Origin of the sequence: Halorubrum kocurii JCM 14978 (assembly GCF_000337355.1) — an archaeon.
In the GTDB taxonomy this organism is placed as follows: Archaea; Halobacteriota; Halobacteria; order Halobacteriales; family Haloferacaceae; genus Halorubrum; species Halorubrum kocurii.
Window position 1 is genome coordinate 1 of the sequence record NZ_AOJH01000101.1, and the last position, 56,252, is coordinate 56,252.

A 56,252-nucleotide genomic window follows, 5' to 3' on the forward strand; every position below is an offset into this window, starting at 1 on the left:
GGGATTTGAACCACGGTCGCTCGCTACGCTCGCTCTCTGATTCAAATCCCTCTCGGCGATTTCTCTCACTTCGTTCGAGAAATGCGCCGGCCGGGATTTGAACCCGGGCCATGAGCTTGGAAGGCTCAGGTCCTACCACTAGACCACCGGCGCGCGTTGGGCGTTCGTTACTGAACGCGTCTACACGTAGGCCGAACAGTTCTGATAAACGTTCCGTGTTCTCGTCGCCGAGAACTGTCGTCGGATAACCAAAAGCGGTCGACGAAGGGCGGTCGACCGGTGTGAGACGCGAGACCGGAACTGTCGGAAAAAGCGGTCAGACGATGGTGAACTGGTTGGTGACCGTGGTCGCGATATCGGTGGCCTCGCCGCCCTTGATGTGGACTTCGTACTCGTAGTCGCCGGGGTCGGTGTCCTCGTCGGTGACGATCTTCGATCCCCACGTCGAGCGGTCCCACGCCTCGTGTGCGCCCTCCCAGTTGAGTTCGATCGGGCCGTAGTCCGCGTCGGGGAACTCGACGACGACCGAGTCGATCGCCTCGGCGCCCAGTGGGTCGCCGGTCTCGGGGTCGAAGATACCGACGTGGAGGCCCACCTCCATCCCGGCCGAGAACCGCCCGAGACTGGCGCAGTCGTCGCCCGAATCGCCTCCGGACTCGTTCGTCGACCCGCCTTCGGACTCGTTCGTCGACCCGTTCGTCGTGTTGCCAGTCGTTGTCGTCTCGTTGGTGACTGTCGGCCCCTCATCGGAGTCAACCCCGGGGTCAGTGATATACGTACAACCCGCGAGGCTGACCGAGGCCCACGTGGCCGCGCTCGCCGCGACCAGACGGCGGCGCGTCACCGGCGAATCGGTCGCGTCCGACGACTCGGTGGAGGTGCTGTCGGTTCGTTCTGAAGGCTGGTCTCGATTCATATTAGCTGGTATCCTCCGGACAGCATATAAATCTAAAGACGGGTTATTAACTTCCAGTGAAGCGGGGTTCCATTTATATATTCCGGATGAGTGAGTCGAATCATGGGGTCCGATGGACGGCAAGCTAGTAGAACAGATTCACAGCAAACAAGCGCCAGCGATTCGGGAACGGCGAGCACGACGCGTCGACGGCTGTTAGCCACCGGCGCGGCGACGTGGGCGACCGTCGGACTGGCCGGCTGTATGGGCGACGACGGCGACGACGGCGGCGACGGGTCCGACGGCGGATCCTCTGAAGCGCGGAACTACGTTGTCACCGCCGAGACCGGCGCCGGCTCCGAGGGCGTCCCCGAGAGCGCGGGATTCATCTCGTCGTGTTCCGCGAGTCGGTACTTCGTACCGGGGATGCAGGCGGTCTTCTACGTGGGCATCTTCGACCCCGAGACCGGTGACCAGCTCACCGACGAGGACCTCGAAAGCGTCGTCGTCAACGTCGATGGGCTCCAGAATGTCGAACTCGGTTGGGCCGGCGACGACGAGGAGAACCCGGCCGACGAGTGGGGCGGCTCGTTCGTCATTCCGGAGGACACAGAGGTCGGCTCGTATTCGTACACGGTCGAGGTATCCAACGGCGACGACAACTACCAGACCGTCGGTATCCTCGAAGACTCCTTCGAGGTCATCGAGCATTCGAACCCGACCAACTACGTCGTCACCACCGAGACGTGGTGGAACAACCAGGCTCCGGAGGAGTCGGTCGGCTTCGTCGAGTCCTGTGGCCCGGAACGGCAGTTCACCCAGGAGATGGACGTCACGTTCGTCATTGGCGTCTACGACGGCTCGAGCGGCGAGATCGTCGGGAGCGACACCCTCGACTCCGTGACGATCGAGTCGACGGACGGCGCGTTCGACCCGATCGATATGTCGTGGAACGAAGGCGGCGAGGACTCCGAACCGCAGTGGTCCGGGACCCTCGACACCGCGGATCTGGCCCCCGAGACCTACGGCTACGAGGTCGTCGTCACCAACGGCGATGCGGACTACTACAACGTCGGCATCGCTTCGAACCAGTTCACGATCATCGAACTGTAGGGCCGCCGCGGTTCCGGGACCGATTTTTACACCGCACACACTGCCAATGAACCACAACGACACACAGTCATCCGGCGGGAACACCGCCGCACCAACGGACGCGGAGCCGATCGACACGGACGAACACGGCGAGGCCAGTGCGGAGACCGACACGGCGGGTGAGACCGACACCGAGGCCGCCGACGGGACGCTGACGTTTTCGGATTCGGTGGCCATCGAGACGACGCCCGAGGACCTCTGGTCGACGATCTCGGATCCGGTGACGCTGACCGAGTGCGTGCCGGGCGCGGAGTCGATCGAGCGCGTCTCCGAACGGAAGTACACTGTCGAGATCACGCGCGGGGTGAGCCACCTCACCGTCTCGCTATCGGGCGAGGCCGAGTTCGTCGAGATGAATCCCCCCGACACCGTGGTGACGAGCGCCACCGCGTTCGATTCGAAGACGGGCAGCGACTTCGACATCCTGGCGGGGATGGAGATCCAACCGGCCGACGATGGGGGCGCCGAACTGGCTTACTCCGCCGAGGTGTCGATCAGCGGCGGCGTCGGGACGATGAGCCCGCGGCTCCTCCGACCGATCGTCAACCGCGACATCAAGCGCTACTTCGAGAACGTCAAAACCGTCGTCGAAGGCGAGTAAGGGCTGCCCGGTGCGGTTCCGGTCCCGCTCGCCAGCGGTCAGCCGTCTCGCACGACTCTACCCGCCGCCTGCCGCGTCAGAGCGTTTTTGCAGGTCATATATAGGTGCGCAATCGAAAAGACACCCAATGACAGCCGATCCCACCGACGTGTTCGACGAGATCTCCGAGTACGACTCGACCGCCCTATTTAAACCGAAGGTGGTGTCGTTGGTCGTCTCCAACAGCGAGGAGCGGGGCCCGAACCTCATGACCGCCTCGTGGTGGATGCTCGCGGGGTACAACCCGTTCCGCTATCTGCTCGCAGTGAGCCACAAGACGCTGACTTACGAGCTCATCGAGGAGAGCGGGGAGTTCGTGCTGGCCGCGCCGTCGACGGGGATGATCGACGCACTGACGCTGTCGGGGATGGTCAGCGGGCGGGACATCGACAAGATCGAGCATCTCGACCTGGAAACGGTTCCCGGCCGGGACGTCGACGTGCCGCTGTTGGCCGACGCCACCGGTAACATCGAGTGTTCGGTGATGGAGTCGTTCGAGTTCATGGACTGCACCTACTACTTCGGGGAGGTCGAGAACGCCTACGTCACCGCCGGCGGGATGGACGGTCGACTCCTGTCGCCGGACGCCGACGTGCTGGCCTACATGGGCAGCGACTGGGGCGAGGAGGAGACCAAGACCAAATACCGCTACTACGCCGACATCACCGCCGAGTCGATCAAGCGGTTCCCCGGCGACGGGGTCGTCGACTCGCTGCCGCCGGAGCTCCGCGAGCAGTACAGCGAGTAACTACTCGGCTTCCCAGAAAGTCAGGCGGTCGCCAAGTGCGTCCACGCCGTAGATGAAAACGATTCCCAACAGGGTTATCATAACCAGCGCGGCGTACATCCGCTGAATGGTGAACAGACGCCAGGATCGCCAGATGAGATAGCCCAGTCCCGATTTCGCCGCGAGCATCTCTATGACAACGATAAGGTTGAAACCGACGCCGAGGCCGAGACTCAGGCCGGCGAAGATCTCCGAGAGCGACCCGGGAATCAGTACGTCGCGGTACAGTGCCAGCGTCCCGGCACCGTTGTCGAGTGCTGCATCGATATAGGCGTCATCTATCTGTTGGACGCCGCCCATCGTGTTGACTGCTACCAGCAGGAATATGGCGATGCTCATTGCCAACACCCGAACCGTCTCGGTCACGCCCAGCAGCGTGAACATGATGGGGACCAGCGCGATCTTCGGGATAGGGTAGAACAGACTCACGTACGGGTTCACGATGAGCCGAATCGGCCGCGACCACCCCATCCAGAGGCCGATCGCGATGCCACTCGTGGCACCTATCAAAAAGGCGAGCAGGATACGGCGCAGACTAACCCAAGTGTGATACAATAGGGATCCCTCAATGAGCAACTGACCGGTTACGCCCACGACGACCGACGGCGGTGGAAAGAAGGTTGGATTGAGGACCGCTAGTCGGGCGAACACTTCCCAGCACACCAACACCGCGAGGAGAGGGGCGATATGGAACCCGAGCCGCCGGGGCGAACTGTGTCGACGGCGGTGGGACTGGCTCATCGATTGACGGACTGCTGGACTTCTTCGCTCAACAGTTCCCAGACTCGCTCCCGCAGCGTCGTGAACTCGTCGGTCGGTATCGATCCACGGGTTCGTGGTCGCGGCAGGTCGACGTCCAGCACCTCCTTGACGCTGCCGGGTCTGGCCGTCATAACCGCCAGTCGGTCACCCAGCGTTATTGCCTCCTCGATGTCGTGTGTGACGTAGACGACCGTCTTTTTGGTTTCACTCCATAGCGAGAGGAGTTCCGTCTGGAGGTTGCGTTTCGTCTGTGCGTCCAGCACGCCGAACGGTTCGTCCATCAGAAGAACTTCGGGGTCGTTCGCAAACGCGCGAGCGATGGCGACGCGCTGTTTCATCCCGCCAGATAGCTGATGTGGATAGGCGTCGGCAAAGTCCGCAAGATCAACTTTTTCCAGGTAGGTGCGGGCCTTCTCGTGGCGTCGCTGTTTCCCGACACCGTCCATCTTTAGCCCGAACGCGACGTTATTGAGGACGGTCTTCCAGGGGAAGATGCCGTGTTCCTGAAAGACCATATTCGTGACGGAGCCACCGTCCGTGCGCGACGGTGAGATCTCGACCGTACCGGTGTACTCGGAAACGAGTCCCGAAAGGATTCGGAGGAACGTCGACTTCCCGCAGCCCGAGGGACCAAGCAGGCAAAAAAACTCTTGATCGCCGACCGTCAGATCCACGTCTTTCAGAGCCTCGACCTCGTCTGACCGGGTAGTGTAGGTCTTCCCGACGCCGCGTGCGCGGATGCACGGCGATACGGTCGAAGACACCTCCTGGACGGTCTCATCCATCCCTGCGGTCTTCGACTCCTGCCCATTGAACGCTTTCGGTGGGTCTCGATCCATAGTCAGTGGCGTCAACTATTGGCAGCTAGTGTCGCTCGGGAAGTCGGGCAGCTGTGATATCTCGCCGATGGGCGTGTACTGCTGCGGCGCGTTCTCGCCCCACTGTTGGACCTGATCCGGTGAGGGAGTCGCTTCCGCCTCGGAGACGCGCCCGACCGAGTCGAGTGCGTCAGACAGCAGGGAGGTATCGAACAGTGTACTCCGGTCGACGGTTTCGTCAATGTACCCCCGGCAGGCGTGGTACTCCTGTTGGCGCATCACATCGTCTTGGTTGACACGTCCGTTCTTGTTCGGGATTGCCGGGACCGAGGACTTGATCGCTTGCTTATTGATGTCGAACGCGTCGTTGATAATGGTCGCGACCTCGTCGTTCGGGTACGATCCCATCTCGTAGTACTTCCGGACGCCCTTAAGATAGCCTTCGAGCCACCGGACGGCGACGTCTGTTCGCTGCTCGATGAACGGCCCACCGAAGAAGTACGCGGCAATCTGCATCCGGGGGGCGACCGCCGACCCATACAGGACGTGCCCGGCGTTGGCGTTGTTCGCTAGTGCCAGTCCCAGCGGATCCGGCACGATGCACACGTCCGTGTCGCCGGACATCATCGCCGACACCATGTTCGAGAACTGTATCTCGCTGACCTCCACGTCCGACCAACTCATGTCGTTTGCAGCAAGCACCCGACCGAGGATGTAGTCGAGTGAGCCGCCTTCGGCGTTGTGTGCAACCGACAGCGGCCCGTCGACTGCGTCGGCGATCTCCGGAAAGGTGGCGTCCTCCGTGTAGATATCCTCTCGTGCCCAAACTCGTGCTGCTCCCGGAACGTTCGGGTAGTGCTGTGCCATGTCGGCCGCGATTCTGATGGGCACGTCCTGTGCGATGGAGTTAGCGATGCTGGCTCCGAACGACCCGGCTGCGACGTCAATGTCGCCCGACGACAACTCCGGCGTCGCCAGCGGGACGCCGTTGATTCGCTCGCGTTCGACCTCGATGTTCCGATCCTCGAAGTATCCCTCTTCTTGGGCGATAAGCACCGGCACGACCGTTGCGATGGGAAGCGTCCCGAACGTCACAGTGTCGACACCGCCCGACCCTAGCGTTGACCCAAGACAGCCACCGAGCGCGGCGGCCGTCGTCGCTCCGGCGGCACCGAGGAACTTTCGGCGGGAGGGTACCGTGTCACGTTCGGTGCTCTGGTAGTTTGTCTCGTTCTGTTTCGACATCGATGACCGTCGGCCCGTTGCGTCGTCAGACGGCCGATCCGTGCGTTGCATGTGACACGTTCCTCTCTTTGACTTCTTAAAAGGAGGCCCTCTTTCTCGGTCATCGGATTCTGAGATAGTGGCAACCTCCAAAACAACTAATGAGGAATGTAATATGAGTTGATATTATGGGGCGAAATACATCTTCTGAGGCGGAAGACAACGAGTTACACCGCCGACAGACTGACCATCGAGGAACACTCGTTTTGAGCGACGAGAGTGGGTACGTCGGTGAGAAGCTCACCTTCCACGGTCGGAACTTCCCGACTGGTGAACAGTTCGACATCGAGTGGCGAACTGTCGAAGGGTCCTGGGGTGTTCTCGAGGCACACGAAATTGTCGGGCCACAGTTTCGCCCGCGGACAGAAACGATTGCGACGGTTACCACCGACGCGGACGGGCGCTTCGACTACGAGTGGACGATACCGGAAGACTACGGCAGTTTCCACACCGTCTCGGTCTGTACGCAGGGCGGAACGACCGTCGATCAGGCCGAGTTCGAGATCTCGCCGTGGTTCGAACTCGACCGGACGAGTGCAGAACTCGGCGACTCATTTGTGGTCACGGGCTACGGACTGGGTCCCGGCGTGATGGTAAACAACTACCAGGTCGCGTGGGACAACACCACTGTCGGATTCCTGACGGGGGTCCAGAATCGTGGCACGGCGACGGCCGAAATCCGCGCCGTCGGGCCGCCGGGCGAGCACATCCTGCAGATTTGGCGGGGATACCGCGGTATGCCGTTCCTTCAGAACAACACCCAATCTCCCTACGGGAAAGTCGCGGACGGGCGCAAGACGGCCTGGACTGTGGACGTGACCGAACCCGAGACGGAACCGCACACTGCCTGGGTCGATCCCATGCCCGAGGAGCGCCCGCTCAGCACGCACTACCCCGAGTTAGACGAGGCGACAGAAGCCAATCTGTCTATCTCGCCGGAGTACGGCCAATCCGGAACGGAGGCGATTATCACCGGGACGGAGTTCGAGCCCCACACCGAGGTCGACCTCATCTGGTACCACCACAGCGGCCACGAACCGCAAGGCCCAGACAAACCGCCACTGCCGACGATTACTGCAGAGCCGTGGCCGGACGTGTTGCCGACCGTCGAGACCGACGCGGACGGCCGCTTCCAGGTTGACGTGACGATTCCGAAAGACATCGGATCGACGCGACCGATAACCGCCCGGGTCGGGGGACGTGATGTGGCAGTGACCGGCTTTATGATGCAGCCCTCGATCGAGACGTTCTCGCCGACCAGCGGTCCGATCGGAACCGAAATCGAAATCGAACTCACTGGCGTGGGCTGGACCCAGTACGAGATGTCACCGCTTTTCGTCTACGACAACGGCCCCCTGGGTTATGCCTGCGGGCTCAGCGACAAGGAGGAAGGGACGACGATTCGGACCATCTTGCAGGCCTCGGGACAGCCGGGGTGGCACTTCATCGACGCCTACCCGACGATTTTCCGGATGCAAGAAGAGGAGCCGGAGTTCGAACTGAACGCACACCTCTCGTACCTAGACAACCATCCGATGCGGCCGGTGCCGGCGTTCCACTTCGCGTTCGAAGTCACGGAGTAGGACCTCGCTGTGTTCTGCCTTTTTTGTTAATTCACCGAGGAGTACTTTCTGCGGGCCGACCATCCTCATCGGGCGTCCAAGTAATGAGTCGTTCGCCGAGCCACCGGAGTCCATACGTGATAACGACGCCGATGACGGCGATAACGACCAGCGTCCCGTAGACGTCACCCAGTGAGTACGTCTGATAGGACACCCAGAGGTAATATCCCAGGCCTCGCCCGCCGGCCAGCAATTCCGCCGAGATGACGATGAGCAGTGCCGTGTTCATCGCCAATCGGAGGCCGACGAAGATGGCCGGTAGAGATCCGGGGAGAAGTATCTCCCGAAAGATCGTGATTGAACTCGTGGCACCGTTGTCAGCCGCCACGTCGAAGTAGATATTCCGTATCTGCCGGGCACCGTTCATCGCGTTCCACAACACGACAAAAAAGCCGCCGAGTGCGGCCGTGAACACGAGCGCACTCCTGTCGGTGCTGAACACGAGCACCACTAGCGGGAGCAACGCGATAACCGGAATCGGATAGACCGCAGAGAACAGCGGTCCGAGTAGTGCCTTCGCGGTGTCGTTCCATCCCATGATGACCCCGACGCTGACTCCGAATACGGTCGCCAGTACTGAGGCGAGGAGTGTCCGTTCAATGGTCGCCGAAACGTGGTTGAGAAACGACCGCTCGCCGAGTAATTCGAGCGTGCGCTGAAAAATGGTGGCTGGTGGCGGCAAGACTCCGGGATCTACCACTCCAAAGACGCCGACAGCGAGTTGCCAGGCGACTACTGCGGTGACGATCGAGAGCGTCTGATAGAGACGGTCGGTGTTCATCGAATATCCAGCGGGAGCGTGACTACTCCTCGGTGATCTTAAACGCCATGTGGTAGGCCGGAAGCGGCCGGATCGGGTGGTTGTCGAGATACGACAGGTGCGGTCGGAGCTCGAACTCCGGCTCCTCTTCTTGCATCTCGAAGATCATCGGGACGGCGTCGATGAAGTGCCAGCCGGGCTCGCCGGTGGCCGGCAGTTCGAGCCGGACGGTCCCGCCGCCGTCGTCGTCGGTCAGGCCGCAGACGTAGCCCAGCGGCTTGTTGTCGTAGAGGAAGTACGGGGCGTTCTCGTACACCGGCCAGCCGACGCCGGAGAGCTCGATCTCGATCGTCGTCCCGACGGGGCCGCTAGTCGGCGTGAACGTCTCGATCGAGGGCTGCATCATGAAGCCGGTGACCGCGATCTCGCGGCCGCCGACCGCGGCCGTGATCGGCCGGGTGGAGCCCTCGGCCCTCGGGATCGTGAACTCCGTCTGGAACGCACCGTCGTCGTCGGTCGTGACCGTCGGGAGCACGTCCGGCTTCGGCTCCGGCGTGATCGGGACCCCCTTGACGCGGTGGCCCTCGTGGCGGTACCAGATCAGGTTGACCTCCTCGTTCGCCGGGAAGTTCTCGCCGGTGATGAACGCCGAGGTACCGGGCTGCCCCGAGGACGGCGAGATCGACAGCTCCGCGTCGGTCTCCTCGTCGATCTCCGGGTAGTGAATGCTGATCGGGCTCTCGTCGAGCTGCTCGTCGAGCCACGCCGTCCGCGGCTCGCCCTCGGGCTCGGTGACCTCGACGGTCCACTGCGACTGCCGCCCGTCGGCGACCGGGCCGTACGGCGACTGGGTGTTGTTCTGGAGGTACGGGACGCCGCGGTAGTTGCGCCACACCTGCACGACGTGTTTGCCCGGCGGGCCGGCCGCGCGGACGCGGGCGGTCGCGGTGCCGCGGTTCATCACGCCAGTCATGAAGCCCGCGTTGCCGTTGTCCCAGGCGACCTGGTAGTTGTTGGTGACCACGTTCGGCCCGATCCCGTAGCCGGTAATCGTGAAGAAGTCGCCGAGGGGGGCCTCGGTGTTCTCGAGTTCGAAGTGCGGGAGGATCGTGAACGTCGCCGTGGCGACCGTCGACTCACCGTCCACGACCTCGATCCGGTGTTCGCCGCCGTAGTCTTGGGCGACGGTCCACTCCTCGTCGAACGCGCCCGACCCGTCCGTCGTGACGGTGGCGACGGTCTCCGTCCGTGGGTGGTACTGCGGGCCAACAACCTCGTTCGCCTTGAGGACGCCCCAGCGGCCGTCGCTCGTCTTCCACTTGATCTCGTAGCGCTCGTTGGCCGGAAGGTTCCTGCCTTTAAACGTGATCGAGTCGCCGACGTACCCCTCTTGATCGCTGACGACCAGCGTTCCCGAGGAGTCACTCCCCCGTCGGTGTCCCTGGAGGGTCTCTTCGAGGTCCGACGATATCGCTGAGTCCTTACTCATGTGTAATCCCACGACGGCGTTATTTAATAAACCTAGCCAGTCATTCCCAGCCGGTGGAACGCCGCAGTTTTCGGAGGATTCCTGAGGTCTGAAAAGAGAGGATCAACCTTATTGAGTAGGGTGCAGACGACACTCGTATGTCGCCGAAAAATGCATCAGCCAAGCTGTTCGGCCGCGAAGTCGAGTTTACGTACTCGGAGACGTGGATAGCGTACGCTCTGTTCACGCTGCGGCTGATGATGGGATGGGTGTTCTTCTACGCGGGAATCGTGAAGGTCATCGACCCGAACTGGAGTGCTAGACCGTTCCTGCTCAACGTCGACCAGGCGAACCCGCTGGTCGACGTGTGGGTGGCGATGGCCGACTGGGTCTGGTTGCTGACCCCGCTCAATCAGGTCGGGCTGACGCTCGTCGGGATCGCGCTCCTCGTCGGGGCGTTCGTACGGCTGAGCGCGTTCTTCGGAGCGATGATGATGCTGTTCTACTGGGCGTCGGCCTACCCCTTCCCGGACGCGATCTTCATTGATTTCCACCTGATCTACGCGTTCCTGCTGTTCGCGCTGGGCGCGGCGGGAGCCGGTCGCATCCTCGGGCTGGACCAGTGGATCGAAGAGCTCGACATCGTCAAGAACAACCCGCGGCTCACCATACTGCTCGGCTAGGTCGCGTCGGAAACCTGTTTCGAGCTGATTGGCCGCCGATCCCTCGGAATCGGCACGAGACGGATCCGGCCGTCGCGGAAGGCGGCGCGGCTACTCTTCAGCGTTCCTGTCGGACGCCCCGTCGTGTCTTCCCGTTTGGTCTGTCTGGTTCGTCTCGTCTGTCAGGTCCGTTTCGCCTGTTTCGTCCGCCTCGTCAGTCTCGCGAGCGACGCCGCCGTCGGCGCTCACCGACGAGTCCGAGCCGCTTGCTTCCTCCGTACCGAAGGTGAACGCGGAGCCCTCCGACTCCGGTTCGTGCTCGACTTCCGAGGGGCTCTCGCCATCAGCTTCGGCCTCGGAACCGGTCACGGTCTCGCGTCCGGCGGCGACACTCATGTCGCCACCCTGTGTCGTCTCCGTGTCGTCGACGTCGAACGCGTCGGTCATGCGGCGCAGGTCGCGTGCGCGTTCAGTCAGGTCGTGCGCCTGCTCGGAGACCTCACGGAGCGTCGCGGCCTGCTCCTCGGCCGTCGAGGCGACGGTCGTCGCCTCCGCGGTCGTCTGCTGGCTCACGCCGGCCAGGTCGTCGACGGCGCCGGTGACCTCGCTGACGGACGACGCCTGCGCATCCATCGCGCCGGAGATCTCCTGGACCCCGTCGTCGGCCTCGGTCACGCGCTCGGCGACCGCCTCCAGCGCGTCCTCGGCCTGCTCGACGGTGTCGACCCCGTCGCCGACGCCCTCGCGGATCGCGGCCATCTCGGCGACGCTCTCGTCGGTGCGCTCGCGGAGGCCTGAGATTAGCGCCTCGACCTCGGCCGCCGACTCCTGCGTCTCCTCCGCGAGCGACTTCACCTCCTCGGCGACGACCGCGAACCCGGAGCCGGCCTCGCCCGCCCGGGCGGCCTCGATCGAGGCGTTCAGCGCGAGCAGGTTCGTCTGGTCGGCGATCTCCGAGATCGCCTCGACGATCTCGTCGACCTCCTCCATCTCGGCCTCCAGCCGCTCGACGGTCTCCGCGGCCGACTCCGACCGCTCCTCGATCGCGTGCAGCTCGTCGACCGCGTCCCCGGTCGCCTCGCGCCCGCGCTCGGTGAGGTCGCTCGCCTCCTGTGAGGTCGTCGCCACCTGCTCAGCGGAGGCGGCCACCTCTTCGACGGTCGCGGACATGTCCTCCATCTCACCGGCGACGTCGCCGAGCTGACGGCTCTGGCGCTCCGCCCCCGCCGAGATCTCGTCGACCGCGTCGCTCGTCTCGCGGCCCGCCTCGGCGACCTCGTCGGTGCCGTCGGTGACCGCCTCGCTCTTCTCGGCGACCTCGGCCGCGAACGCGTCCACCTCGGCGATCGTCGCTTCAAGCTCGTCCATCGCGTCGTTGAACCCGTCGGCGATCTCGCGGAGCGCCTCGGGGTCGTCGGGTTCGGCGTCGAGCCGAGCGGTGAGGTCGCCGTCGGCGCACTCCTCCATCGTCGCGCCGAAGGCCGCCGCGCGTTCCTCGAGCGTCCGCGCGAACGCCTCGCTTTCGGCCTTCGCCGCCTCCGCACGCTCCCGTTGGGTCTCGGCCGTTTCGATCTCCTCGCGCAGCGAGTCGCGCATGGTCGAGAACGATCCGTAGAGGTCGCCGAACTCGTCCCGCCGGCTCGACGCGAGGTCCACGTCGAGGTTGCCGGCCTCCAGCTCCCGCGCGCGCTTTCCGAGCCGGTTGAGCTCGACGACGGTCCCGCGGCCGAGCGTCGCGCCGAGCAGCCCGAGCCCGACGACAGCGACCCCGACGATGAGCAGGAGGTTCCGACCGATCATCCCGGAGAGCGCGTACGCCTCCGAGAGGGGAACGTGGACCGCGACCGACCAGTCCTCGGACGGGACCGGCGCGTACGCGACGAAGTACTCGGTCCCCTCGGTGAACTCGAACGCCGCCGACCCGACGTGACCAACGGGGCGCTCGCCGTCGAACAGGGCGGTCCGCATCCCCTCGTCGTACTGCTCACCGGTGACTCCCTCTCGGTCGCCGGCGACGACCGTCCCGTCGGTCTGCACGACCGTCGTGAACGCGCCGTCGGTCGGTTGGCGGAAGTCCGACACGACCGGGGCCAGGGTGACCTCCATGACGAGTTGACATCCTCCCCGCGCTGAAGCGCGAGGATTCCTTCGTGGGACAGCACGCCGGTCGTGTGTCCCCGAAGGCACCCTGACCGAGACCACCGGGGTCTCGGCTGTGGTTTGTGAGTAGTGCGTCAGGCCTCCGAAGGGAGGCGTGGTGTGCTTGGGTATCTGCTTACACCTCACAGGCCGTGCCATCGACCTGACTCACCCGCGAAGAGCGAGTAGAACATCCGACGCAGGGTTGCTTTTTATTGACGGAGACCCCAATCCAACTCCAATTTTCGTCTGATGTGCTTACGGTACGATACACTGTCAATCGTTATAAAACTCGTGTTTAGTGTCTCTGTTGTCGGATTCATCCCCGCGCTAAAGCGCGAGGCTTTCTCCTCGATTTTCCGTAATTCCGCATCGGCGTCAGGCCGACGTACGCGACCCGCTGTTGGCCGTCGACCGCGTACGTCGGCGTGGTGTAGACCTGATCGCCGTACAGGAGATTGTCGTCGAACCACTCCTGACCGGTGACGGCGGCACCGGCCTCGGAGCCGTCTTGACTCGACGCGAGCACGGTACCCGCCTCGCGGTCGACGTGATGGAGGGCGATCACCCCCTCGGTCGTCCGCGACTGGTGCGAACTGAGGTACCGGCTCGTCACGTCGGGGTCCTTCGAGAACGCCTCGTTGTCCGCGATGTCGCTCACCATCGAGCGACGGGCGCTGGTCCACCCGTCGAGCGTGATCCCGTCTAACTCCGCGACGGCGGTGTAGTCTTCTTGTGCAGTGGCCTCGAGCTGATCGGTCGTCTCCGCGTAGGTGATCGCCCCCACTGAGCCGATAGCCGCGATCACCACCAACACGACGACCGCGAACTTCGCGAGGTAGCTTCGAGTGACCACGTCGGGAGCTAGCCGACGCAAAAGCCGATCCAGGCGAGCGGAACTCATTACATCGACGCGGTCGTCAGGATCTCTTTAATCCACCTCCGTCGAAATCACCCGTGATAATCAGGCTGGCGGGCGGTGACGGTCGCGTAGCAGTTCCCGCTCGATACGTCGACATCGACGGGATCGAGGGAGCTATCAGCGATGTCGGCCTCGAACTCCTCGGGCGAGTAGATGTGATAGTACCGCGGCACCGTCTCGCCGCCCGGGAGCGTCCAGTCGACCGTCGTGTCGAACCCCTCCGCTCGGTCGAACCGGTCGTGGGCCGTGCTCCACGCGCTCACCAGCGCGGTCCCGCCCGGCGCGAGGACGCGGGCCAGCTCGTCGAGGCTCCGAGTTCGGGCCTCGCGCGACGGGAGGTGATGGATGGTCGCGACGTACACCGCGAGCCCGACCGCGTCCGTCGCGATCGGCAGGCTCGCGGCGTCGCCGTGGACGAACGACGTGGTGCCGTGATACCCCCGTTCACGGGCCCGGGCGACCGCCTCGCGGAGGAGCTCGCGGCTGAGGTCGACGCCGACGACCGCGTCCGCCCGCTCGGCGAGCGCCTCCGCGTGCCGCCCGTTGCCGCAGCCGACGTCGAGCGCGCGCGTCGCGGTGCGGCCGTCGAGGAACGCCTCCACCTCCGGCCACGCGTACTCCCTCGTCTTCGAGAAGTGCGCGGCGATCCGGTCGTACGTCGACCGCGGATCGCCGGCGGACTGAGGGTCCATACCGAGCGGTCGGCCCGGACCGATTTAGCTCCGGTGGCCCGCGTCGGGCGAGGGCGATCGCGGCTTCGGTACCGCCCGGACGCGACTCACACCAGGCCGATGACGAGGAACGCAGCGAGCGTCAACGCGAGCAGGACGACGACGTGTTTCACGCCGTCTCGGACCGAGCCCTCGCCGAGCTGCCCGGCGACGAGCCCGGAGCAGACCGCCTGTATCGCGGCCGCGTGGAAGAACAGCTGCTCGTAGGCGGTCGCGTCGATGTCCCCGAGCCCGTCCGTGATCCCCGAGGGACCGCCCGGCGCGCCCGGGAGGTCGCCGGCCCCTGCCCCCGCCCCCGAGATCGCCGCCTCCTCGATCGCGGGGATGAACGACACCGACAGCGAGGCGATGATCCCGAGGAACACGAGGAAGGAGATGTAGATCACGATGAGGTACGTCACCATCACCTGTCGGCGCTCCCGGCGGAGCGACCACGTCGCGCGCGCCTCGTCGGCCGCGATTCGGAGGACCGGCCCGACGTCGCCGCTGGCGCGCATCGCGTTCGTGATCAGCGCGACCGCCCGAGAGGTCATCGGCGACCGGACCCGCCGCTCCAGCCGGCGGAGCGCGGTGCCCACGTCGGCGCCCCAGTCGATGTCGCGGCGGGTGCGTCGCAGATCCTCGGTCAGCGCCTCCAGGTTCGAGTCCGCGACGCGGCGGACGCTCCCGACCACGGAGGTGCCCGCCTCGTTGACGCTGGCGAGCCGGTCGAGGAAGTCGGGGACCGCCGACTCGATCCGCCGGACCCGGCGCTTGCGCGCCTCGTAGACGACGGCGTAGCTCGCGAGCACGAGCGCGGTCGCGGCGGCGATCGGCCGCTCGACCTGCGCGACCATCTCGGTCGGGGACCCGAGGGTGACGGGGAAGGCGAACACGAGGAGGCCGACGACCCCGATCGGAACGGAGAGCAGGAACACCGCGCCGGGCGCGTCGAGCACGCTCTCGACCGGCGACGCGGCCCACCGCCGCAGCGTTCGGATCCGGTCGTACGCGCGGAGGCGCTCGCGGCTCGCCGCCCAGCGGTCCCCCACCGGTGAGCCGCTCGCCACGCCGCCGTCGGGCTGCGGGCTCCCCTCGACCCCGGCGTTTGCGCTCCTCGCTTCGACCCCGCCCTGGATCGCCTCCGAGAGGTCGACGGCTTCGGTGCCGCCGACCCCCTGCGTGACGCTGTCGACGTACACTACGAACCCGAACGTCGCCAGCGGCACTCCGAGGTAGACCACGACGCGCAACAGGGGAAGGGTGTCCTCCAGCACGAGCCCGATCACGACGAGGATGGTGATGAAAAACAGCGGGCCGGCCACTAGGGCGGTGACGTACGCCTCCGCGAACGTCGAGAGCAGCTCGAGGTACCGCTGTTGTTTCGCCTCGGCCTCCTCCTGGTACAGCTCGTACTGGTCGCTGAGGAACGCCGAGACCGGTTGCCCGGTGCCGAGTACTGACGCGAGGTTCTCGGCGAAGTCGGCGAGGTCGTCGCTCGGTGTGCGCCGGGAGGTGCGTTGGAGCGCGGTCAGCGCGTCGGTGCCGAAGGCGTTCATGTCGCGAACGGCGACCGACAGCTCCGTCGCCGCCTCGCCGTACACCGCCTCGTTCTCCGCGAGGGTGTCCATCACGCGCGGGAACGGCATCCCCGACCGCGAGAGCGCGTACATGAACGCGACGGTGCGCGGGAGGGTGGCGTCGATCTCCGCGCCCCGGGCGTGGGCGCGCTGGTCGAGCAGCTCCCACCGCCCGTAGTACATCCCGACCGCGAGCGCCGACCCGAGCGTCGCCGACGCCAGCGTCAACAGCAGGAACAGCTCGGCGAGCCCGAGCTCCGTGAGTCGGGTCACGCCGGCGACGAACCCCAGCGACGCGGGGAGCGCCTCCCGCAGGGCCGCCTCGCTCACTTCGAGCGCCGACAGCAGTCCGGCTGCGGCGTACACGCCGATCACGCTGCCGGCAACGCCGAGCACCCCCGCGTACAGGAGCGTCTTGGCGGCGTACGTCCGGTGGGTCCCGGCGATGTGGGCCGCGCGCATCAGGTCGCGCTGGCGCCGGCGCCGCGGGCCGTCCACGCCGACGTAATCCCCGAAGAGCGACAGCGCGACCCGGGTGACGACCAGGTCGGCCCCGTCGTCGACCGCGGGCAGCAGCAGCGCCAGGCAACACCCGACCGCGGCGAGGAGGGGGAGGGACGCGATCATCCGTCGCCGGCGTCTCCGACCGGTCCCGAGGGTTTGGTCGTGCCGTTGTTCTGCTCGCCGCCCGTGCCGTTGTTTTGCTCGCCGCCCGTGCCGTTGTTCTGCCCGCCGCCCGTGCCGTTGTTCTGCCCGCCGCCCGTGCCGTTGTTCTGCCCGCCGCCCGTGCCGTTGTTCTGCTCGTCGGCCGCGCCGTCGCTGCGCTCTTCGAGCCGGTCCATCACGCGCTCGGGGTCGGCGTAGTACTCGTTGACGAGGGCGGTGAACGCCCGGTAGTCGGTGACGCCGAGCCCGCGGAGCAGTTCGAGGAAGCGCTCGCGGCGCCGGATCTCGCGGAGCAGCTCGGACCGGGACCAGCCGCGCTCGTCGGCGATCTCCTCCATGAGCGACGAATCGCTCCGGCTGAACTCGTCGGTCTCGGCGTCCCAGTTGAACGCCGACGAGTAGTCGAGCTCCCCGGTGCGCTGGTCGATGCCGCCGATCTCGCCGATCGTCTTCGCGCGTCGGACGCGCTGGTCGCCCGAGCGGGTCAGCGTCTGGATCGACAGCATGTCGAGCGACTGGACCATCGCGCGCGGCACGTTGATCGGCTCGTTCTCAAGCCGGTTTATCACCGTCTCGATCGAGTCCGCGTGCATCGTCGAGAAGGTGGTGTGACCCGTGTTCATCGCTTGGAACAGGGTGATCGCCTCCTCGCCGCGGACCTCCCCGACCACGATGTACTCGGGGCGGTGGCGCAGCGCGGAGCGCAGCAGGTCGTACATGTCGATGTCGGCGCCCTCGTAGCGGCGCTCCCGGGTGACCGACGAGAGCCAGTTGTCGTGGTAGAGGGAGAGCTCGCGGGTGTCCTCGATGGTGAGCACCTTCGCGCGCGGCGGGACGAACATCGACACCGCGTTCATCGAGGTGGTCTTCCCGGAGGCGGTGCCGCCCGCGAAGATGAGGCTCTTGTTGTGCTCGATACAGAGCCAGAAGTACGCCATCTGCTCGATCGAGAAGGTACCGTACTCCACGAGGTCGATCGGCGTGAACGGGTCCTCGGCGTACTGGCGGATGGTGAACGCGGAGCCGCGCGGCGTCACCTCCTCGCCGAGCGCGAGCTCCGCGCGGGAGCCGTCCGGCAGCGTCGTCTCCACGATCGGGTCGCCGACGGAGACGTGCCGCCCGGACTGCTGGGCGAGGCGGATCACGTAGTTGTCGAGCGCGGACTTCCCGAACGAGACGTTCGTCTCGATGTCCGTGTAGTCGTCGTGGTAGACGAAGATCGGGAGGTCGTAGCCGTCACAGGAGATGTCCTCGATGTGGCGGTCGTTGAGGAGGGGGTCGACCTTCCCGTAGCCGCGGAAGTCGCGGTAGAGGTAGTACGCGAGCGCGTGGAACGTGTCCATCCCGACGTCGACGCCGTACCCCTCCAACAGCCCCTTGAGCTCCGTCCGGAGGGTGTCCTCGTCGGTCCGGCCGGTGCCCTCGCGGTAGAGGAGCGGGTCCCGGATGTCGTCGACGACGCGGTCGAGGAGGTCGCGCTCGAACCGGTCGAGCTCCGGCTCGACCGCGTAGTACCGGTGCTCGCTCTCGGCGTCGTCGTAGGTGATCACGACGTACGCGTACGGGGCGTTCACCCAGTACCGGTCGACCTCGCGCTCGCCGTCGGGGGCCGCGAAGGCGGCGAGCGGGCCGTCGGCGTCCGGCCTGAAGGGTCGGACGTCGATGTCGGAGCCCCGCAACACCTCCCACGTCCGCGAGAGCCGCCGCCGGAGGGCCTCGATGCGGTCCCCGGCGTCGTCCTCGCGCGCGTCACTCGCCATCGTCGTTACGGAGCCGTATGCGCCGTGGCCGTTTAAAATCCCCCCGGCAATTATCAGCGGCGACATCGGGCCCGGCGCTGGGCGGGCCTCGTCGGGTCGGATCCGTCGCCCAGATCCGTCGTCGACCCCGCGCCTCGCGCTGCTCGGCGGGGGATCCGCCCGTTACGTTCATACGGGACGACCGCAAAGTACGAGTCAGGAAATGCGGCGTGACTACTTCGAACTGACCGTCGAGGGCGTCGACGATGCCGACCGGCAGGCGACGCCGTCGGTCCGCATCGACTTCCACGGGCCGGACGGCCTGCTCCGCGACCGGCTCTCGGAGACCGACGGCGATCTCCTCGACGCCGACGACGTCGACGTGGCGTTCCGGCTTCGAGAGCCGCTCTCGAGCGCCGACGACCCGGAGGGCGTGGTCGGCGTGACGAACCGCTACACCGGGGACTTCGTCCTCGAACTCAACGAGACGGCGACGGACGTACTCCCCTTCATCCACGCCGCGCGCGACTCGGCGGGCGACGAGGACGCGCACTACCGGGTCGAGATCGAGGTCGACGGCGAGCGACTCGTCACCTACGACAAGGACACCTTCCTCGTGTACGACCACGAGGGGAACCTCCTCCGCAACGAGAGCCTGATCCCGTCCGGCGTCGAGTTGTGACTGGATGCCGCTTATAACTTCGCTCCGACACTAACGAAAAAAGCTGAATCGGTAACACGAGTCGTCGTTCGAAAACGACGGCCCCTACGCGATGCTCTGCTTTGCGCGGTCAGTGAACTACGACTGAAATCGCGAACTTTCTCCCTCTTTTTTGTAAGAAGTGTTCGCTTCGTGCGGCGAGGCACGTTCGTCGCTAGCCCCCAACCCGAACTCTCGGGATGAATGTGGCGACGATAGGTTCTGGGCGCCGGAGATACGCCCACAACGCGGCTCGCCGACGCCTAGAACCCTCACGGCCCGCATCCCGATCGACGGTGTCGGGCAGCAGACCCTGAGCCGTACCCCATAGTCCTGTTATGATGTGATTAGCTTTCTCCTGTTCTGATGAACTCCGGCGTGTTCGAGTGAGACGACGTATGAGTAGACTGTCGACAGGCCACCTATGAGCTTCCACTCTGAACTCACCGGGAGAACACCGTGAAGGATCGTCTCCGTGCCCTCTTAGGGAAAGTCATCCCAAGCGGATCATTGCTCGATCGCACTGTCCAGAGCGGGATCTGGGCTGGCGGGATCAAGTTCTCGAGTCGGTTCCTACAGATCCTGATGTTGATCGTTCTCGCACGACTTCTCGCGCCCCGGCAGTTTGGGCTCGTCGGGATCGCACTGATCTCGTTGAGCGCGACGCGAAATTTCTCGAACATTGGACTAAAAACGGCGCTCATCCAACACAAGTCTGCGAACGTCGATAACTACCTGGATACAGCCTGGTGTCTCGAGGCCGCTCGGGGTGCTGTGATATTCGGGGTACTCTTCATCTTCGCCCCTCTCATTGCGGGGGTTTTCGACGAGCCGTCCGCGACGCCGCTGATCCGGGTTATCGGGGTCGGGCCTCTCCTATTCGGACTTCGGAACCCCGGAATCATCTACTTCCGGAAGGACCTCGAGTTTCACAAGGAGTTCGTTTATAATGTCAGCGGCGGGTTCGTCCAGTTTTTTGTCGGCGTCGGCTATGCCCTCGTCTCGCCGACCGTCTGGGCGCTCGTGTTCGCGTACGCGTCGGCAGACGTCTTCCGGTTCGGACTCTCGTACCTCGTCCACGATTACCGTCCCTGGCCGTCGTTCGATATCTCGATCGCGAAAGAACTGATCGACTACGGGAAGTGGATCACGGCCTCCTCGGTCCTCTACTTTCTGTATAAGGAGGGTGACGACGCCTTCGTCGGCTGGTTCATCTCCGCGACCGCGCTCGGGTTCTACCAGTACGCGTACCGGATCGCGGACACGCCCTCCTCGGAGGTTTCGGAGGTTTTCGCCAGCGTCAGCTTCCCCGCGTATTCTAAACTCCAGGACAGTCCCTCGGAACTCCGTCAGGCGCTACTCGCGACGACGCGACTTACGGGGTTCGTCACAATTCCGATGTCCCTCGGTATCGCACTCGTCGCTCCGAGCTTCGTTCCGGTCGTCCTCGGACCCGAGTGGACGCGGATGATCCGCCCGATGCAGTTGCTGGCGCTGTACGGACTGTTCCACTCCATCACACGGAACTTCGGGTCCGTGTTTAAAGCACTCGATCGCCCGGACATTATCGCAAAAGTTAGTGCCCTCCGAGTCGTCTGTATTGCTCTGCTGATCTGGCCGGCAGCCGAGCGCTTCGGTATCGAAGGCGTCGCACTCGTCGTCGTCGGCGTGTACGCGTTCCCGATGCTGCCGCTCGACGTGTACCTCATCTCACAGCTCACCGAGACAGACCCGATGGCGTTCGCCAGGGAGTGGTTCTACCCGGTCGTCGCTGCCGGCAGTATGTTCGGCGGCCTCTGGCAGGTACGCAAGATGTTCGAGGTGAGTCCGCTCGTCGAACTCATCGCCTTGATTCCCGCCGGCGTAATTGTCTACACGGTGCTCTGTTTCTTGTTAGCGCGGTACTCGCGGTGGCAGATCGAGGGTGATATTCGGTCGATTGTCGGAAGTCTCGGGTGAGCCACTACCCTTCTCGTTCACGGTGTCTTTTCGCTGGTCTACGGCCGCTCGAATGATCCGGGGAACTCCGTTCCGCGCTATCGCCGTTCGCTTCGTTGAGGTCTCGTCAGACGAGGTCTGACGACGTGGAGACTGTGCGTCTCCACTATGGCTTTCGCGTGGGCTCTCGTTTGGCCATCGCTGGTAGGATCGTAATCGTCGTTCAAATTCACCGTCCCACGATTCAAGCGCACGTTTACGGTCCGCCTCCGCCTGACGACGTTTGCTAGGTACAATTCATCCGGGTGTTCCCGTCGCTCGCTCGGCTACGATCAAATCCCATCAGATATTATGTTTGATATAACAATACGTGGAACACGCCTGTTCGGTAGTATGAGGCCGAAACGATTCCAGGTGCCGATCGGAGGTGCATCTGATAATTGCCAGGATTGCGTATCTCGTGTCTTTGACGCGATATCACTGCTCGTCTCAGCAGTTGTTACCAACCAAACGACGATCGAGTCGGTGTGATCTCGAACAAACAAAGCGTGACGCTGACACCCGAATCGGCAGACGGGTCAGATGATGCCTCAACCGTGATACCGCCCATCGGGCTCGGAACCTCCCGAACCGGTGGTTACGAGTGTTTTAACGCCGTCGGGGAGGCACTCGAGATCGGCTACCGTCACGTCGACACGACGATGGCGTACGAGAACGAGGCCGCCGTCGGCCGCGCGATCGAAGTCTCGACGGTCGACAGAGACGACGCCTTCGTCACGACCAAACTGAAGGGGTATCCCGAGTTCTTGGACCGCGAACGGCTGATCGAGGCGGTCGAGGGAATGCTTCAGCGGCTCGGGATGGATCGGATCGATCTCGTCCTGATCCACTGGTGGCACCCCAGCGGGGATATGGGGGATGTGTTCGGAGCGCTCTCCGAACTCGTGAAGGCCGGGAAGATCGACTATATCGGCGTGAGCAACTTCTCGATCGAGCAACTCCAGCGGGCGATGGACGCATCCGAAGTCCGGATAACGACCAACCAGGTCCAGTATAATCCCTACTTCCATCAGGACGAGCTGCTCTCGTTCTGTCGCGAGAACAACGTGTTGCTGACAGCGTACAGCCCGCTTGCTGAGGGTCTCGCTGCCGAGGATGAAACTCTCTCACAGATCGGTGACCAGTACGGGAAGTCGGCTGCCCAGGTCGCCATCCGGTGGCTCGTCCAGCAAGACGGCGTGGTCACGATCCCGAAGACGGTGAGACCTGACCGACTCCGGGAGAATCTCGACGTGTTCGACTTCGAGCTCACAAACGCCCAGATGGACCGGATCCACGACCTCGAGGGGCCGCTCTGGTTCAGACTAAACCATGATCGGGGCGCTATTACTCGTTTCCGGAGCAGAATCGGTCAGTATGTGCCAAAACGGATCCGAGACGCAATCTCGTAACGGGACGGTCTATCCGTTCCGACTCATCCGTGGTGAAGTCAGCGTTCGATCGAGCGTCGTTCACTCCAGGTAGCCGAGATCCTCCAACTGCGACTCGATGCCTCGCGAGAGCTTTTCCGGATCCGACTTAGCCTCGTTTCCTCGCTCCGAGAGTTTCTCTACTCGACTCTCCATCGCCTCCGAGAACCGGTTCCGGAGCGGCTCCCGGTCTCCTGAGAGCGGTTCCCCGTCTGGGCCGAACAGGTAGTCTCTGCCGTCCTCGGCCCTGACGTATCGGTGCTCGCTATCGGTGAGGATCCGCCACTGGGTGGTCGGCTCGCTGGTCCGTCCGGTGTGCGGGACGTAGTCCTCGACGAGGGTGCCCTCCTCGCTGCACAACGCCTCCCTCGGCGGCAGTTCAGGATCGGTGACAAGATCGAAGATTCCGGTCAGACTCGCGGGGTCTGACACTCGCTCCGGGGAGTCCTGTTCGGGTCGTTTGACGATGAGCGGGACATCGGTGTTGACCTCTCGTGTGGAGTGTGGCGGCGTCCCGTCACGGTCGAGGTCCCCGAGGTTCTTCCCATGATCAGAGGTTATCACCACGAGCGCGTCGTCGTACCTTCCGGTCTCTTTCAGTACCGACAGCAACTGATCGAGCTTTCGGTCCTGGTACCGGAGACTCGCGTCGTAGAACTCGAGAACGCGTTCGCGTCGCTCCGGCGGTAGGTCGCTCCGGCCGAGGACGTACGCCAGGAGTTTTGTGTTCAACAGCCGTGGCTCGATCGGTCCCGGCGGCGAGAGGTCGAGATCCTGGAAGGCGTCTTTCGGAGGAAAGTACGGGCTGTGTGCCTCCATCAGGTTCAGGAAAGTGAACGCCGGCGGTTCGTCGCGGGCGGTCGCTCGTAGCCACCTGCTCGCGCGATTAACGAGATTCGAGGTGAACAGGGGCCGTTTCAGCAGGAACACGGGCTGGCGGGCGGCCTGCGCGAGCAGCCCGTGTGCCGCCGAGTACAGTCGGTCCCGCATCGTCGAGATGTCGGTGTCTCCGTCGACTCCGATCTCGAGATCCCACTCGACGTACTCGTCGAATCCTCTATCGATCTTGGACAGCGAGCCGACCCATGGATTATTTGAAAACCCGGCCGTCCGGTAGCCGTCGGCCGAAAGCCGCTCTGTGAGCGTCTCGATCGACTCCGGGAGCCGCAACGACCGGTCGGAGAAGCCGTTCGTGATGCCGTGCTCGCTCGGCAGCAGGCCAGTGAACATTGAACAGTGCGAGGGTAACGTCCAGGGCGCCGCAGTGTACGCGCTTTCGAACAGCGTTGCCTCCTCCGCGAGCCGATCGAGGGTCGGGGTCGTCTTACGCTCATGCCCGTATGCGGAGACGCGGTCCCGACGAACCGAGTCGAGAATGACGAACAAGATGTCGGGGTTGCTCATATGCGCTCGGAGTCTCGGTGTTGGCTTCGTTATGGACTCGTTGAACCCTATTACCAACAATATATCTCGCGCTCCTCAACGATCAAGGTCGACTATATTCGCCGTATCTCAGGGGTCTAGACACATCTGTGTACGACCGAACCCCTGTCTGATAACGGGTCAGACACGGTTTATTTCTGTCCACTATCGGACGAGATTCGTTTGACAAAGTCCCAGACGAACCTAGCATCCGTCATCGCTGTAGGTGATTTGAATTCTTCTTGTGATGGTGCGTAACAGATCGGGCGCTTTGGGCGGGCGTTGGGTTCTCTCCAGAACACACACGTCGAAGACGTGCTGTGCTATCGGGCCTGCAGCCGCTCAACGGGGCTCGTTTTGCGAACGACTGTTCGGTCGGCTCGAAGCGCCGATTTCGAGGGTTAATACGAAATTAACTCCAATTACTGCTCACAAAGCCCTTCGCCCTGAAACCCTCGCGGACGGGATCTGAAAACATGAAAGTAGTAGACTGTCATACTATAATTCATGTGTAGATATGAAATTCATATAATAATGAACACGTCGGTAACAATACCGTTATATAGGTTAAGATCTGATTAATAATTGCATGGCACGCAAGCTGGCAAGCGAAGACGTCGATAGCGACAGCTCAAGCGAAAGAAAAGAACCAAACGAAGATGGCGGCGATTCCGACGTCGCTGGAGGATTACTGAACAGACGTGACTACGTGAAGCTGAGTGCGGCGACGGCAGGTGCGGTTCTCGGTGCATCGGGACTTACTTCAGCCGCCGAAGAACGGGGCGATATCCAGTTCGATCGCGTCGTGGACGCGGTCGATGACCTCGGAATGGATCCAACCGGTAACGTCTCAATAGACGGGGCGCTGAACGATGCTCACGAGACCGGGACACTCATCGAGTTCCCTCCCGGCGAGTATAGGATCGAGACGGAAGCTGTGATATCCGGATCAACGAGCCGGTGGGGGATCCGGGGAACCGGGGACAGCCATGAGGATGTCACGTTCCGCTTCCCAAACGCAGACAACTCCTACTGGTTCGTCCATCAGCACGGAGGGGAGGACGTTCTACTGGACAACTTCACACTCGACACCGACGATAAGCTGATAGCGATCAGAATTCGTACAAACGATGGCGGGCTTATCCGTGACGTTGAGTGGTCCGGGTACCTCCCCGAGCGTGACGGCTGGCCGGGACAACTTCTCGATCCGGGCTGTCGGGATACCGACGGTGTCAACCGAGTCGTGCGAACGGTCATGGGGCGAGACGGCTCGTTCATCCACGGACACAGCTGGGCGACGGGTAGAACGGGTATCACCGGGATCCGATTTTATCCGCACAGCGACGCCCACGGTGACCGACATGCGGGCGAAACCATCCTCGAGGACATCGAGATGCATCAACTCAGCAGCAACGGTGTCCGTAGTACCCACCCGACGGGGGTCGTGACTGTGAGAGGTGGATTTTTCAAGAACTGCCACCTCGCACACCTCCGCATCCACGCGGGAGATCATCCCACGAAACAGTCCTCCGTCACCGGGACGACTATGGTGATCGATCACGACGATCATCTCCCGATGGGTGACGGGGAGTGGAACGAGCACGGATGTAACGCTGTGATGCTTGACTCGACGAGTAAGAGCTACTCACAGGCGATCTACGAGGATTGTGACATCATCTGTCGAAATGTGGAACCGACCGATGGATGGGGATTGATACGGTGTAACAACAGCGGATCCTCCAGTCCGGGTGGCGGCGCCTTCCGGAACTGCCGAATCACTAACGATACCGAACTGCAAACCATTTGGATCGACGAACGAGAGGACAACGTGGATGCGCCGCGTCACTGGCTGTTCGAGAACTGTGAGATCACGGTCACGGCGTCGGACCAGTACAGGGAGGCGGCATTCGTCCTTCGGGACGATTGGGATGGGTCTGTGATCCGGAACTGTGTCATTCACGCTCCCAATGGAGATGTCGACGGAGTATTCATCGAGAATTGCGACGATGTCACGATCGAGGATACTACGATCGACGTGTCCGGTCGAGCAACCGTGTTCGAGAACGCGGACGTTACGACCACCAACGTGAGTCACGCGGTCTCCGAGGGCACTGATTCAACCGGTGACGACGAAGGTGGCTTCGAGGAGGATCCGAGTCTGCTGCGCGTCATCGCGGACGAGGATGCCGACGCGTTCGAGTACAGTTTCACCGTCGACGGGCGAGTGGAACATATTGTCGACGGCGACTACCCCTCGAACCCAGATGCGTCCGCGCCGGACACGATCCACGAGAACGACGACGGTAGCTACACCGTCGAGGGCGTCGTCGCCGGCTACACCGGTGACAGTACGCGCTGGGGCGGCGACTCCTACCGGTTCACCGGTGACTTCTCTGCGTTCAGTCTCAACGGTGTCGCCGCCGTTACGATCGACGGCGAAACTGTGGATCCTGCCCGGCTCGTCAGCGGGTCGGACGATGAGACGAGTGACGGAACTGGTGACGATACCACAAGTGACGACGGATCTGAAAATATTCTCCGCGTCATCGCGGACGAGGATGCCGACGCGTTCGAGTACAGTTTCACCGTCGACGGGCGAGTGGAACATATCGTCGACGGCGACTACCCCTCGAACCCAGATGCGTCCGCGCCGGACACGATCCGCGAGAACGACGACGGTAGCTACACCGTCGAGGGCGTCGTCGCCGGCTACACCGGTGACAGTACGCGCTGGGGCGGCGACTCCTACCGGTTCACCGGAGAACTCATCGAGTTCTCGAAGGCAGGGCCTGCGGAGGTCGTCGTGAACGGCGACGTAATCGATCCCGACGAGTACACCATCCAAGAGAGTCGAACGCTGCGCGTCATCGCAGACGAAGATGCCGACGCGTTCGAGTACAGTTTCACCGTCGACGGCCGGGTGGAACATATCGTCGACGGCGACTACCCCTCGAACCCTGACGTCTCTGCGCCGGACACGATCCGCGAGAACGACGACGGTAGCTACACCGTCGAGGGCGTCGTCGCCGGCTACACCGGTGACAGCACGCGCTGGGGCGGCGACTCCTACCGAATCACCGGAGCCATCGTCTCGATGCGGCTACAGGGACAGGCAGACGTTCTCCTCGAGGGAGAGGTTGTCGATCCCGACGACTACGGGCTGCCGAATCGGCTCACGATCATCGGCTCCGGTTCGACCTCGACCTACGACTTCACGGTCGACGGGGAGTTGAGGAAAGACCCCAACGGATCTCTGGATGGGGAGTTAGAAATGTCAGGATCCTCTGCAGAGGGGAGCGTTGTAAATGGTGTCGACAGCTTCCGGTTCGAGGGTGACATCACCCACTTCCAATTCGAGGGCGAAGCCGGCGTGTATCTCGACGATCAGCAAGTCGAACCGACCCTGCTTCAGACGGAAGAGGATCCGACTCTCCAGAGCTGGATTGTGGTTGAGGGAGTCGGGCACGTGACAGAATACGCGTTCAGCGTCTCGGGCCACGTGCGAAAATCCCCCGACTTGGGCCCGGTCGAAACTGACGACGTAATTAAAGGAAACGCGATCGAGGGCGTAGCTGACACCGAGACTGACGGGTACCGCTTCAGCGGCGATCTCGAATCCTTGGAAATACGGGGTACCGCGGACCTCCGGTTCAACGAGAACTGAGACGTTACTCCGTCTCGGAATACGATCCCGCATGCTCGGTTCCGACTCCCTCTCGGAATCGGCGTGACCTACTTTGCGGTCGTCGGACATATCGCGTCAAAACTGGAACGTGACTTCTCCCACAACAGAAGTCGTGGGCTTTCTCCTCGTTCTCGTGTAATCGGAGCGTTCGTCTTATTAGACACTGTATAATTATGACTTAGGTTCGGTTCTACCCGATCAGTGTTGCCTCCATCACAGTTCAACTACGCGAGCTGTACATTTTTGATAACGGATCAGAAACGATGGGCCAGGAAGCGGCCCGGCGATAGCGCCGCCTCTGATGGTATGTAAAATGAACCGTCGGCAGTATCTTTCGGCGGCTTCACTCGCCGGTTCCGGGTTACTCGCCGGATGTGGCGGTTCGGGAAGTCGGGAGCCGGCTTCCGATCCGAGACGGGAGGGTGAGTCGGACCGTGAGGACGACGATGTGGAAGACTACGGGATTGAGTTCGATCGAATTCAGAATGCCGTCGAGGATCTCGGGATGGATCCGACAGGGGAGGACCCTATTGACGATGCAATCCAGCGCGCCTATCAGCAGGGGACCCTGATACGGTTTCCTCCGGGAGAGTACACGGTGTCGGAATCTGCCGTCATCGACGGTAACCTCTCGCGTTTCGGAATTCAGGGAATAGGAGACAATCACGGGGATGTTGTCTTCCACTTTCCCAATGCCGAGAACAGTTACTGGTTCGTTCATCAGAACGGGGGGAAAGACGTCCTACTAGACAACTTTACGATCGATAGTCACGAGAAGTACGTTGGGGTCAGGTGCCGCACGCAAGGCGGATCGCTGATACAGGACGTCGAATGGCGCGGGTTTCTCCCCGAGAAGACCACCCAATTGGGCCAACTTCTCGATCCCGGTTGCCTTTCGGTCGACGGTGTAAACACGGTTAGACGAGTGATTATCGGCCGAGACGGAGCACACGTCTCCGGTCACTACACGATAACTGGTGTCCACTCGATGACCGGGATCCGGTTCTATGGAACCGGTACCCGTTCTGGGGCGATGGGTCACGTCGGTGAGACCATCCTCGAGGATGTCGAGATTCATCAAATCGGCTCGAACGGCGTCCGTCATACACACGGCGATGGCGTAGTGACGGTCCGAAACGGTCTTTTCAAGAACTGTCATCTCTCCTCGCTCCGTATTCACAACGGGAACCACCCGTCGAAGGACTCGAGCGTAACCGGTGCGACCGTCGTCATCGATCACGAGAATGCGGGACCCATTGGCACCGGTGAGTGGTCGAAGCACGGGAGCAATGGCATCATGCTCGACTCCACTGGCCACGGTTACTCACAACCTACCTACGAGAACTGCGACATCGTGTGTCGTTCGATCCTTTCGGATGGCGGGTGGGGGTTGATCCGGGTGACGAACACCGGACGCTCTAATCCTGGCGGCGCCGTATTCAAGAACTGCCGAATAATCAATGAGACAAAGCTTCAAACAGTTCGAGTCGATCCCCGAAAACCGGATGCAAGCCCTCCACAGGGAATCACATTCAACGGCGTTGGAATCTACCTATCGGGAGATTCACAGCCACAGGGGGCGATTGTCTCGATTAGTGACGACTGGGACGATTCGCTCATTACCAAGAGCGTAATTTACGCATCTGACGGCGCTGTCGATGGAGTCCGCGTTCGAAACTGTGAGAATGTTACCATTGAAGACACGACAATTAGTACCCCTGGACAACTGATTACCGGAGACGTCGCTCAAGTCGTCACCGAGGGGATCTCCTCAGAGGCCCCAGAGGACCTCCCGTTCTGAGGCGGGTTCTGTTGTTTCGTTCCGACAAGCGCGTCCCGTGTTAACTATGGCCTTTCTTTATATCTCTGTAGGAGCACAAACGCGACCCCAAAGAACTGACCTGCGTTTTAGATGCCGTTCCGGTGAATTAGACTAAATCCAGCAGGGTCGGGGGTTCGGTGGGACCAATTTCGGAAGACGTTGGAGGGCGATGTCCGGCTATTCTCCCGCCACTAATCAAATAGTAACTTCCTCGTAGACTGCCGTGATTCGTTCTGCAGCTGTCGCCCACGCATATTCATCACAGACAAGGGAACGGTTCTTTCGCCCCATTCGTTCGGCTGCTGAGTCTTTCTCGACGAGTGAACCGATAGCGTCTGCGAGGGCGGCCGAGTCACCCGGATCGACGAGCGTTCCTCCGTCGTCGTCGATTACTTCCGGGATGCTCCCGACGGTTGTCGAGACGACTGCGTTGCCTCCTGCCATCGCTTCCAACATTGCGATCGGTAACCCCTCCGCATGGGACGGAAGAACAAATACGTCACCAGTCGAGAGCAATCGACGCTTCTCACGTTCTGTGACGAATCCGTGGTACGTGGCGTGTTCGTGGCGGGCTGTAAGCGTCTCAACTGACTCCTTCAGGGGTCCGGAACCGGCTATCGCCAGCTCGAAGTCGAGCGATCTATCCGACGCCAGCTCGTCCACAGCCTCGATCAACTCCCGGACACCCTTCCGTTGTATGAGCGACGAGACGAATGTCACTCGCGTTGGATCGTGACTATATTCGGGATCGAATCGGTTTGGGTCGACTGCGTTTGGAACAACCCTGATCTTGCGCCCTGGAACTCGGCTTTCGAACACCTGTCGCCAGTAGTCAGAGAGCACGATAATCCGATCACACCGCTTGAACACGGCGGACTGGACTATACGAACGATCCGAGAATCTGTCTCGAGAAACGCATCGAAAGACGATCCGTGGACGTGAAAGACGATCGGCCGGCGCCAGAGCGACGCGACCACGAAAACGTAGAACGCCGCTCGGTAAAACGAGAACGCGTACGACGAGTGAACGTGAACGAGATCGGGTCGCCGCCGAACCGGAAAACGGACCGCAGCGACAATCGACATGACGATCGAAGTCAGTAGCCACCTGATACCCTCCCCGTTCGGATCAGATCGCATATCGTACGTTTCCGTCGCGATCTCGTCCGGAAGGTGTACCATTAGATTCTCGATGTAGTGGTGAATCCCGCCACCGCCGAACGTTCCCACGAGAAGAATGTCGGTGTCGAATTCTGTCATTTGTGCCGCCCGACCTGGTGCGAGCGCTCTCCCTCCATAAGGTCGATCTCTTGTAGCCGACGTATCGTTAGTGCCCTCCTTCCGGTCGTAGCTGAACCGATGTCGGATGTTCTGTGCGGCCGGGTCATCTCGATGCGGATTCCCTCGTTGGGGTCTGAGCTTGCCAGCCTATTCACAGATTCGGGGTGGGAAATATGATCGAAACGGTCGAAAGGATACTGTACATACCAAATTAGATGCTTAACTAAATCAGTTGCTGTCCAATCAGCGTCCGAATGGTTGACTCGGTCAGCGTTGTTATTCCAACCTACGGACGTCCAAAGTTCCTCTGTGATGCCGTGCGTAGCGTCGCTGACCAGACGTACGCTCCGATCGAACTGATCGTTGTCGACGACTGTTCGCCCGAGCCGATCGAAGCGACAGTGAACGAGGTCGATACGGCTGGGCTCCGACGTACCGAAGTGATACGTCACAAGCAAAATATGGGCGCGAACGCCGCTCGGAACACCGGGATCGAAGCGGCGACCGGTGAGGTGATCGCGTTCCTGGACGACGACGACCGGTGGGGGCCGAGCGTCGTACGGAGGTACGTCGACGCGTTCGAATCGGGAGGACCGTCGGTAGGCGTCGTAACGGTCGGTGTTCGAACGGTCAACGAAAACGGAACGAAAATTGGGGAGTTCCGACCGACGATCGAGAGTGACGCGCTCGATGCCCTCTTGAGTGGAACTCGTGTCGGTTCGTTCTCTCGGTTCGCGGTTCGCTCGGACGTCATTGACAGTGCTGGTACGCCCGACGAGCGACTCCCATGCTGGCAGGACTGGGAGTGGCAGTTCCGACTCGCTTTTCACTGTGACTTTGGGGCGATCCCGGAGCCGATCGTCGTGCGAACCCGTGGCACCCACGATCAGATAACAGACACATTCGAAGAGCGACGAGAGATCGCGTATCCGTTCCTGTTGGATCGGCATCGTGAACGGATCCGAGCGGCGCGTGGCCCGCGTGCCGAACGCCGCTTCGTCGCGACCCTCTCGCAGTCGCTGGCATTCGCCGCTCTCGATACCGGCCGGTACCTCACAGGAGTCAGGTTACTACTTCGTACCTTGCGATACGACCCCTTCTCCTCGAAAGCGTATCTCTACCTGGTGGTTGCCTGCGGTGGTCCGGTGACCTTCGGGACCGCTCGATGGGTCAAGCGGCGACTCAATGCGCTCCAGTAACTCAACAGTAGGTCACGCAGACTCCTGGCCGAGAATCCGTCTGTAAAAGAGTTCGACGGTTGTAACTGCCGATATATACACAATATGATCGTCGTCGCCTTGAAGATGTGCCCGTCGCGCCTCGAGGATCGGTTCAGCGTTGAACAGCTCACGCTCGACGGCCCCGTACAGGAGCTCGTCCAGGTACTCCCGGAAGCAGTCGTTCTCGCGGTACCATTCTCCCACGGTGCTTCCCGAGAGGAGACGTTGGACGGCGTTTTTGACCACGAACCCAGCACCGTGAGCCGCGTGTGGGTACGACGGCGGGAGCTGTGTCGCCCCGTAGGGAATCTCGTTTAGCGCACCGTCCAGTTCCCGCATCAGTTCCAACTTCATCCGAGAGGGTACGTGCGGGATACGTCCGCCCGTAAGCGGGATCGATCCTCGGCGCAGGGATTGGGGAAAGACGCCGACCAGATCGAGAAGCCCCTTCGAGCTGATCGGGACACGAGTTCCCACCCTCGCTCGGGCAACTTTGTTGCTACCGCTGAAGTGTTTTCGAGAATTGTACACGAGGTGGGTTACCTCTCTGATCTGCTCGTCACTACCGGTTTGATCGACGGCCCGGACCTCATTTATGAACGTATCTTTCGGTTCTACATCACCCGAAAGTGTTTCTTTCACTAGCTTCGGATCGACTCTCGTATGGAGTTCGCTCAAAACATCTGCCGGGTGATCGGCACGACCGAGGTGGTTCTTCCCGACCTTTTCACCTGTGACGAGTGGCGGCCCCTCGTACAGTACCATCGGATTCGTTGCGTCGATCTCGAAGACGTGTGAGAGATGGATGAGCGTGTTCCATCCGAGCTGGCCGTCCGTGATCTCGATCAGTTCCGGTAACCGCTCGGCCAGTGTCTCGGGTGTGAATCCGACGATGTCGTGTTCGACGCCGAGCGTGTCGGCGACGGAGTTTGCAATATCGATATCGTCGAGGAACGGATCGAATTTTGGATCCATCGCCCGATCGTACGTGTACGTTCGATACTCGGTACCTGCTCGCTCTAGCGCCGCAACAAGAATCCGACTGTCCAGTCCGCCGGACAACCAGACGCCCGGCGTCCCAGGAACGGTCTCAAGCGACGCACTAACGGCATCGGCGTATGCGCCTGCGGTCTCCTCGACGTAGCCGGCCTCCGGACGAGAGTCGAACAGAAACGACCAGTACCGCCGAACACTCCGTTCCCCCTTCTCTGCGAGGACGTAGGTCGCGGGCCTGAGTGATTTCACATCTTCGAGAAGCGTTCGGTCGCCCCAGATGTGTATCATCGTCAGCAGGTCCGAAACGGACTGTTCGTCGACAGTCGGATCCTCGATCGCGGTCAGCACGGAACTTAACTCGGAGCCGAACACGAACGGTGGATCGCGTGTATAGTACACTGAACGAGTTCCCAACTTGTCGGTGGCGAGGACGAACCGATTCGCGTCCCGATCTAGGCACGCGAGCGCGAATGACCCATCCAGCATCGGGATAATTCGCTCTGGGTTATCGAGAATTCGCTGGATCAGGTCCCTCGTGAAACTCTCCGGAGTGCCGAACAGCGCTCCGTACAGTACGCCGACGACATCCCCTCCGTCAACCAATTCGTATCCGCCCGGATCACGTTCACCGTGGTGAACCATTCCGAGCGTCGGATCCGCACAAAGGACTTCCTCGTCGTGGAACGACCGGCGGTACGTCCCGGCTATCATCTCGTTCGGAGGTGGCGCATTCTCGTCTCCGCCGAATAGTCCCGGCACACTCCCTCGTCGGAGACAGCGGGATATTGTTATGAATTATATATCCAACCAATCGGTTGAGTACGGTGGATGCCGCGTGCAGATCCTACGACCGATCGGGACAGTTACGATTGATTTCGCGTCTACCCCCTGATTCGTGCGAGTAAGCACATGTCGCGAATCTATGCGCTCAATTCGAACATAGATAAATAGACGGATTATTATTTATCGACGTATATAGACAGCCTTTGTTCCTCTTCGAACGACGATGGGCTACGAACAATCATTTTTCCATGATTTCGTCTCGTGTTGAAGGGATTGATGAGGAGGTCTCCGTCGGGCGTCGTGTCCAGAAACGCGTATGCGTTCGCGGTCGGAACCGCCGGAATCACTGTCCCGAGCGTGGCTGACCGCTCGACGGCAACCAGCTGATGCCATCGCTTGAATCCGGACTGACGAGAGGCCGCGATCACCCGAACCGGTTTCGGCCCGATTCCGTTGGTTTCTGGACCGGTACTATCCGTTCCTGTGGTTGATGCCGTCGAGAACACTACCCACGTCGTTCTATCCGACTGGATTGTTTCGGCGTAGAATACTGGGGCGTCGACCGCACCAACCGGTTCCGGGGTGGGTTGGTCGACAAGTGGGTCGGCCGACTCGGAGGGAATATCGTCTCTCGAGAGCCGAAGGATATCGATTCGAGGAGCATACGAACAGTCCATTCCCCAGAGCACTGCATCCGGCGTGAACGCAAGATCGACGGCCCGCCAGGTCTGACAGCCACCACCAACGGGATGGTACTCGCCATCGATGAACCGTCCGATCGTGCTTTCTTCGTTCGTATCTCCCGTCGCTCCCCAGAGTGAACCGGTGTAGGGATCGTGAAACAGGCCATGGAAGTGACGCACGTCGGAGTTGCTCACGTACGTCGACCATCGTCGCCCATCATCACTGACAATAACTCTCGCCGTCTCGTCGCCGAGCGGATATTCGGCGAGGTAGACACGGTCTTCGTGCTGGCAGACGGCAGTTGGAAGAACACCCATCGGCCCGGAGGATTCCGGTAACGTGTGAACCAGGCTCCACGACCGCCCCTGATCGACCGAGAAAAACAGTTCGTTCCCAATGGTCGCCAGCAGCCGACCGCCGCCGATCGGCCACAGGTTCGCCGTCGTGACGGATCCGATGATACGACTGAGCAGGCGGCCGATTGCGGGAGTATCGAAGAACCGTGCGACTACGTCGGATCCGGGTACCGACCCCACTCGTTCGAAGCCGCGACGCCGGCTCCATCTCCCGGCCGCCAGCCCTCGGGTGACGTGGACGACACCGTCCTCGACGCCGCCGAGCTTCATACCCGGCATTTAGGCCTCGTCCTGCCCAGGGTCGTCTCCCGAACTTCTCGGTGTCACGTAGTACAAATCGAACTCGCCGTTATCCTGTACGTGGTGAACTCCGGGATAACCACCGATCGATTCAAACGACCCCGCCGAGTACCGCAGCTCCCGATATGCGATCACCTCTCGGTCCACATCTGCCTGTGATACCGGGAGATATTGTGCTTCTGCTGTCCCTCCTGAAAGGAGGAGTCGGAGATCCTCTTCTCCGTATGTGGACTCACCGGTACTCACGTCAGGGCGGTCGTAGAGCACCGTTCCCGAGACCAGCGCGTCGAACTCCCGACCCGGGCCGTTCCGGATTCCGTTCCACTGGATGTCCTCGGCCCTGTAGTCTATTGCGGTCTCGTATCCGTCCATGTGCTGATCGCTTACGTGGTGTGAGCCGTTGTATATGTAGGGAGAAGCAAAAACGGTTGAGAGCGATAGCGCGAGCGCGACAACGAGAAGGATGACAGCGACAGGTCTGGCCGCTTGCCGCCATCCCCCAGTCGGGATCAGCTCGCCGATGTGGTGAATCATAGCGGCCCCGAGGACGAGGGCGAACACCATCGCGAACCCGTAGTGCCTGAAGAACAGGTGTGAGACCGGACCCAAAAAGTGCGCCAAAAAGAATGGACCGAGAACGAGTCCCACGTATCCGAAGTAAATGACAACTGACCGAGTGAGAGAGTCATCGTCCGTAGATGGGCCTTTCAGACCAGAATCTGTGAACTGACTCCAGAGAGAGAACACGACCGTCAGGAACGCTAACACGAGGTACACTGACGGTACTAAGAACAGCTTCACGAACAGTTCGAGTACTGTCGCTTCAACCGAGAGCGCCGATTGGTACCTGGCCTCTACCGACTCGCCGGCGCTACCAGTTCCGAGGATTACCTCTGACGTCGAGACTAGCACCCGTTCACCGACGATGAATACCATTTCGAATTGGAAAATCCAAGCCACCCAACAGAGGGTCATAAGAACGAATACGCCGTAGACCGGTCGAAGGTCCGTGAGAAACAGATTGAGTCGTTTTCGCAACCCGTGTAACACTACCAGGGTACCCAGAAGGATAACGACGTTTAAGGCTAATTGAGGGTGCGTGAAAATGAGCGTGACCCCTAGCACCGAGAGCAAGACGTTCCACCTGCCAACGCGGTGGACGATCGAGTCGCCCCTTCTGCTGCTCTTGAGGTGTTTCACCAGCACGTACAGAAATACGGGAAAGAAAAATGTCGCCATCGAATACGTGTGAAAGAACAGCCCGTTCGCGATCTGGTTGATCGGCAGCACGGTAAATCCGGAGAACGCAGCGATTACGCTCATCCGATTATTATCGAATAGCGCCTTTACGATCAGGGGAATAAACAGCGCGTACAACACAAAATATAACGCGGCAAACAAGAGCATCCCTCGCTCAACGGGTACACCAATCGCGTCTGTCAGTAACACGGTCGTGCTGTGTCCTCCCGGGTAGAACACGTCTCCGAACCGCATATTCCCGGCCAGCATCTCTGCTGCCCAACCGAGATGGGTCATCGGATCTGCGCGGCCGTAAAATCGGTAGCTACGGATAACCGGTAACGATCCGATTGAGACGGTAGTCAACCAGCCAAGCCCCACCGCTAACCCTGCGAGTCTGTCGTGACACGACTCCAAAGTGACCACCGCTGCGGCGAGGAATCCGATAGAGACACCGATCCAAAACGGCACCGGAGTTGCTGCGTACATCGATACTTCGTACCCCGTCGCTGGCGTTTGCCACGCGACGATCGTGCCGATGGCGACGGCCATGAAGCCTATCGCAAGGAGCAGCCTGCGCCAGGAGCCGGCCGATCCTGAACTTGATGCTCCTTGACGATCGCTCATCGGTTGAACGAGAGGGTCGATAGAGATTGTTAGCAACGTCCTAACCCTCTCTAAAGGATGTTTGATGGAAAATTCAACCGGCCGTCTGCTGGCAGGTTCAAGACCAGAATCAGTTTTCGGTGCGGTGATCGACCAAAGTTACTGTTGGTTGAGATTATCACCGCATTTGTGTGTTAGGAATGCCGACAGCGCCAAACACATCCATGCCTGGTTCCACCGAATGTACGGAGTTTTGTCGGTTACAAACCGTCCGACCCGACGGTAAAAGTATCCCTCGGAGTCGTACAGTCGATTCAGTGTCCACTCGAGGACGTTTCTGGCGAGGACAGCGTCTTTCGGATTGTCCCGAGATGTGAACGTGACGAGTGCCTGTGCCGCAGCGTGCACGTCATACGGCCGGGACTGGTCGTCCTCGAACTTCGGCGCTCCGTCGGCCTCGAAGTGGTTTTGGCGGTGGAACTGCATCCCCTTTTCGTACGCCTTTCGGACCGGGTCGCCGTCATCCCGCCCGTGAGCGTACCGGCTGAGGCTTTCGAGAATAAATCCCGTGTGGAAGTTGTCGTACCCCAAGTGCGAATCCGACGCCGGAACTGAGTAGTTCCACCCGCCCACGTCCGTCTGGGCGTCGATGACGAACGCAAACAGCTCCTGTGCGCGGTCGAGGAGTTTCTCGTCGCCGAGTCGCCGACCCACTCGCCAAATTAGGTCTGCCGCGAGTGCGTTCGCATTGATCGCCACGTACGAGTCGTACGGTGTGTACGTGAGCACCTCGTGCCCGTTGACTGACTCCGTTCCGATGTCCTCGAGAAGAAACGTAACCGCGTCGTGAGCCACCTCAAGCGACGGTTCGAAACCTGTCAGCTCGTGGTGCCGGAGAAACGGACGAGCACAGAACACGGTCACGACTCCGCACGGATGGGTCGCCGGGAGGAAGAACTTCGTCGAGTTCTGCCAGTCGAAGTTGTATCCCCACGACGAGCGCCCGAACGCCGGCGACCGGTTGTCCGAAAGCCAGTCCAGCAGCCGTTCCGCCTCGGTGAGGGCGGCGACATCGTCCGTCCGTTCGTATTCGTTCAGGTACGCGCTGGCGAACAGGCCAATTCCCTTCGGATTCCGTCTCTCGGGGATACCGAGGTACGGTCTGAGATTCAGCGGGAACTTCTGGACGCCGTGAATCGACAACAGCCGGAGCAGCCAGTGTCGAGAAAGCGCCGACAGAATCGGACTGTTCAGACCATCGTACGGGTCGTACCCGGCATAGTCGCGCTCACGTGCCCACACGAGGGCGTTTCGACAGACGGCTGCCGTATCGTATCCCGCGACTACCGGGCCATCTTGAACGCCGAAATCGTCGCACTCAGACGTATCAACCGCGTTAGATACGTCAACTGCGAAGAAATCAGTGTCACTCTGGCTCTCGTTCGCTGATTCCCGAACGTCCCATTCCGGCGCAGTCGCCGCCTCGATCACGTTTGTCTTGGCTCCTGATCCTGCTCGCGATCGATCAGCGCCCTTGTCCGTCGCGTCCTGACCCATTCATCCGTGTCTTGGATCGGGGTCAGTAAGTTATGAAGTAGTTTCCTCTGATCGCCTCACACCGAGGCCAATCGAGTCCTACGGAAACATTACGCGTCGGACACGGGTCTACGGGAGTATTCGCCGTATACCGTGGAGAAAACAACCGTGGGTGGGAGTACACCGCTCACTTCACTTGGCTCATATCTGGACGTTCGGCCGATCCCGGATCCGAGTCGAGCGTTGGGTTCTCGGGATTCTCGATCAACGCCCGCACGAGTGAGGACACCTCTTTTCGAACTTGGAAGCATCGCTCCCGGTCCGGCATCCGGTCCGTTGTTCCGACCGCCATCAGATACGAGGAAATTTCGCCGGGGTCGCGGGAGTGAACGATCAGTCCATCCTCCACCATCGACCTGTCGACCGACAGCAGTGGTCCAGGGAAGAAAGATATCGCAGGCTTCCCCATACAGGCCGCCTCCCGTGCCATCGTTCCCGACCCGGTCAGGACGCCGTCGGAATGCCAGGCTAGCTGGAGGCCGTCAAGCGCACCGTCGGGGACGTACACACGGTCGTCCGGATACGGGTCTGCATGCGGACGATCTCCGGGCCTGCGTGGCAGGTACACGATGTTGGCTCCTGCCGCTGTGAGCGCCTCCAGCAGTTGGGGAACGAGCGACTCTTTCTCGTCGACGTAGGCCGCACCCAGCGCCTCGGGACGGAGTACAACATAGGTCTCGAAGGGTAGCCTTTCGGTGAACGACTCATCAGGATCGAAGCTCGCTACGTAGATATCCTCTTTGTAGCCGCTGTACGTGTGTATCCGGTCCGAATCTGCCCCCCATCGTGTCAGCTCCGAGATTTGGAACGCTGACGGGACGACGTGGTGAGTTGCAGCCGCCCTGAACCGACAGAACGCCCGCTCGACCAGCGGCGCGTCGACGTATGCAGTAATATCGTTGTCAGTAAAATGGATCGACGGGGTCCCTCGTGCTCGCGATGCCAGCACACACATCGCATTTCGAGCAGACAACGAAACGTCTGCAGCGGGCGCCTGTAAGGTGACTTGGATGGTGCGAAGCGGAACGGCTGCGGTCCGTAGGGTGACGTTCTCGAAATCACGACCCAGCAGGTCAAAATCGAATCCTGCCTCGCGGGCGAGATCTGCGGTCTCCGTCTTCTTTCGGACGGTCGTTCGGAATCTGATGTCGCCCATATCGTCTAGTAGCCCCTCAAAAAGGAACGGATGTGACGGGCTTATCAGATCGAGCCACACGCTTGTTTCGGTCATCTTGGACTCCGTCTGCTGGAGATCCGTTCGTTCGTGCCGATAGGGAGGACGCTGTTGGCGGTCACCAATTCGGACAGACGCCACGCGTCTCGTTGGTCGCTCGAATACATAGTTCGTCTCGGTCGTGGTCTTCCGCGGGATGTGTTCCGACCCGAGACCTGCCTCGTTCAAACAATGATATGTACTTCGTTATAGACACTCAAGGTGAATATCTACATATTTAATTATATAAATGAACAGATAGTACACTACAAAACTGCCGTTCGACGCTCTATTTAAGTGTCCAAAGCGAAGTCATTCCGAACAGCCTTCGGGAGCCACCTCGTCGCCGCGAACGAAACAACATCCGAAACGCCGACATGGTGACCGCGGATGCGAAAAGCGTCCGCCCCTGTGCCGCCAGCCGAGTAACCATCACGACAACTCCGAATCCACTCCTACTCCACGACGGAAGTCCGAGAGACGGGATATCTAACGAGATCTTACTCGCTTAATCAGTATGTATCCAGACATGAACCGATCGGTACGCGGTTTCAGGTCCCGGGTCGGTCGGCGGTTCACCACGGTACAGGAAAAACCGCAATCGGACGTTTTCGCCCGTCATCAATCGCGTCACGCTGTGGTTCTGAATGATTGTCTCGCCTGACTCGACGGTCACCGCGAACTCGTCGGCATTCTCGACGGCTGTTACCGTTCCGTTTTGAACTCTCTCGAAGCGTACCGCTACAGAGTACTCTCTTGGTTCGCCCTCACTGTTCTCGATGAGAACCGCCATCTCAGCAGTCTCACCGATTGCAAGGTCTTCGGGGTAGCCATCGGTGACGAATTCGCCGTCCTGCTCGCTCCCGACCGCGAAATCAGTGAACGTTGCACCTTGCTGTGGGATGGCGAACGCCACCCCGACGGCTCCGATGGCCAGCAGCACGCTGACCGCGAGTACGATATTGACCGTGGCGGCTCCAGTAGACTCTTCCGTCGTCGACGTCACGCTCCTTTCGAACCACTCTCTGACCGGGACCTCGAACCGGTCACGTTCTAATAATTGCGACCGACGATATCTCCCGATAATGGCCATAATAGCCGAAAAGACGGCTGTGACCGCGATTATCGGACCGACAACCTGCCCCAGCACAAGGTCGAAACCGAACGCGAACAGCGGAAGCAGTCCAGCACTTACCCCCACGGAAACCGCAGTACGCTCAACGAGGTCTAGCCGAGAAACCCCGTCATCTCCACGCTCCGAACTCAGCTCGTTCGTCGCCCGGGTGTCTTTGGTCGGTCCTCCCGGAAACAGTACCGTAGTAAGGGTGAATCCCGGTAGAAACAACAACACTGGTGCTAGGAAAACGATCCGGATCGAAGACGAGAGCTCGATCCACTGGAGGGGGACGACTGCCGCGGTGTAGGCGAGAATCGCGACGACGTCCCACGAGAGCATTCGCGTGGATGAATTATCCATCATCTGTCATTTCTGTCGCTGTCGTCTCTCTCACCCCGTCCGTCTCGACGACCTCTCGTCTGACGGACCGCTTGACCAACCGATGTCGAAGCCGGATTCGGTCTCGTTGCGTGAGGTCAACGCTAGCTATACCTGTGACTGCCGCTTAGACGAACAGCGACTTCGTTAGGCGGTCCATTCACCCGCCCCCCGATTCGCAGTCGAGGACGCTGATTCATGCCATTGGACGTCACTCACCGAGACACTCGCGCTGCTTTCAGAGTGTACACGTACCGCGTCCGTTCGGCAATTCGGTCCCAGTCAAACTTTTCAGCCTCCTTCCCATTCCGCTGTCCCATCTCTCGCAGCCGCTCGCGATCGCCGATCGCCTTCCGGAGCGCGACCTGAAGCCCCCCGGGCGTTTCGGGGGCATATAGATAGCCGCCCTCGGATCCGATAAGTCCGGGGAGACACCCCATTGTCGGCGCCACGACAGCGCGACCGAACGTCATCGCCAACACTGCGCTGCCGGAGGTCAACACCGAGTCGAAGGGAAGTACCACCGCGTCCGTAGCGCGCATATACACCTGTATCTCGTCTTCGGGAACGTATTCGAGGACCGTGTGTACCCGATTATCGTCGGCACTGGCCGCGCGCACGCGACTTTCTATTTCTTCGTTCCACGGATTCCCGACGACGAGGAGCCTGGCATCTCCGGAAACGCGTTTGAACGCCTCGATCAATCCGGGGACGTTCTTGTAGGGGCGTATCAGTCCGAAGAAGGCGACGACGGGGGTATCGAGAGAGAGATCAAGCCGCTCGCGGGCCGTCGACTGAGATACATCGTTCCCGTAGACATCCCCGAAGTTGCCGTGGGCGACGACGCGGATACGGTTCGAGACTCGTTCGGGAAGCCGGTACGTCTCCGCGACCAACGTGACCGCCGCTTCGCAGTGGACGATAAGTCTGTCAGTGAGCCACGCGACTGCGTGTCTGATCACGAGTTCGCTGCGCGGGGCGGTCCGTTCGTGATCGAGGAGATTGTGGACGGTCCAGACGATTCGAACCCCGAGTGCCCGTAACAGTACGAGTTCAAAGATGAGTCTCACACCGAGTAGCACAGCGACCACAGCGGGGAACCGGCGATTGGTAATGACGAAACGGTGAAGCCAGTGGAGGTGGAGCACATCTGGTACCCCGTGACGGCGAACGCCTGCGAGAAGCGGAAACGCCCAGCCCCCGCTCGCCGCTGAGACTTCGATATCGTGGGAGTCTAACGCATCGATCAGTTCGGACTGATACGGATTCGATTCCCTGTAGTCCGGACACATTAGCACCGTGATCCGGCCGTCGTCGGAATTGGTCATCGCCACCGCCCGATAGCGTTCTTAGGCGTCATGCGAGCGATGAGGCACACCACGGACATTGTTATGGACTTTTGAACGGTCAGGCGGACGATTTCGCCGTCGTCCGGCGTGACGACACAGACGTGACGGGGGGTGGGATCTGAGTGGCACGGCCGAGCGATGAGGTTCGTTAATGTACTCCTACTCTTACTCGGACAACTCGAAATTCTGGCATGGAGTTCCGACACGAACGCATCGACGATGACCCTCCATGCGGTCGACTCGGGTTCTGTCTCACGCCCGACCTCACCGGTAATGGGAGGCCAGACGTGCTCGTCGGCGGAATGGGTGCGAAAAAGCCGGTAAAGGTACTCGGCAAGCGGATAATACTCCGGCACTTACCAATCGTCGGAAGCGCGATCAAGCGGCTGGAGTCCAACGTGTTCTGGTACGAGAACCCCGGTTGGGAGCGACACGAGGTCGCACGGATCCCCGACCTCTCGGTCGGCGGGTCGATCGGTGATATCGACGGCGACGGGGCGCCCGAACTCGTTATCGGACAGAACGGCGGGACCGATCTCTACTGGTTCGATATCCCGTCGAACCCGCGACGGACTTGGTCCCGTCACTTGATCACCGACGAGTTCCGAAAGTACCACGACACGGCGATCGCCGACATCGATGACGACGGCGAACCGGAAGTCGTCATCCTCTCACAACAGAGCGAGACGGTCTGTTACTACGATATTCCCGAAGACCCCTCTGTCTCCCCCTGGCCCGACGGTCACCGACACGTGATCGCCGAGGGGCTGAACGTCGAAGGGGTCGCCGTCACCGACCTCGACGGCGACGGGACCACCGAACTCGTCGCCGGGCCGAACGTGTTTCGGCGGAACGGGCCCGTGGACGACTGGGGCCGCGAACGTCTCGGTGATGACTGGCAGTGGACGCGGGTCGCTGTCGCGGACCTCGACGATGACGGGGACATAGAGGTAGTCGTAACTGAGGGAGACCTCCCGTATCAGGGGGATCGACGGGGGCGTGTCGGGGTGTTCGATCCGCCGGACTGGTCCGTGACGACACTCGACGACGACCTGTACAATCCACACACGATCCAGATCGAGGACTTCGACGGAGACGGCCGACCCGACTTACTCGTCGCCGAGATGGGTCGGGAGGGCAAAGACGACCCGCGGATGTTCATTTACCGGAATACCGACGAGGGATTCGAGCGCGTCGAGATCGATCGCGGCGTCGCGACTCATGAAGCGAAGGCGGTCGACATCACGGGCGACGGGTCGCTCGATATCGTCGGGAAGTCATACGATCCAGACTGTCACGTCGACGTCTGGTATCGGCAATATTAACAAACTCGATTCTACACGCTCACGTTGTCGGCGACGATCCGCACCGAGTCCCCGGGCCGGAGGTCGAACGCGCCGTCGCCGCGCCCGTCGTTCACGTCGCACTCGACGTAGCCGTGGCTCCCGACGGTGACGAGCCGATCGCCCTTATCCACCGCGCCGAACGTCTCGGCGACCGGCGTGAGCTCGTCGTTGATCCGGACCCAGTCGCGGCCGCGGATCAGCTCGCCCGGGACGTTCGTGACCACGTTGCCGAACCGATCGACCGCGAGCACCTCGCCCTCGACGGCGACCGGCTCGCCCGCGTCGTCGCGCTCGACGGTCGGGTCCGGGAGGACGAGGTCGACCGGGTCCCCCGCCGGTGAGAGGTCGTCCATGGCGGCGAGCGTCTCGGCCACTCCCTCGGCGGTCGCCGTCGCCGGATCGTCGCCGAGGCCGTCTCGGATCCGGGCCGCGACCGGGGCGAACACGTCGCGGCCGTGGAACGTCTCGCTCGCGGGCTCGTCGGCGTCGACGACGAACGGTTCGATCTCTCCCTCGTCCGCGAGCGCTCGGGCCGGCGGCATCGCGAGCCCGTTGTCGGGAGCGACCAGCACGTGCGAGCCGGCGCGGACGACGAGGGCGTCGCGGTCGGTGCCGACGCCCGGGTCGATAACCGCGCAGTGGACGGCCGGCGGAAACTCCGGGAGGACGAACCGGAGCCAGAAGGCGGCCGCGCGCGGGTCGCCGCGCGGGAGGTCGTGAGCGACGTCGATCAGCTCGGCGTCGGTGTGGCGCCGGATCACTCCCTTCATCGCGGCGGGGTACGGCGAACCGAAGTCTGAGGTGAGCGTGATCACGCCCGATCAGCGGTGCGGCTGACTCTTAAAAGGCGGGTGGTGCGGCGAGCGGGGCGGTGAGAAGGCGTTGGTGAAGGCGTCGGCGACGAGCGTGGGTGCGGTGAGCGGGTCGGCGACGAGCGCGGACGCGACTCTCCGCGGCCAGCCCGGCTACGCGTCCGAGGGCGGCTCGGCGTTGGCGTCGGTCTCCGCGATCCGACGGATGCGCTCGACGCCGTCGATCTCCTCGATCACGTCGACGACGGTCTCGGGGACCAGTTCCTGCCAGTCGCGGCCGTGGATCATGCGCTCGCGAAGCTCCGTTCCCTCCAGCACGTCGCGCCGGAACATCGGCGACCCGCGGACCTCGACGCCGGCCTCCTCGAACAGCCGAACGACGAGGGGGTTGTTCGAGTACGCCACGTCGAACCGGGGGGTCATGCTCTGTACGTGACCCACCCAGACGGAGTTGCGGTCGAGGTCCTCGATGGGGACGACGTAGGTGGTGACGTCGAGCCCCTCGACGGCCTTCGTCACCATCATCACGCGCTCGCCGGCCGTGAACGGGTTCCGGGTGGTGTGGGAGTCGCCGGCCGAGCCGATCCCGAGGACGAGCTCGTCGACGTCGGCCGCGATCTCCTCGACCATATGTCGGTGGCCGTTGTGAAACGGCTGATACCGCCCGATGTAGAACCCGCGCATGGATACACGTAGCGAGAGCCTCGTTTATAAACCTCGTGGGAGCTGTCGACCGGAGATATCGGGGGCTTCGAGGGGTATCAGGCCCGTTTTCCCGATCTCCTACGGATCGTCCGCGGGGAGAAAGTATATCAGTTGCCGACCCTTCGTTTTTCATAGCGAAAACCGATTCTATGAGCAACGAAAAGGACGCGAACGACCCGCCGACCGAGGACCCCGACGAGCCGGACGAGTCCGGCGCCGGGAGCCCGGACCCGACGGGGAACGGCGAGGACGCCCGCGACGGCGAGCGCGCGCCGGCGGACGAGGGCGCCGACGCGCCCGACGACGCCGACGACCCGGCCTCCGAGGAGGAGACGGTCGTCGACGAGCCCACCGAGCCCGACGAGGGCTGGGACGACGGGATCGTCGTCGACGGACCCGAGTCGGACGGCGCCGAGACGGGCCGCGAGGAAGCGAACGGCGCCACCCCCGAGGGTGTCACCGAACCGAACGAGGGCGGCGGCATCGACGAGCTCGGCAGCTCCGTCGAGGTCGAGGGTGCCGAGATCGACGAGGACCCGGACGAGGACGACCTCCTCGGGGGACTCAAGATCGACACCACCGCCGAGCTCGAGATCCCCGACCGGCTCGTCGACCAGGTCATCGGGCAGGAGCACGCCCGCGACGTGATCATCAAGGCGGCCAAGCAGCGCCGCCACGTGATGATGATCGGTTCGCCCGGGACCGGGAAGTCGATGCTCGCGAAGGCGATGTCCGAGCTGCTCCCCAAAGAGGAGCTGCAAGACGTGTTGGTCTACCACAACCCGGACGACGGCAACAAGCCGAAGGTCCGGACGGTCCCCGCCGGCAAGGGCGACCAGATCGTCGACGCGCACCGCGAGGAGGCGCGCAAGCGCAACCAGATGCGGTCGCTGTTGATGTGGATCATCATCGCCGTCGTGCTGGGCTACGCGCTCATCATCGTCGGTCAGATCCTCGTCGGCATCATCGCCGCCGGGGTCGTCTACCTCGTCTTCCGCTACCTGAACCGCGGCTCGGACGCGATGATCCCGAACCTGCTGGTGAACAACGGCGACACGAAGACCGCGCCGTTCCGCGACGCGACCGGCGCGCACGCCGGCGCGCTGCTCGGCGACGTCCGGCACGACCCGTTCCAGTCCGGCGGGATGGAGACGCCCAGCCACGACCGCGTCGAGGCCGGGGCCATCCACAAGGCGAACAAGGGCGTGCTGTTCATCGACGAGATCAACACGCTCGACATCCGCAGCCAGCAGCACCTCATGACGGCGATCCAGGAGGGCGAGTTCTCGATCACGGGCCAGTCCGAGCGCTCCTCGGGCGCGATGGTCCAGACCGAGCCCGTCCCGACCGACTTCGTCATGATCGCGGCGGGGAACCTCGACGCGATGGAGAACATGCACCCGGCGCTCCGGAGCCGCATCAAGGGGTACGGGTACGAAGTGTACATGGAGGACACCATCGAGGACACCCCGGAGATGCGCCGGAAGTACGTCCGGTTCATCGCCCAGGAGGTCGCGAAGGACGGCCGTCTGCCCGAGTTCACGGCCGAGGCTGTCGAGGAGGTCATCCTCGAGGCCAAGCGCCGCTCCGGCCGGAAGGGCCACCTCACCCTCCTGTTCCGGAACCTCGGCGGGCTCGTCCGCGTCGCCGGCGACATCGCCCGCGGCGAGGACGCCGACCTGACCACCCGCGACCACGTGCTGCAGGCGAAGGGGCGCTCGCGCTCCATCGAACAGCAGCTCGCGGACGACTTCATCGAGCGCCGGAAGGACTACGAGCTGCAGGTCTCCGACGGCTACGTCGTCGGCCGCGTCAACGGGCTCGCCGTGATGGGCGAGGACTCCGGGATCATGCTCCCGGTGATGGCCGAGGTCGCGCCCTCGCAGGGGCCCGGTGAAGTCATCGCCACGGGGCAGCTGAAGGAGATGGCCCAGGAGTCGGTGTCGAACGTCTCCGCCATCATCAAGAAGTTCTCCGACGAGAACATCTCGGAGATGGACATCCACATCCAGTTCGTGCAGGCGGGCCAGCAGGGCGTCGACGGCGACTCCGCGTCCATCACGGTCGCGACCGCCGTCATAAGCGCGCTGGAGGACGTGGGCGTCGACCAGAGCCTCGCGATGACCGGCTCGCTGTCGGTGCGGGGCGACGTGCTCCCCGTCGGCGGCGTCACCCACAAGATCGAGGCGGCCGCGAAGGCCGGCTGCACCCGGGTCATCATCCCGCAGGCGAACGAGCAGGACGTGATGATCGAAGACGAGTACGAGGACATGATCGAGGTCATCCCCGTCTCGCACATCAGCGAGGTCCTCGACATCGCCCTCGAGGGCGAGGCCGAGAAGGACTCGCTCGTCTCCCGGCTCAAGTCGATCACCGGCTCGGCACTGAAGGAGGGCGGCGTCTCCGGCCCCTCCAGTCCGAGCCCGCAGTAACCCACCGCGTCCCGCTCGCGTCGACGGCGGACTGACCCGTCGACGCGAGACGACTCCTCGGTCGCCGAGGTTAGACGTAGCCGAGGTTTTCGAGCCGCTCTTGGACGTCCACGTCGCCCTTTTGCCGGTCGACGTCTACCGTCGGGTCGCTCGTCCGTTCATCGGACGCGGTCGTGAGCGCCCACGGGACCTTCTTCAGATTCGGGTTGACCACGCCCTCGGGGTGGCCGTAGAGCCCCCACTCGCCGAACAGTTCGCCGTGGTCCGCGGTGATGGCCACGGTCTCGGCGTCGACGTTCTCGAGCAGCCGACCGACCGAGTCGAGCGCGAGCCGGAGGTTATCGAGGTAGAGCTCCCAGACGTCCTCTTCCGTCGCGTCTCCGTTCCGTATCGCATCCCAGGGCCGATCCTCGGCCGCCGTCACGGGGCGTTTCGAGGGGTACGCGGTCCCGATGTGCGGCCGATGCGGCTGGAAGTAGTGGACGATCATCCGCTCGAAGTCGGTGGTTCTGGCGGCGTGGATCGTGTGGTCCGTGACTAAGTCGGGCGGGAACGTGTCCGCGAACTCGTCGTAGTCGTGGCGGTGCAGTTGTCGGAGGAGCTTGAAATCCTCCTCGTCGACCACGTCCCAGTCGGTCCACTGGACGGGGATCCGATACCCGGTCGGCGGCCGTTCCTCCTCACTGAACGCCCGTGGCGTGTTCGGGTTCGTCGAGACGTACACGGTCTCCGAGATCTCGTCCGCGTACTCCCGGTTGAACGTCTTGCAGAGCCACTCGTGCGACGAGCTCCCGACCGACCAGACCGACCCGACGTCCTCGATGAAGTCGAACTCCGGGGCGACCTCCCGCAGGGCGTCGACGCGACAGGCGTCGAGGACGATCAGCAGATCCCAGTCCAGGTCGTAAACATTCGTCCCGAACGGGTATCGGGACGTGAGCGAGAAGAAGACCCCGTTGTACGCACCGCCGACGAACTCTCGTATCCCTCCCTCCTCGGCATCGCTCGACAGGCACCGCAGCCAGGCCCTGAGATCCGTTTTCATGAACGAACCGCACGCCACCCATTGGAATAGTTATGACACCGATATCTCGGACGGCGACCGCCCGCGTCGCGACCGGTTCCGACTTTCTTCGGTAGCTCCGACACACTGCGACGGATTTCGTCGCCCTCGATCGCTCTCGGCGGCGGTCGTAGTCTATTACACTCATTGACAGTACTCGGAGTTCGCTTCGCGAATCCGCGACGCGAACGACAACGGACCCTGGGGTTTGAGCGGGTCGGGTCTCGGTTGGAAGGTCGGTAGGACGGTGTTATGCGGTTCTTAACGCCCCCGCAAACGCTCGCCTCGCTCCGGCGATACGGCGGGCCCGTGAGACGACGGTCCAGTTGGCCCGTTGAACAGTCATCGAATGATGAACATGTTTGTAACGATACACTTATCACCGTTACTGGTCTGCTTCTATTCGCATGGCACGCAAGCTGGCACGCAACAGCGGCGCTGAGCGCAGCGGCCGTTCAAACGACGAATCAAGCGAAGAAAGCGGTAAATGGGTACTTAACAGACGGAACTGCGTGAAGCTCGGTGGCGTCTCTCTCGCCTCGCTTCTCGTCGGCGGCGCGTCGAGCGCCGTTTCGACCGGTTCCGCTGAAGAGGACCCCACCTACTGGACAAACTTTAGCAGCGGTGGGTTATGACTGTCTTAAACGTCCGTGATTTCGGTGCGGTCGGAGACGGAGCGACCGACGATACGCAGGCGATCCAGGACGCGATCGATCAGGCGGTCGACGGCGATACCGTCCTCATCCCAGAGACGACCGACCACTACCTGATGAGCGAGAACAGCCGCGGGAACGCGTTCTACATGGACGACACGGTCAGCGATATCACGATCACGGGCGAGGGCCCGGGGAGCTACCTGAAGCTCGACGACGTGAGAGACGACTCCTACGTCAACATGTTCCGGTTCGACTGCAGGGGCGACCCGTTCGCGTTAGAGATCCGGAATCTCAAGATATCCACCAGCCTCGACGTCAACACCCGGATCGGCCGCGAAGGCCACGCGGGTATTTATCTGGTTGCGGAGGGGCAGTACGACGCGGTCTCGGGCTTCGATTTCCGCTTCGAGGACATCCTGCTCGAGGACATGGCGGGAGTCGGATTCGGGTTCTGGGGAGGTGTCGACACCGTCAAAGCGAACCGGATCACCGTCGACACGACCGACGATCAGCACGCGTTCCAACTCGGGTCCGCGACGACCTCTCACGACGAGTCCGACGTCGTGAACGAGTTCACGAGCCTCAAAGCGCTCGACGTCGGATCCCGCGACGCGACGATCGGGAACGGTATCAGCGTGAACCGGAGTATCCTGGTCGAGGACTTCTACGTCGATACCGCCTACGCGGGGAACAAGTTCTCCGGTGGGGGCGGTGGATACGCGTACGTCCGGAACGGGACGTTCACCGGGGACTCAAACGCGAACTCGCTGTTCAGAGACTCCGTCAACAGGGGCGGAGCGTGGGGCGTCGAGCTGGATCAGATCGTCTTCCGCGACACCGATTCGACGGGCGGACTCCGGTGTGGCGGGAGAGACGAGCACGTCGGAACGTGGGACATCGGCGAACTGGAGTTCCAGAATCTCGATCGGAACGACACGCGGAACGAGACCATCTACGTGACCGAAAACGCCGTCTTCGACGCCCAAACGATCCATATCGATACCGTTCCCCACAACGGCATCGCCCACAACTCGGAGAACGCGGGCAGTCTGGACACGCTGAATCAGTGGGAGGTCGACGGGAGCCCGACCAACGACTTCGGTGGGGCGAACTTCAGCGTCGGGTCGGTCAACGAACAGGCCTCGCCCGGTCTCGACGTGCCGGCGGCAGACGAGGTCGGCGCGTGGAGCGCGGAGACCAGCACTGACGAGGAAGAGCCCGCGGAAGAGCCTGACGAAGAGGACACGCAAGAGGACACCGAAGAGAACGACTCGTTCGAGGAGTGGACGCCGCGGTGGGCGTCGAGCGTCGACGAGTGGGGCGTCGTCTCGGGCGACGGGTTCGACGGCGGACACGCCCTCCAGTACGAACACTCTGGAACCGACCCGGGGAGACACGCCATCTCGTGGGACGCCGTCGGCGAGCCGTCGGACGTCGAGGTCCTGGATAAGTTCCGCGTTCCGACGTTCAACGAGGCCGAGAGCTCCGGGTACCACGCCCGGGTTCACCTCCGGTCGTCGGTCCGGAACGGCAACGAGACCGGCTACTGGATCGAACTCGAGTCGCCCGCAGAGGGGTTCCGTCTCGCCAAATACAACGACGACGGAAGGCTGACCACGATGGAACGCTTCGGGACGCCCGAGGAGGACACGTTCTTCTACCGGCGCTTCCGCGCCGAGGGCGACCGACTGCAAGCGAAGGTGTGGCCGGTGACGGAGCCCGAGCCGGCCGAGTGGACCGTCGAACACACCGACTCGGACCACACCGACGGGTGGGTCGGACTCGGGTCGTACGACGTCGACCCGGTCGAAACCGACGTGTTCAGCGCCGCCGTCGGCGGCGAAACAGCGGAGCTCTCTCCCGGCGGTGAGCCGACTGTCGCCTGGCAGTCTCCGACGGGCGGTCGACGTGTCGGCGGAACCGTTTCCGTACGGCTCTCGGCCGCGGACGGAACCGGTGCCCAAGAGGGCCTCACGGTCGAATACCGCGTCGGCGACGGCGCGTGGTCGGAAACGACCTACGACGCGGAGACGGGGACCTACGTTGGGCAGTGGGATTCGACGGCGACAGCCGACGGCGAGGTCGCCCTGGAGGCGCGCGTCACCGACGACGCTGGATCGACGGCCGCGTCGACGATCGACGTCATCGTCGACAACCGACCGGAGATCACGTCCCTGGTGGCGAACGAGGCGACCGTGGACGGGGCGACTCTCAACGGCGATCTCACGTCGCTCGGCGGCTCGGACGAGGTGACGGTGTGGTTCGAGTACCGGCCCGCCGGCACCGACGGGTGGGACGTCGCGGGCGAACGGACGCTCTCGGAACCGGGGGAGTTCTCGCGCGTCGTCTCCGGGTTGGAAGCGGGTACCGAATACGAACACCGGGCCGTCGCACAGGGTGACGGCGGGCCCATCGACGGGGGTATCGTCCGGTTCGACACGCTCGCCGCCCCCGAGGCGTCCAGCGCGCCCTCGGTCGATCAGTTCGACGTGACCGATCAAAGCGACTCCGTGTGGACGCGGTTCGACATCGACTGGACGGTCAGCGACGCGGAGAACGACCTCGACGCGGTCGTTACGACGCTGGAGTACGGCGGTCGAACGGTCGCGGCGCAGAGCACCCGCGTGAACGGCGACACGGCGAGTTACACGCACGTGTTGCGCGTCCGCGGGGACGTCGATACCGTCCGTCTCTGGGTGAACGACACCTCCAACGAGACGGCGAGCGAGTCGGTCGACGTGTAGGTCACGTCGCCGGTGACGTGGAGGTCACGTCGCCGCAGACGTGATCAGTCGCCCTCGTGGAGGTGACCGCCTGTTTTCGCCTCGGACGGCGCGGTCGGTGTTATCCACCGCTTCCGTCGTTCGCGCGTCGTTTGAAAGGTCCTAACTAAGCCCGGCGGTGGCTTTCATCTGGCAATGGCATCACGCCGTGCGTTCCTTTGCGCAGTTACAGCTGCCGGACTCGCAGGATGTGGTGGCCGCCTGAACGAGACGGAATTAGGAGACGATGATCAGGGAGCCGACGGCGAAGCCGATCAGCAAACCGTCGGCGGGGACGGCGTCGTGAACGTCCGCGAGTTCGGGGCGTCCGGCGACGGGGACACGGACGATTCGGAGGCGATCAGAGACGCGCTCGACGCCGCGACCGACGGCGAGACGGTGTACTTCCCGGAGCCGGAGGAGGCGTACGTGCTCGCGCAGTCCGGTGAGGAGCCCGTCATCGAGATCAGCGGCGAGCGACACGCGGACGATCTCACCCTCGTCGGCGACGGGCAGGGGTCGGTGATCCGGGTCGCCGACGGGACGTCGAGGTCGTATAACCTGTTCCGCGTCGTCTCGCCCGACGACTTCTCTCTGACGTTTCGGAATCTCGTTCTCGACGGGAACAGACGCGGAGTCGGCGAGTTCAGCGGTCCCGGCGAGTGTCTGACGTTCCGGGATAACGCCGCGACCGGCTCCGGCGACATGCTCGTCGAGAACGTCGAGGTCAGGGACGCCTTGACGGTGGGAATCAACATCCAGTACGGCGGCGTCACCTGTCGTCACGTCACGAGCCGGGACTGCGGAACCCACGGTATCGGGGTCGCGACGGGCTGGTCCGGCGTACACGACCCGTCTCCGCGCCTCGAACACTGTTACGTGGCGGATAACTCCCAGGGGCCGTACGGGACCGGGATCGACTTCTCGAACGGGAAGGGGATCGCCGAGGACGTCGTTATCGAGGGGACGCAGGGGAACGCCGGAACGAAGGTGTCCGTCGGCGCGATCGACGTCGAGTACCGACGCGTCCGGATCCGGAACAACCGGGGCGTCGTGTTCCAGAACACGGGGGAACACGACGGGGCGTCCGTGACGTTCGAGGACGTCATCGGCGAGGACAACGACGGCCCCTTCCGGCTCTCCGATACGGCGCAGTACACGGTTCCGGAGGGGAGCCAACTCGTCATGCGTGACAACACGGTCGACGACCGCGGTCAGATATTCCTCACGGACGACGCGGTGCTCGAAGCGGAGGGCGACGTGTGTTCGAACCGGACGGACGGGTTCCCCGGTTTACACTCGAACACGGACGCGACCGGGAGTTACATCCGGAACTACGTCCATTCCGCGACCGGCGGTCGAGGGATCAGAGCGGCGGAGAATCTCACGATATTCAACGAGGACGAACGGATGGTAGCGGACATTCGCGGCGTGCCGCTCCCCGGCGACGTCGGCGCGTGGCGTCTCCCCGGGTTGTTGGAGGAGAGTCCTGGAGCAGCAGAAAACGAGTAGACCGACCGTTTCCGACCGGTGCCGCCTCTCCCGCCCCTTTTTAATCCGTCGGAGCCAACGCCGGACGATGAGCGGGAAACCGACCGTCGGCGAGTACATGACCCGCGACGTCGAGACCGTGAGCCCCGACGAGACGGTGGGCGCCGTCGCGCGCCGGATGGCCGACAGCGACGGCCATAACGGGTTCCCCGTCACGCAGGGGCGGACCGTCGAGGGGTTCGTCTCGGCCGCCGACCTCCTGCTCGCCGACGAGGAGGCCCCCGTCTTCACCGTGATGTCTGACGACCTCATCGTGGCGCACCCGGACATGAAGGTGACCGACGCCGCCCGCGTCATCCTCCGGTCCGGGATCCAGCGGCTCCCGGTCGTCGACGACGCGGACAACCTCGTCGGCATCATCTCGAACACGGACGTGGTCCGCTCGCAGATCGAGCGCGCCACGCCGAGCAAGGTGGGCAAGCTGATGCGCACGCTCGAGCAGATCCACAACGTCGGGCTCTCCGAGGAGCGCCGCGAGGTGCGGCTGACCGACCTCACGCCGACGCAGGCCCGGGTGTACGCCGACGAGCTCGAGGGCCGACAGTACGAGCTGGAGCGCGGGCTGGCGGAGCCGCTCGTCGTCATCGACAACGGCGGCGAGCTCCACCTCGCCGACGGCCACCACCGCGTGATGGCGGCCCACGAGGCCGGGATCGACGAGATGGACGCGTACGTGATCGTCCCCGACCAGCCGGTCGACCTCGGGATGGCGAAGACCGCGAAAAACGAGGGGCTCGACGACATCACCGACATCGAGATCGTCGATTACGCCCGGCACCCGCTCGTCGAGACCACGAAGCGGCTCCAGTGATCGCGCCGTCTCCTTCCGACCTCACACCGACGACAGGTTTTTCAGAGTTCGCAGCGAAGTGACGTGTATGAAATCCCGAATTAAGGGCGCGCTGTCCCGGGCGAAGTACGCGGCCGTCGGGGCGGCGATCGGCGCCGCCGTCGGCGGATTAGTCAGCCGAAACGCGGCGAGCACCGGCGGCGCGCTGGGGGGGCTCGCGGGCGCGACGCTCGCGGACCTCCGAAGCGGCGCCGACGGCGTCTTCGCGGAGTTCCGGTCGGACTCGGACGACGCGGACGACGCCGAGGAGTCCGACGACGCGGGCGCGACGATCGAACTGACCGACGAGTAGTCGCCCCGCCGTCCCTGTTTCTCGCGACCGCTCTCGTTCCCAGTCGCGACGCCGGCGTTTCGGGAACGCCTATACGACCGGACGGAGTAGCCACGGGCAATGACCGACACCGACGACAGCGCGGGCTGGTTCGCGGGCGGCACGTCCGCCAGCGCCGAGGCCGCGGGCGACGAGTCGGCGCTCCGCGCCCGGATCGCCGACGGCGAGGCCGACGCGCCACGCGACTGGCCGCACCTCGCGGTCGAGTCCGGCTTCGCCGACTCGCGAGCGGACTACTACGACCGGCTCCACGAGGCGTCCGTCGCGGCGACCCGCGAGGCGGTCCGCGAGCGCGAGCGGGCCGACGACAAACAGCTCGTCCACGCGGTGCGCGCGATGGACGACTGCGAGCGCACCGCCAACGAGCTGGCCGAGCGCGCCGCGGAGTGGGCCGGGAGCCTCTTCGACGAGGCCGAGCCGGGGATCGAGGGCGCCCGCGCCGTGGCGGAGCGCGAGCCGGACGGCGAGCTGGAGCGGCGCGCCGTCTCGCTCTCGGCGCGCGTGGCCGACCTCGCCGCGGAGCGCGACGCGCTCGCCGAGACGATCGACCGGATCGCGCCGGCGGTGGCGCCGAACCTCGCCGAGATGGCCGGTCCGGAGCTCGCCGCGCGCCTGATCGCGCTCGCGGGCGGGCTGGAGTCGCTCGCGAAGAAGCCTTCCGGGACCGTGCAGGTGCTCGGCGCGGAGGACGCCCTGTTCGCGCACCTCTCCGGACGCGCGCCCTCCCCGAAACACGGGATCATCTACACGCACGAGTACGTGCGGAACACCCGTCCCGAGGACCGTGGGTCGGCCTCGCGGGCGCTCGCGGGCAAGCTGACGCTCGCGGCCCGGGTGGACCACTACTCGGGCGAGCGCCGCGAGACGCTCCACGCGGAGCTCCGCGAGCGGATGGCGACGATCCGAGCACGTGCGGAGGAAGGGAAGGACGACGACAGGAGCGGCGGCGACGCCGACGCGGAGGGCGACGTATGAGCGAGCCCG

General features: G+C 62.7%; 42 protein-coding genes, 1 tRNA gene and 1 pseudogene (1 of these 44 running past the window's edge). 20 read left to right on the top strand and 24 right to left on the bottom strand.

Features of this window, described 5'->3' with window-relative positions; genetic code table 11:
* Nucleotides 1-82 precede the first annotated feature (82 nt).
* Nucleotides 83-153 (bottom strand) — tRNA-Gly (locus C468_RS15930).
* Between the two features lie 163 nt (nt 154-316).
* Nucleotides 317-916: a hypothetical protein gene (locus C468_RS15935; protein WP_008849930.1), complete on the bottom strand. Its 600-nt coding sequence runs from the start codon at nt 914-916 to the stop codon at nt 317-319.
* A gap of 102 nt (nt 917-1,018) precedes the next feature.
* On the opposite strand from C468_RS15935, the gene C468_RS15940 reads away from it, so the two are divergent.
* From C468_RS15940 to C468_RS15950, 3 genes are all read left to right on the top strand, one after another.
* Complete coding sequence (locus tag C468_RS15940; RefSeq protein WP_241431022.1) at nt 1,019-2,008, top strand: hypothetical protein; 990 nt, start codon at nt 1,019-1,021, stop codon at nt 2,006-2,008.
* A gap of 46 nt (nt 2,009-2,054) precedes the next feature.
* Nucleotides 2,055-2,648: a CoxG family protein gene (locus C468_RS15945; RefSeq protein WP_008849932.1), complete on the top strand. Its 594-nt coding sequence runs from the start codon at nt 2,055-2,057 to the stop codon at nt 2,646-2,648.
* 127 nt (nt 2,649-2,775) lie between these two features.
* The gene (locus C468_RS15950) at nt 2,776-3,435 is read left to right on the top strand and encodes a flavin reductase family protein (protein WP_008849933.1); all 660 of its coding nucleotides are present in this window, start codon (nt 2,776-2,778) and stop codon (nt 3,433-3,435) included.
* On the opposite strand, the gene C468_RS15955 is transcribed toward C468_RS15950, so the two are convergent.
* The 3 genes from C468_RS15955 to C468_RS15965 all read right to left on the bottom strand — a co-directional run bounded on the left by C468_RS15955 (nt 3,436) and on the right by C468_RS15965 (nt 6,299).
* Entirely contained in the window at nt 3,436-4,215 is a 780-nt protein-coding gene (locus C468_RS15955) for an ABC transporter permease (RefSeq protein ID WP_008849934.1), read from the bottom strand. It abuts the gene before it with no gap.
* Nucleotides 4,212-5,021, bottom strand: coding sequence for an ABC transporter ATP-binding protein (locus C468_RS15960; protein ID WP_008849935.1), 810 nt, complete (start codon nt 5,019-5,021; stop codon nt 4,212-4,214). The genes C468_RS15955 and C468_RS15960 overlap by 4 nt, the downstream gene beginning before the upstream one ends.
* A gap of 69 nt (nt 5,022-5,090) precedes the next feature.
* Nucleotides 5,091-6,299 (bottom strand): ABC transporter substrate-binding protein, encoded by a 1,209-nt coding sequence (locus C468_RS15965; RefSeq protein WP_008849936.1) that lies wholly within the window; start codon nt 6,297-6,299, stop codon nt 5,091-5,093.
* Nucleotides 6,300-6,544: 245 nt separating this feature from the next.
* Here C468_RS15965 and C468_RS15970 point away from each other — a divergent pair, with 245 nt between their 5' ends.
* Nucleotides 6,545-7,921: a hypothetical protein gene (locus C468_RS15970; RefSeq protein ID WP_008849937.1), complete on the top strand. Its 1,377-nt coding sequence runs from the start codon at nt 6,545-6,547 to the stop codon at nt 7,919-7,921.
* A 31-nt stretch (nt 7,922-7,952) separates the two neighbouring features.
* Here the strand turns inward: C468_RS15970 and C468_RS15975 are convergent, their stop codons facing one another.
* Both C468_RS15975 and C468_RS15980 read right to left on the bottom strand, forming a co-directional pair.
* Nucleotides 7,953-8,741, bottom strand: coding sequence for an ABC transporter permease (locus C468_RS15975; protein WP_008849938.1), 789 nt, complete (start codon nt 8,739-8,741; stop codon nt 7,953-7,955).
* Nucleotides 8,742-8,763: 22 nt separating this feature from the next.
* Nucleotides 8,764-10,209, bottom strand: coding sequence for a hypothetical protein (locus tag C468_RS15980; RefSeq protein ID WP_008849939.1), 1,446 nt, complete (start codon nt 10,207-10,209; stop codon nt 8,764-8,766).
* Nucleotides 10,210-10,346: 137 nt separating this feature from the next.
* Here C468_RS15980 and C468_RS15985 point away from each other — a divergent pair, with 137 nt between their 5' ends.
* Entirely contained in the window at nt 10,347-10,871 is a 525-nt protein-coding gene (locus tag C468_RS15985; protein ID WP_008849940.1) for a DoxX family protein, read from the top strand.
* A gap of 90 nt (nt 10,872-10,961) precedes the next feature.
* On the opposite strand, the pseudogene C468_RS15990 reads toward C468_RS15985, so the two are convergent.
* From C468_RS15990 to C468_RS16010, 5 genes and pseudogenes are all read right to left on the bottom strand, one after another.
* Nucleotides 10,962-12,962: pseudogene (locus C468_RS15990) on the bottom strand (methyl-accepting chemotaxis protein); the annotation flags it as partial.
* Between the two features lie 346 nt (nt 12,963-13,308).
* Nucleotides 13,309-13,893, bottom strand: coding sequence for a hypothetical protein (locus C468_RS15995; protein ID WP_193788262.1), 585 nt, complete (start codon nt 13,891-13,893; stop codon nt 13,309-13,311).
* A gap of 47 nt (nt 13,894-13,940) precedes the next feature.
* A complete protein-coding gene (locus tag C468_RS16000) occupies nt 13,941-14,603 on the bottom strand; it encodes a class I SAM-dependent methyltransferase (protein ID WP_008849941.1) in 663 nt (220 codons plus the stop codon).
* 86 nt (nt 14,604-14,689) lie between these two features.
* Entirely contained in the window at nt 14,690-16,828 is a 2,139-nt protein-coding gene (locus C468_RS16005) for a type II secretion system F family protein (RefSeq protein ID WP_008849942.1), read from the bottom strand.
* Nucleotides 16,825-18,627, bottom strand: a complete 1,803-nt coding sequence (locus C468_RS16010; protein WP_008849943.1) for a type II/IV secretion system ATPase subunit — start codon at nt 18,625-18,627, stop codon at nt 16,825-16,827. Before C468_RS16010 ends, C468_RS16005 begins: the two co-directional genes overlap by 4 nt.
* A gap of 202 nt (nt 18,628-18,829) precedes the next feature.
* On the opposite strand from C468_RS16010, the gene C468_RS16015 reads away from it, so the two are divergent.
* The 3 genes from C468_RS16015 to C468_RS16025 all read left to right on the top strand — a co-directional run bounded on the left by C468_RS16015 (nt 18,830) and on the right by C468_RS16025 (nt 22,695).
* Complete coding sequence (locus C468_RS16015) at nt 18,830-19,288, top strand: DUF5793 family protein (protein ID WP_008849944.1); 459 nt, start codon at nt 18,830-18,832, stop codon at nt 19,286-19,288.
* 603 nt (nt 19,289-19,891) lie between these two features.
* Nucleotides 19,892-21,265, top strand: a complete 1,374-nt coding sequence (locus C468_RS16020; protein ID WP_241431023.1) for a lipopolysaccharide biosynthesis protein — start codon at nt 19,892-19,894, stop codon at nt 21,263-21,265.
* A 575-nt stretch (nt 21,266-21,840) separates the two neighbouring features.
* A complete protein-coding gene (locus C468_RS16025; protein WP_008849946.1) occupies nt 21,841-22,695 on the top strand; it encodes an aldo/keto reductase in 855 nt (284 codons plus the stop codon).
* A 60-nt stretch (nt 22,696-22,755) separates the two neighbouring features.
* Here the strand turns inward: C468_RS16025 and C468_RS16030 are convergent, their stop codons facing one another.
* The gene (locus C468_RS16030) at nt 22,756-24,117 is read right to left on the bottom strand and encodes a sulfatase (RefSeq protein WP_008849947.1); all 1,362 of its coding nucleotides are present in this window, start codon (nt 24,115-24,117) and stop codon (nt 22,756-22,758) included.
* A gap of 607 nt (nt 24,118-24,724) precedes the next feature.
* Here C468_RS16030 and C468_RS18210 point away from each other — a divergent pair.
* Nucleotides 24,725-27,799, top strand: coding sequence for a hypothetical protein (locus C468_RS18210; protein WP_152422939.1), 3,075 nt, complete (start codon nt 24,725-24,727; stop codon nt 27,797-27,799).
* Nucleotides 27,800-28,268: 469 nt separating this feature from the next.
* A complete protein-coding gene (locus C468_RS16040) occupies nt 28,269-29,621 on the top strand; it encodes a hypothetical protein (protein WP_008849950.1) in 1,353 nt (450 codons plus the stop codon).
* A gap of 216 nt (nt 29,622-29,837) precedes the next feature.
* Here the strand turns inward: C468_RS16040 and C468_RS16045 are convergent, their stop codons facing one another.
* On the bottom strand, nt 29,838-30,902 hold the full coding sequence (locus C468_RS16045; protein WP_008849951.1) for a glycosyltransferase family 4 protein: 1,065 nt from the start codon (nt 30,900-30,902) through the stop codon (nt 29,838-29,840).
* 275 nt (nt 30,903-31,177) lie between these two features.
* On the opposite strand from C468_RS16045, the gene C468_RS16050 reads away from it, so the two are divergent.
* Nucleotides 31,178-32,122: a glycosyltransferase family 2 protein gene (locus tag C468_RS16050; RefSeq protein ID WP_049912287.1), complete on the top strand. Its 945-nt coding sequence runs from the start codon at nt 31,178-31,180 to the stop codon at nt 32,120-32,122.
* A gap of 12 nt (nt 32,123-32,134) precedes the next feature.
* Here C468_RS16050 and C468_RS16055 read toward each other — a convergent pair whose 3' ends face one another.
* From C468_RS16055 to C468_RS16080, 7 genes are all read right to left on the bottom strand, one after another.
* Nucleotides 32,135-33,898, bottom strand: a complete 1,764-nt coding sequence (locus C468_RS16055) for an asparagine synthase-related protein (RefSeq protein ID WP_152422940.1) — start codon at nt 33,896-33,898, stop codon at nt 32,135-32,137.
* Between the two features lie 200 nt (nt 33,899-34,098).
* Complete coding sequence (locus C468_RS17700; protein ID WP_152422941.1) at nt 34,099-35,232, bottom strand: glycosyl hydrolase; 1,134 nt, start codon at nt 35,230-35,232, stop codon at nt 34,099-34,101.
* Nucleotides 35,233-35,241: 9 nt separating this feature from the next.
* The gene (locus C468_RS16060; RefSeq protein WP_152422942.1) at nt 35,242-37,128 is read right to left on the bottom strand and encodes a hypothetical protein; all 1,887 of its coding nucleotides are present in this window, start codon (nt 37,126-37,128) and stop codon (nt 35,242-35,244) included.
* 138 nt (nt 37,129-37,266) lie between these two features.
* A complete protein-coding gene (locus C468_RS16065) occupies nt 37,267-38,664 on the bottom strand; it encodes a hypothetical protein (RefSeq protein ID WP_206536747.1) in 1,398 nt (465 codons plus the stop codon).
* Between the two features lie 166 nt (nt 38,665-38,830).
* The gene (locus C468_RS16070; RefSeq protein ID WP_008849957.1) at nt 38,831-39,934 is read right to left on the bottom strand and encodes a DUF354 domain-containing protein; all 1,104 of its coding nucleotides are present in this window, start codon (nt 39,932-39,934) and stop codon (nt 38,831-38,833) included.
* A gap of 490 nt (nt 39,935-40,424) precedes the next feature.
* Nucleotides 40,425-41,372, bottom strand: a complete 948-nt coding sequence (locus C468_RS16075; protein ID WP_049912289.1) for a DUF1616 domain-containing protein — start codon at nt 41,370-41,372, stop codon at nt 40,425-40,427.
* Nucleotides 41,373-41,626: 254 nt separating this feature from the next.
* Nucleotides 41,627-42,739, bottom strand: coding sequence for a glycosyltransferase (locus C468_RS16080; protein ID WP_008849959.1), 1,113 nt, complete (start codon nt 42,737-42,739; stop codon nt 41,627-41,629).
* Nucleotides 42,740-42,951: 212 nt separating this feature from the next.
* Between C468_RS16080 and C468_RS16085 the strand changes: the two genes are divergently transcribed.
* Complete coding sequence (locus C468_RS16085) at nt 42,952-44,085, top strand: FG-GAP repeat domain-containing protein (protein ID WP_049912290.1); 1,134 nt, start codon at nt 42,952-42,954, stop codon at nt 44,083-44,085.
* Nucleotides 44,086-44,096: 11 nt separating this feature from the next.
* Here C468_RS16085 and C468_RS16090 read toward each other — a convergent pair whose 3' ends face one another.
* Together C468_RS16090 and C468_RS16095 are read right to left on the bottom strand one after the other, a co-directional pair.
* A complete protein-coding gene (locus C468_RS16090) occupies nt 44,097-44,921 on the bottom strand; it encodes an SAM hydrolase/SAM-dependent halogenase family protein (RefSeq protein ID WP_008849961.1) in 825 nt (274 codons plus the stop codon).
* A 150-nt stretch (nt 44,922-45,071) separates the two neighbouring features.
* Complete coding sequence (locus C468_RS16095) at nt 45,072-45,602, bottom strand: nicotinamide-nucleotide adenylyltransferase (protein ID WP_008849962.1); 531 nt, start codon at nt 45,600-45,602, stop codon at nt 45,072-45,074.
* Nucleotides 45,603-45,772: 170 nt separating this feature from the next.
* Here C468_RS16095 and lonB point away from each other — a divergent pair, with 170 nt between their 5' ends.
* Entirely contained in the window at nt 45,773-48,055 is a 2,283-nt protein-coding gene (gene lonB, locus C468_RS16100) for an ATP-dependent protease LonB (RefSeq protein WP_008849963.1), read from the top strand.
* A gap of 70 nt (nt 48,056-48,125) precedes the next feature.
* Here the strand turns inward: lonB and C468_RS16105 are convergent, their stop codons facing one another.
* Complete coding sequence (locus C468_RS16105; protein WP_008849964.1) at nt 48,126-49,100, bottom strand: hypothetical protein; 975 nt, start codon at nt 49,098-49,100, stop codon at nt 48,126-48,128.
* Nucleotides 49,101-49,525: 425 nt separating this feature from the next.
* On the opposite strand from C468_RS16105, the gene C468_RS18215 reads away from it, so the two are divergent.
* The 7 genes from C468_RS18215 to C468_RS16135 form a co-directional block, all read left to right on the top strand.
* The gene (locus tag C468_RS18215) at nt 49,526-49,753 is read left to right on the top strand and encodes a hypothetical protein (protein WP_152422943.1); all 228 of its coding nucleotides are present in this window, start codon (nt 49,526-49,528) and stop codon (nt 49,751-49,753) included.
* Complete coding sequence (locus C468_RS18800) at nt 49,750-52,518, top strand: glycosyl hydrolase family 28-related protein (RefSeq protein ID WP_008849965.1); 2,769 nt, start codon at nt 49,750-49,752, stop codon at nt 52,516-52,518. The genes C468_RS18215 and C468_RS18800 overlap by 4 nt, the downstream gene beginning before the upstream one ends.
* Nucleotides 52,519-52,692: 174 nt before the next feature.
* Nucleotides 52,693-54,048, top strand: coding sequence for a glycosyl hydrolase family 28-related protein (locus C468_RS18805; RefSeq protein ID WP_080510659.1), 1,356 nt, complete (start codon nt 52,693-52,695; stop codon nt 54,046-54,048).
* 67 nt (nt 54,049-54,115) lie between these two features.
* Nucleotides 54,116-54,898 (top strand): CBS domain-containing protein, encoded by a 783-nt coding sequence (locus tag C468_RS16120; protein WP_008849967.1) that lies wholly within the window; start codon nt 54,116-54,118, stop codon nt 54,896-54,898.
* A 67-nt stretch (nt 54,899-54,965) separates the two neighbouring features.
* Entirely contained in the window at nt 54,966-55,229 is a 264-nt protein-coding gene (locus C468_RS16125) for a glycine zipper domain-containing protein (RefSeq protein WP_008849968.1), read from the top strand.
* A 99-nt stretch (nt 55,230-55,328) separates the two neighbouring features.
* Entirely contained in the window at nt 55,329-56,243 is a 915-nt protein-coding gene (locus tag C468_RS16130; RefSeq protein WP_008849969.1) for an NOP5/NOP56 family protein, read from the top strand.
* On the top strand, nt 56,179-56,252 hold the beginning of the coding sequence (locus tag C468_RS16135; RefSeq protein WP_080510660.1) for a fibrillarin-like rRNA/tRNA 2'-O-methyltransferase. The gene runs 586 nt beyond the window's last position; only the first 74 of its 660 coding nucleotides appear in the window; the start codon lies at nt 56,179-56,181; its stop codon lies beyond the right edge, outside the window. The genes C468_RS16130 and C468_RS16135 overlap by 65 nt, the downstream gene beginning before the upstream one ends.

Excerpts from the sequence above, each read along its gene's own strand:
- C468_RS15935 (WP_008849930.1), bottom strand. The coding sequence starts at position 916 with ATGAATCGAGACCAGCCTTCAGAACGAACCGACAGCACCTCCACCGAG.
- C468_RS15940 (WP_241431022.1), top strand. The coding sequence starts at position 1,019 with ATGGGGTCCGATGGACGGCAAGCTAGTAGAACAGATTCACAGCAAACA.
- C468_RS15945 (WP_008849932.1), top strand. The coding sequence starts at position 2,055 with ATGAACCACAACGACACACAGTCATCCGGCGGGAACACCGCCGCACCA.
- C468_RS15950 (WP_008849933.1), top strand. The coding sequence starts at position 2,776 with ATGACAGCCGATCCCACCGACGTGTTCGACGAGATCTCCGAGTACGAC.
- C468_RS15955 (WP_008849934.1), bottom strand. The coding sequence starts at position 4,215 with ATGAGCCAGTCCCACCGCCGTCGACACAGTTCGCCCCGGCGGCTCGGG.
- C468_RS15960 (WP_008849935.1), bottom strand. The coding sequence starts at position 5,021 with ATGGATGAGACCGTCCAGGAGGTGTCTTCGACCGTATCGCCGTGCATC.
- C468_RS15965 (WP_008849936.1), bottom strand. The coding sequence starts at position 6,299 with ATGTCGAAACAGAACGAGACAAACTACCAGAGCACCGAACGTGACACG.
- C468_RS15975 (WP_008849938.1), bottom strand. The coding sequence starts at position 8,741 with ATGAACACCGACCGTCTCTATCAGACGCTCTCGATCGTCACCGCAGTA.
- C468_RS15980 (WP_008849939.1), bottom strand. The coding sequence starts at position 10,209 with ATGAGTAAGGACTCAGCGATATCGTCGGACCTCGAAGAGACCCTCCAG.
- C468_RS15985 (WP_008849940.1), top strand. The coding sequence starts at position 10,347 with ATGTCGCCGAAAAATGCATCAGCCAAGCTGTTCGGCCGCGAAGTCGAG.
- C468_RS15995 (WP_193788262.1), bottom strand. The coding sequence starts at position 13,893 with ATGAGTTCCGCTCGCCTGGATCGGCTTTTGCGTCGGCTAGCTCCCGAC.
- C468_RS16000 (WP_008849941.1), bottom strand. The coding sequence starts at position 14,603 with ATGGACCCTCAGTCCGCCGGCGATCCGCGGTCGACGTACGACCGGATC.
- C468_RS16005 (WP_008849942.1), bottom strand. The coding sequence starts at position 16,828 with ATGATCGCGTCCCTCCCCCTCCTCGCCGCGGTCGGGTGTTGCCTGGCG.
- C468_RS16010 (WP_008849943.1), bottom strand. The coding sequence starts at position 18,627 with ATGGCGAGTGACGCGCGCGAGGACGACGCCGGGGACCGCATCGAGGCC.
- C468_RS16015 (WP_008849944.1), top strand. The coding sequence starts at position 18,830 with ATGCGGCGTGACTACTTCGAACTGACCGTCGAGGGCGTCGACGATGCC.
- C468_RS16020 (WP_241431023.1), top strand. The coding sequence starts at position 19,892 with ATGTTGATCGTTCTCGCACGACTTCTCGCGCCCCGGCAGTTTGGGCTC.
- C468_RS16030 (WP_008849947.1), bottom strand. The coding sequence starts at position 24,117 with ATGAGCAACCCCGACATCTTGTTCGTCATTCTCGACTCGGTTCGTCGG.
- C468_RS18210 (WP_152422939.1), top strand. The coding sequence starts at position 24,725 with ATGGCACGCAAGCTGGCAAGCGAAGACGTCGATAGCGACAGCTCAAGC.
- C468_RS16045 (WP_008849951.1), bottom strand. The coding sequence starts at position 30,902 with ATGACAGAATTCGACACCGACATTCTTCTCGTGGGAACGTTCGGCGGT.
- C468_RS16050 (WP_049912287.1), top strand. The coding sequence starts at position 31,178 with ATGGTTGACTCGGTCAGCGTTGTTATTCCAACCTACGGACGTCCAAAG.
- C468_RS17700 (WP_152422941.1), bottom strand. The coding sequence starts at position 35,232 with ATGAAGCTCGGCGGCGTCGAGGACGGTGTCGTCCACGTCACCCGAGGG.
- C468_RS16060 (WP_152422942.1), bottom strand. The coding sequence starts at position 37,128 with ATGAGCGATCGTCAAGGAGCATCAAGTTCAGGATCGGCCGGCTCCTGG.
- C468_RS16065 (WP_206536747.1), bottom strand. The coding sequence starts at position 38,664 with ATGGGTCAGGACGCGACGGACAAGGGCGCTGATCGATCGCGAGCAGGA.
- C468_RS16070 (WP_008849957.1), bottom strand. The coding sequence starts at position 39,934 with ATGACCGAAACAAGCGTGTGGCTCGATCTGATAAGCCCGTCACATCCG.
- C468_RS16075 (WP_049912289.1), bottom strand. The coding sequence starts at position 41,372 with ATGCTCTCGTGGGACGTCGTCGCGATTCTCGCCTACACCGCGGCAGTC.
- C468_RS16080 (WP_008849959.1), bottom strand. The coding sequence starts at position 42,739 with ATGACCAATTCCGACGACGGCCGGATCACGGTGCTAATGTGTCCGGAC.
- C468_RS16085 (WP_049912290.1), top strand. The coding sequence starts at position 42,952 with ATGGAGTTCCGACACGAACGCATCGACGATGACCCTCCATGCGGTCGA.
- C468_RS16095 (WP_008849962.1), bottom strand. The coding sequence starts at position 45,602 with ATGCGCGGGTTCTACATCGGGCGGTATCAGCCGTTTCACAACGGCCAC.
- lonB (WP_008849963.1), top strand. The coding sequence starts at position 45,773 with ATGAGCAACGAAAAGGACGCGAACGACCCGCCGACCGAGGACCCCGAC.
- C468_RS16105 (WP_008849964.1), bottom strand. The coding sequence starts at position 49,100 with ATGAAAACGGATCTCAGGGCCTGGCTGCGGTGCCTGTCGAGCGATGCC.
- C468_RS18215 (WP_152422943.1), top strand. The coding sequence starts at position 49,526 with ATGGCACGCAAGCTGGCACGCAACAGCGGCGCTGAGCGCAGCGGCCGT.
- C468_RS18800 (WP_008849965.1), top strand. The coding sequence starts at position 49,750 with ATGACTGTCTTAAACGTCCGTGATTTCGGTGCGGTCGGAGACGGAGCG.
- C468_RS18805 (WP_080510659.1), top strand. The coding sequence starts at position 52,693 with ATGGCATCACGCCGTGCGTTCCTTTGCGCAGTTACAGCTGCCGGACTC.
- C468_RS16120 (WP_008849967.1), top strand. The coding sequence starts at position 54,116 with ATGAGCGGGAAACCGACCGTCGGCGAGTACATGACCCGCGACGTCGAG.
- C468_RS16125 (WP_008849968.1), top strand. The coding sequence starts at position 54,966 with ATGAAATCCCGAATTAAGGGCGCGCTGTCCCGGGCGAAGTACGCGGCC.
- C468_RS16130 (WP_008849969.1), top strand. The coding sequence starts at position 55,329 with ATGACCGACACCGACGACAGCGCGGGCTGGTTCGCGGGCGGCACGTCC.